Genomic DNA, 57,671 nt, shown 5'->3' on the forward strand with positions numbered 1-57,671 from the left:
ACCTTCATACTTTGGTGCAGTCCAGATAACTGAGCTATTAATACGACCACTATCAGCCATGTTTAACGCTTCAACAAGGTCACTTTCATTTTGGGTTTGACCTAGGTTATCCCAGTAACCTTGGTTCACTACAACGTTGTCAATACGCGCTAGGCTAGATTGGTTTTTACCAACACGGAACTCACCAAATTGCTTGTTTACCACACCAAGATAGGTATCACGGTTAGTGAAGGTAGCATTATCACCATCGATACTTGTGCCATACTCTAACCGATAGATCACATCAGTATTCGCAGTCATGGCTTCAGAACCTTTAAGGCCAATACGTGAAGCATGAGAGTTGATCTCTAACGTATTTTCATCGTAGTTATAAGCAGGAAATTCGCCTGGGATTGTGACTGCATCCGCATCAAAATCAGTATTTTCGTAGTCAGCGGCTAAAAAAGCTTTACCATATAGAGTTGGTGCGGCATTAGCTGCAGATACAGATAGAGCAGCAACTGCTGAAGCTAAAAGTAGTTTTTTCATGGGTGTATCTCCACTTTACAATTTTAGTAATGAGCGAGCTGTTATTAGCCAATGCTCAAAAAGGTATCGTCACAAATCCTCAAAGATATAATGTGTAACTGGCTACCGAGATTAGTCAGAAACAAGTGTGGCGAAGTTCTATTACCGTAAGATGAAAAAAACCATGACTTACATAACTGATACTAACCGCGTAACCACTATGTAAACTTAGGTCTTTAACGCTCTAGTGTGTAACATCCGTTACCAAACTCATACTTCGCCTATAAGCATAACAACTCTGACATAATTTGCAACATCTTTTTTACGGCTTAATCACAGAATGTTGCTCAAATATTTATAGCACAAAATTCGAGAATTATTTAGTAATCAGAAATGAATATTCATAAAAAAACCACCAGCCTTTGAAAAGACTAGTGGTCGTGCTTATAACCATGATTAGCAAAGCTACTTATTGACAGCTTAATAACCTTCAAAAACCTTTCAAAACACCCTAAAAAATATTTTTAATTTTTATAAAAATAGTGAGTATTTTGATAAAGAATGTTCCGTTATAGAGTAAATAATGACCAATTTTGCTACTTTTTGCTATTTAATGAGGTTATACGTTGGCTTTTAGGTCCAAACGAGCTTGATGCAATAATGGCTCAGTATAGCCACTTGGCTGCTCGCGTCCTTTAAATACAAGATCACATGCCGCTTTAAATGCGTAAGAATCTTCAAAGTTAGGAGCCATTGGCTGATAATTTGGGTCATCTGCATTTTGCTCATCCACAACTTTTGCCATGTGTTTCATCGCATTCATCACTTGCTCTTCACTGACGATATCGTGATGTAACCAGTTGGTGATGTGTTGACTTGAGATGCGTAAAGTAGCACGATCTTCCATTAGACCCACATCATTGATATCTGGCACTTTAGAGCAGCCAACGCCTTGGTTTACCCAGCGTACGACATACCCTAAGATACCCTGAGCGTTGTTCTCAAGCTCTTGTTGCTTCTCTTCTTCTGTCCAGTTGGTATCTTTGGCCAATGGAATGGTCAAGATATCATCTAAGCTTGCACGCTGGCGTGACTTTAGACTGTCTTGCACATCAGCGACGTTTACTTGATGATAATGCATGCTGTGTAAGGTTGCGCCAGTTGGTGATGGCACCCATGCAGTATTAGCACCCGCTTTTGGATGCGCCGCCTTGGTATCCATCATCTCTTTCATTTCATCAGGCTTTGCCCACATGCCTTTACCAATCTGAGCATGACCTTGCAGACCCGTCTCTAGCCCGATATCGACGTTCCATTGCTCATAGGCTGGCTGCCACGCTTGTGACTTCATCTCGCCTTTAGGGACGAATGCTCCTGCATTCATGCTGGTATGCATCTCGTCACCCGTACGATCCAAGAAGCCTGTATTGATAAAGATAACGCGCTCTTTGGCTTGACGAATCGCTTCTTTTAAGTTGACCGTCATACGGCGCTCTTCATCCATAATACCGATTTTAATAGTATTGCGCTCTAAGCCTAACAAGTCTTCTGAGGCGTTAAACAGGTCATTGGCCATTTTGACTTCATCAGGACCATGCATTTTTGGCTTGACGATATACATTGAGCCTGTGCGCGAGTTTGACAGCTGATTTCTGCCCTTGATGTCATTTAAAGACAATAACGGCGTGATTAAACCATCCATTAACCCTTCAAATATCTCTTCAGACCCCTCGCCTAAGTCGACTAAAATGGCAGGGTTTTGCATTAAATGACCGACATTACGAATAAGCAGCAGTGAGCGACCTGGTAGGATCAGCTTACCGCCCTCTGGCGTGGTATATTCACGGTCTGGGTTTTGTTTGCGCGTACGAGTCTTACCGCCTTTTTCAAAGGTTTCTTGTAAGTCGCCATTCATAAGACCAAACCAATTACGATACACCTCGACTTTTTCTTCTGCATCGACAGCAGCGATGGAGTCTTCGCAGTCTTGAATAGCGGTAATGGCAGACTCTAGCAATACGTCTTTAATATGTGCAGGATCGTCTTTGCCTACTGGATGACTGCCATCGATCTGAATCTCTACGTGTAGATTGTTATTCTTTAACAAAACACCTGATGGACTGTCAGCCTCACCAACGTAACCGACGAATTTTGCTGGATCTTGCAATTGCGTACTGCTCTCACCCATCGCAACTTGAAGGTTGCCATCGACTATTTTGAATCCTGTGACATCACTATAAGAACCGGATGCCAATGCAAAATTATCATCTAAGAAGTCTTTGGCATAAGCGACGACTGCAGCGCCGCGAGTAGGATTGTAACCACCTGTGGCTTCTTGGCCATTGTCGTCACTAATCACATCAGTGCCGTACAACGCATCATAGAGACTCCCCCAACGTGCGTTAGTAGCATTTAGTGCATAACGAGCATTACGTACAGGTACAACCAGCTGTGGCCCTGCAATATGAGCAATCTCGTCATCGACGTTTTGGGTGCTTACTTTAAAGTCTTCGCCTTCTGGTAATAGATAACCGATATCTTTTAAGAAAGCTTTATAAGTAGGATAGTCAATTTCGCCATCTTTGGTAGGATGTTGTAGGTGCCATTGATCGATCTGGTTTTGCATTTTTTCGCGGATAGCCAGCAGCTCTTTGTTGCGCGGAGTAAACTCTTTGACGACCTTCTCAAAACCTGACCAATAACTATCCGAATCAACGCCAACTTTAGGTAGTACTTCATTTTCAATAAAGTCGTACATCTCCTGGTCGATTGCGAGAATACCTTTTTGGATACGATTAGAGTGAGAAGTCTGGTTCATAGTGGTGTCCTTATCTGTGGATGATAGAATTCAATGATAATTTATTATAATAGCGGTTACGCTTGAGAGATGTTTAGCACCTAATATCTGATTCAGATATGAATACTGTGCTAAGTAAGTATTATAGAGCTTGCTATAAACAATATAGCTTGGTCATGCCCAACTAATAACAGTTAAGGTAGCGCTACCTATATAGTAGTGCTGACAGTCAATGTTAGAGTAAAGTGTCTCTAAGATAAAATATTATCCTACTATCAAATAGTGAAATAAACAATAACGAGACATTCACCAAATAAATATTTGAGTTGTATAAGAATGATACTGTAGAGGACATAAGCCTTAGACGCTATAGCTGATACTACTCAAGAAGATGACTCAAGGGTAAGTATAAACTGTAAGCAATAATTACAAAATAAAATCTTAGCATTATTAGGCTTAGCAGCCTTACTATTTGCATTTGGGGTTAGTGGTTCATGTAAGGACAGCCTACTGTTATACTATGCGCGCCAGCAGGTTGAATCGCTGATTTTTTATGCATGCTTAGTGCTAGCTATAATAGCGCTAACTACAGTCAGTTCAAAATAAAATTGAGATGTTAATAGCCAGTAATCGAGAACCTCATGAGTGATCTACCAAATAATATAGACAATGATATTTTGCAGGACCCTGACAATCAAAACGACGATAGTATTGTTATTGCCCAATTACGAACACCTATAAAGGTAGATCTGTCCCCTATTTACGAATTCTTGGGTAGTCGAACCACACAAAGTTGGGTAGACGCTGCCATCACAAACTTACCACTTATCATTCAAGACCATGCCAACTGCGAAAAAAAAGCAGCAGGGACTGCCATGAACTTGTTGTTTCGCTACGAGTTTTCTTATGATTTACAGCGTAAATTGGCACAGCTGATACGTGAGGAGATGCTGCACTACGAGCAAGTACTGGGTATTATGAATGAGCGTGGTCAAGACTGGATATATCTTAGTGCTGGCCGTTATGCTAAAGGTCTGTTAAAGCATAAACGTACCTATGAGCCAGCTGCTATGGTAGATGTGTTAATCATTGGCGCATTTATAGAAGCGCGCTCTTGTGAGCGTTTTGCTGCTCTTGCTGAGGTCATTAACGATGAACGCTTGGCCAAATACTATCGTTATTTACTCAAATCAGAAAGCCGTCACTTCGAGGACTATCTGGCCCTCGCACAGTCATTATGTGATGACAATATCGATGAGCGTGTGGCATTATTTAGAGACGTAGAAGCAGAGTTAATATCTAGCCCAGACACTGAGCTACGCTTTCATAGCGGTGTACCGATACAATAACGGCCTATAAAATATAGTCCTATAGATATAGTCCTATAGATATAGTCCTATAGATATAGCAAAAAGGTACTATTGCTGATCAAAGTTATCACTTGATTGGCGATAGTACCTTTTTACTTTGGTCTATTATTTATTTGCTTTACCTTTATAGCTTGTAAAAAAGACGCTATTTGTCATCTTCCATGAGTGGACTATCGTATTGCTTGGCATCTTTTGCAATATGGTGCGGATCATGATCCTCACTCTTTCGCTCAGCAGCAGCTGGATTCGCTTTTTGCAGCGCATCATCAGGTACGATACCTTTATTGTCGTCTGCATCTTTTAACTCGTAGTCTTTATTAACATCATTATCTTTGGGAGTACTCATTAGTCTTCCTTTTTATTATGAACATCTAAGTTATATCCAGACCACTATATGTAGCACTTGTAAATATAATCGATACCAAATAAAATCGATACGTTGTAACGTAATGCGCAACTGGTGTATCGTTTTTATAGCGAATTGGCTATACAACGAGTATTGCCAGTTATCACTGCACTCATTGACAGTTTTTATCGAATTGAATTCTTTTCATCTGGATTTAAAGTACGAGATTGTGCATTGGCGATACTCGCATAGCGGTTTTCATCAGTGACCTCTTCGCTTTTAGGCGCTGTACTACCAACTGTTTCTTCATTAACGTTTTCATCAAATGCTGTACTACCTTCTTGATCACGTCGATCAGGCTGGCGTGCTGGATTGTCACCATCATTTACATGCTCTGAGTGAACCACCTCTTCACCAAAGGTATCAGTCCCTTTATTGACTGAGGTAGTGGCCTCAATTTCATCACGACTGTCATGAAATTCTTTTTCGTTAGCCTTGGCTGATTCTTCTGACAATGGCTGATTGTTCATATTATCGCTGTCTAAATCATTACGCTCTACATCGTTATTACGTAAATCAGTATTAGCTGAATCATCATCTGTCATGAGTGTCTTTGTCAGTGCAGGATCTTTCGTTTCCATGAGTTTTTCCTTATATCTTTATTATAAATACATTAAATCGGTCAAACGATAATTGTAAATCTAATAGTGATTTACGGATTATTCTTTTGACTTAAATCGTAAGCGTTTAGGTCACCAACGTTCTTGCCTCCTGGAGGTAAGTCTTCCTCTTTACGAGGATCGACATATACTTCATCTGTTTCCTGAGACGCTTGCTCTGGCCCATCTATATTTGGCTCATACTTACGCCCTTCATAACTGTCTTTGGGATTCTCAGAACGTGCAGTCGCAGGATCATTCATCGGCACCGCTTTTTCGTTGTTTGGATCAGTATTGTTTGGCATGAAATGTCCCTTATATTTACAATTTAAGAATATCCTTAAGCTACCAAGGTTATAGCACTTATATGATTATGCCTTTAAAACGTAGATTATTTGTCAGTGCGTAGCTCATCTTCGATAAAAGGAGTCCGTTCTTCTTCACTCAGCTCTTCGGCAGTATTCGAGTGAGAGGTATTTTTTAAGTTGTTATCAATCTGTTGGCTATCTACCTGTTCTGCAGCTTGCTTAATATCTGAAACGTCGTTATTTGTATCACTCATAGTAAGTTCCTACCTTTCTTTATTATCTGTCATCGGTTTATAAAATTGTCTTTATTATTTAAATCTATAACAATTATATGTGCCAAGTAATTGATAGCACTAGTGTACTGCCGTATCAATGTGTGAATAAATGTGATATTAAAAGACAGTTTGTAACCTTTGTCAGCGAACGATTGATAGTGACCGTCCATTTACCTCTCATGCAATTTAGCAGAACTCACGACACGTCCTAGCAAAATTTGCTACCATATATTTTTAAAAACCACGTATCTTTAAAAAAGTGACTCATCGTTTATTGTCTAGGTAATCAAATTATGGCCAAAAATGCCCTACAAGCTCAACTTCTAAAAGCTGGCTTGGTTGATAGTAAAAAAGCTAAAAAATTGAGCAAACAGTCTCAACATGCCAAACGTACTGGTGACGCATCAAATATTGAGACTAAAAAAGCATTGGCAGAAGCTCAAGCAAAAAAGATAGAAAAAGATCAGAAGCTTAATCAAGAAAAACAGCAGATTTTAGAACAAAAAACGTTGCATGCTAATATCATTCAAATGATTAAACAGCATCAAATCAAAGAGACGGTCACGGGTACGGAAAATGACGTTAGCTATCAATTCGTTGATCAGTCCAAAATAAAAAAGATCCATGTCACTCAAAAACTGTATGACCAAATAGTGGCTGGTCATGTGGTCATTGCACGACTAGAAGAGGGATATGCGCTACTTCCCCGCCCGTTAGCAGATCGTATAGATGCCAAATTGGAAGGGTTTATCGTCGTGTCCAACGACAAGTCAGACACTGAGCAGAATGATGATGACCCTTATGCAGCCTATGTGATCCCAGATGATCTGATGTGGTAGGGATTGTTAGGTTTTTTCACCAACGTGATTGATGGTTTTTAATAAATGCTCTTGAGCAATGTGCTGTGGCTCGTCTGTTGCTGGCTGAACTTGCTTCCAGCGTCCCTTGCCGTCAAGCGTCCATGCTTGTACGTTGTCTTGTAGATAGCTTTGTAAACCATCTTGATAAATTTGAGCAAATATTTTTTTGTCTTCAATAGGGAACGCAACTTCGACCCGGTGGAATAAGTTGCGATCCATCCAGTCTGCACTGCCACAATACATCCGCTCATCACCCGCATTATAAAAATAGTAGATGCGGGTATGCTCTAAAAAGCGTCCGATGACTGAGCGCACCGTAATATTTTCAGACAGCCCTTGTACTTGCGGACGCAGACAACACATAGACCGTAAGATCAGCTCAATCTTAACCCCTGCTTGCGAGGCGTCGTATAATTTTCCTATCAAACGACGTTCGGTCAGAGCATTGGCTTTGACAATGATATGCGCACGCTTGCCTGCTTTGGCATGAGTGATTTCATCATCAATAAAGCTCATCAACTTTTCATGCAAAGTAAAAGGGGCATGTAACAGCTTTTTGAGATTGGCAGGTTTGCCCATCCCCGTCAGCTCCTGAAATATCTTGTGCACATCTTCTGAGATATCAGCGTCAGCGGTAAACAAACCGTAGTCCGTATAGACCTTGGCATTAGCGGCATGGTAGTTACCCGTCCCTAGATGCACATAACGACGGATTTTGTCCTCTTCACGGCGTATGATGAGCATCAGCTTGGCATGAGTTTTGTAACCGACGATACCGTAGACTACGACCGCCCCTGCTTCTTGCAAATAATTTGCAACCGCAATGTTAGATGCCTCATCAAAACGTGCCCGCAACTCGATAATGGCGGTCACTTCTTTACCGTTACGAGCAGCAGCTGCGAGCGCTTGTACAATTTCTGAATTGGTGCCTGAACGATACAAAGTCTGTTTAATCGCTAAGACTTTTGGATCGCTGGCAGCTTGCCACAATAGATTTACCACAGGCGAGAACGCATGAAAAGGATGATGCACTAGGACATCACTTTTACGCATGGCAGCGAACATACTCGTCGCCTTTTCAAGTTTGTCGGCCTCCCTACGAAAAGCCTTTGGCACGACATGGGTAAACGGCTGATAACGCAGCGCTGGAATATTAAAATCAAAGAGCAGACGCGTTAGGTTTACTGGACCATTGACGCGATACAATTGATTGTCATGTAACTCAAATTCATTGAGCAAATAGTCACTGATGGGCGTTGGGCAATCGGTGGTGACTTCAAGCCGCACTTTGTCGCCAAAACGGCGGTTTTCAAGCTCACCCTCAAGCGCTTTGGCGATATCTTCGACATCATCTGCCAAGTCCAAATCTGCATTGCGCGTCAGTCGAAACTGATGACAGCCTGTCACATTCATCCCAGGGAATAGCTCACCAATATGCTCATGAATAATAGCTGAGAGCATGACATGATGCTCTTTGCCGCCAGTCAGCTCATCAGGCAGGCGAATGACACGCGGCAGACTACGCGGCGCAGGTACAATAGCCAGATTGATATCACGACCAAAAGCATCTTTGCCTTCTAATGTTGCGATAAAGTTTAGGCTCTTATTAACCAGTCGCGGAAACGGGTGGGCAGGATCGATGCTAATGGGCGTTAGTACTGGCGATACTTGCTCCGTAAAATAACGCTTCATCCAAGCCGATTGCTCTGCATTTAATTCATCACGTTTTAAATAGCGGATATCTTCTTTGGCAAGGGCTGGTAGGATGTCTTCATTAAGAATACGATACTGCTCATTGATAGCCTCGTGTGCAATGGCTGATATCTCATTGAGAACTTCACTTGGGCGCATGCCATGAGCGCTCGTTGAGACATCTCCGATATTGAGCTTTTGCATGATACCGGCAACACGAATCTCAAAAAACTCATCAATATTTGATGAAAAAATAATCAAGAAAAATAAGCGCTCAAGTAATGGATGTCGCGGGCTTGCCGCTTGTGCTAACACCCGTAGATGAAACTGTAATAAAGACAAGTCGCGATTGATATAACTACTGGGTGAGTAGCTGCCGTCTTCTGAGCGTTGCCAAGCTATCTGAGTGAGACTGTGAGCTTGTGTTTGATCAGGCTTATCGATATTGTCGCGTTCTATAGTCACGTTTGATGCATGGTTGGCAGTGCTCATATCGCAGTCCTTTATAGTTATTTATGGTGGCTAAACCTTTATGTGAGCAGGCTTTGTCATTGTCAGCAAGCTTCATCATTGATAATCAGACTTTGCTTTTATCAAGCTATGCTGCTTGCGGCAAGACCGCATTTTTCATACGTTTTTTGATAATCCGCTGCTTGTTACGTAGACGTCTATCGCCTTGATTGTCTTCATAGTATTTGGGATTGGTCAACATACTGATGAGTAATGCTGACTCATCGCGATTCAGATTGGCAGCGGATTTATCAAAATAGTGCTGCGCTGCGGCCTCGATACCATAAATACCGTTACCAAACTCTGCCACGTTTAGGTACGCGGTCAAAATACGCTGCTTATCCCATAAGCTCTCTATCATAACAGTCACGACTGCCTCTTCGCCTTTACGAATATAGGAGCGATGCGAGGTCAAAAACAAGTTCTTTGCCAGTTGTTGACTGATCGTTGAGCCACCAGCGGACATCTTACCTGTCTCTTCATTTTTTTTGCGTGCCGCCTCTATACCTTTGAGATCAAAACCATTGTGCTGACTAAATGTCGAATCTTCACTGACAATCGCCGCTTGTTTGGCAGATTTGGCAATGTCATCATACTCTACCCAAGTTTGCGTCACTGCGCCGCCTGTGAGTCGATGGGTTAGCATAAACATACTGTTATTGACTGGCTGCGTTTTCCAAATCAATAGTAAACCTGCCACCAGTACATGGAACGCTACCACCAACAACATCAGCGCCAGTAATAATCGTTTAATAAACTTGCCAAAACTTGCCATGCGCAAAATATCCAAATAATGAGAAATAATAAAAGTTGTCAGCTATTGATTAGTAGCAAGCTATCTTACCTAATCTCACAATCGCTGTCATTACTTACCCTTTTTCTTTATTATGTGTTGATTGCTAAAACATATTATGGTTGATGATCACGTTTAGAATAAGTCGTTTGTGACAAGTATAAAGCTAAGCGAGTAATTAAGAGAGTAATTATGCATAACGATCGCCCTATACAGGTATTGCGTGCACGCGTTATTAATGCGGACCCAAGTCTTGACTGCGCTAAAAACTCTGATAACTGGTGGTTACTGGGTACTTCTGGCTGTCATCTATGTGATGTCGCTGAGCAATTGATAAAGCGTTTTCAGGCGGTACAACCTATTGAGTATCAGTATGTTGATATTGCAGATTTTCCTGAGGACTTGATGATGGAGTTTGCCACCAGCATTCCAGTAATTTTGACATCATCAAAACGATTAGACTATCCATTTTCAGTCATGGATTTGCAGCAGTTACTTACCTATAAATGATTTATTCCAATTAACAACACTAATAACTGTAACTTTATCATCAGATCTTATGGATGAGAGACCTATGAAAGATTTAAAAAAAGTAACAGAAGTCGAAGACTTGCGCCGAGTCGCTGAGCGTAAAGTACCGCGTATGTTTTATGATTATGTCGATTCAGGCTCATGGACGCAGACCACTTATCGCAATAATGAGAGCGACTTTGACCGTATTAAGCTGCGCCAACGAGTGCTGGTCAATATGGAAGGACGCTCGCTTGCAACCAATATGATAGGTACGCCGGCGTCGATGCCAGTAGCCATTGCCCCAACTGGGTTTACTGGCATGATGTGGGCGGATGGCGAGATCCATGCAGCGCGCGCAGCTGAAAAGTTTGGTGTGCCGTTCTCACTATCAACCATGAGTATTTGCTCTATCGAAGACGTCGCTGAAAATACCAGCGCGCCGTTTTGGTTTCAGCTCTATGTCATGCGCGATCAGGACTTTATGGCCAACCTTATCCGCCGCGCCAAAGCTGCCAACTGTTCTGCCCTTATCTTAACGGCTGACTTGCAAGTACTTGGTCAGCGCCATAAAGACATCAAAAACGGCTTATCTGCGCCGCCCAGACCTACTTTCGCCAATATCGTCAATCTCATGACCAAACCGCAATGGTGTATGAATATGCTGGGCACCAAACGTCATACTTTTGGCAATATCGTCGGTCATGCTAAAGGTGTGGACGATCTGTCGTCTCTAACCGCTTGGACAGAAGAGCAGTTTGATCCACGCTTAAGCTGGGATGATGTGGCGCGAATTAAAGACATGTGGGGCGGCAAGCTGATTATCAAAGGTATTATGGATCCTGAAGACGCTATCATGGCGGCTCGTAGCGGCGCGGATGCATTGGTGGTCTCAAACCATGGTGGCCGTCAATTAGACGGTGCGCCCTCTTCCATCGCTGCCTTAAGCGATATCGTCCAAGCGGTTCGTGCCGAAAACAGTAATATCGAGGTGTGGCTTGATAGCGGTATTCGTTCGGGCCAAGATGTATTAAAAGCTATATCACTGGGTGCAACAGGCACCATGATTGGGCGCGCATTCTTGTATGGCCTTGGTGCTTATGGTGAAGATGGAGTGCGCCGCGCCCTTGAGATCATCTATAAAGAATGTGATATCAGCATGGCATTCTGCGGTCATACTAATATTAATCAGGTGGCTGACGATATTTTAGTCAAAGGCACTTATGAGCAGCTCAAATCATCTCAGCCTTATATCTCACCGTTACGCTGGTAGCGCTTAGCTTCGTATACTCACCATTTTATTCATCATTTTTAATTGATACTTCGTTTTATGACCATACAGCAATTGTTAAAGACCGCGCCCGTTAGCACCTTATTATTAGTCAGTTTCATTGGACTGTTTATCGTGCAAGTGTTGACGGGTGTTGATGCCAATAATCCCTCGACGCAAGCGCTGCTAAACTGGGGTGCCAATGCGTTGCCATTAACCATGGTTGATGATCCGTGGCGGCTGGTAAGTAGTGCGTTTTTGCACATTGGCCTCATGCATTTACTGTTTAATGGATTTGCTATGTACTTTTTTGGTCAAGTTGCAGAGCCGATGTTTGGCTCAGCCAGATTTTTGGCGTTATTTTTGCTGTCGGCCATCGGTGGTAATTTGCTAAACAATTACGTGACGTGGCAAGGTATTTTGGATGGTACAGGACAACCGGGTCTATCAGCTGGGGCCTCTGGTGGTATCATGGGTATCGGCGCTGCACTCTTGATAGCCGCGCTATTTAAAATATCTGTTAACGGTATGGTTCTCAATTTAAGAAGCCTAGTATTTATTATGGGTATTAATCTTGTGTATGGTTTTGCGGTACCGGGTATTGATAACGCCGGTCATATTGGTGGGGCTATTACTGGACTGCTTATCGCCTTTGGATTTGCGCTTGCTCATCGTCAACGTATGACTTCATCAATGGCACCGATGACCTACTCTCATACTTATGACGTGCCTGAGTATGGCGATACTCAGGATACAAATACTGTCTATCCTGCTACCGCTGATCCTATAAATACTACTATCAACCATGAACCATCTGGCAGCTACTCTATCTCGCTAGAGACTCCTACTAAACCTGCGCTGATATGGCAGCTACTTCCATGGCTTATAATGCTACTTATTAGCGCAGGTTTTATCTGGTGGTGGCAAGATATTCATCAGCAAATATTACAAGTACTAAAAACCATTGAGTAAACTGTCATACTTATTTATTATTGCTAGATAGCTCACAAAAGCAGCAGATTAATATAGTTTGCCCTACTCGCTTTTTTCTATCCGATCATTTTCACTCACTAACGAGATTCCATTATGTTCAAAATTGCAGCACTTTCTAATAACACTAAGCAAGTTCTGTTTAGTACTTTAACAGCGACTGCATTACTTAGTGTGGCTAGCTTGACCAGTGCGGCTCCTTTTAAGAATCTACCTGCCGACCAAGACGCTGAACTAAGCGTTGGGGTCAATGTCATGGCGGTAAACTCAGCTTATGACTTAGACGACAATACCGAAGTACGTGTATTGCCAGGCGTTTTTTATGATAACAATAAGATTTATGCACGCGGTGCTCAAGCTGGTGCGTATATCATCAATGATGGGACCAACCAGCTATCAGCTTATGCGCAGCTGGCAGGTATGGAGTTTGATCCTGATGACGCCAATGGTGCGCTTCAAGGTCTCGATAAACGTAAAGCTTCAGCCGCTGCGGGTCTCACTTATTTACGCCGTACACCTATCGGTGGCTTGCGTGGGCAAATCGCCACTGACGTCTTAGATCGTAGTGATGGTACATTTGGCCGCTTAACTTACCTTGCCAAATATAGCAAAGACAAGCTGACGGTCTATCCAAGTATCGGTATTGAGTGGAATAACGAAGACTACAATGAATATTATTATGGTGTCAGCGATGAAGAATCAGCACGTACTGGGGTTGACTCATACTCACCTGATTCAAGCTTTAATCCCTACATCAATATCAGTGCCAACTATGACTTTAATGAGCGCTGGGCAGGCTTTGCCAATCAGAGCTTAAGCTATCTATCGGATGAGCAATACGACAGCCCAATGGTTGACTCGCGCACTGAGTCTCGTACGACGCTCGGTTTGCTTTATAAGTTTTAGAGTTTTAGAAATGTGATAGAAAAAGCCGAGCATTTTGCTTGGCTTTTTTATTGTGTTAATTCTTTGATATGAGACACTAGCCTGTATAGTTCGTACAAAATAAAAGTGTCATGTACTTTATCTGAATGCGAGGTTGATAGAAATTTACTTGCTTGCTGTGACTACGCAGACAGAGGCTGCGAAAATTTATATCAACCTTGCCGTAACATTCTTAGAGTAAATTAACTATAAGATAAACTCCAGATTTGATTTTATATACAGGATTGCACCATTATGATCCGCTCTACCCTTTGGATGATTGGCGCACTCACCTCATTTTGTTTGATGGCCATTGGTGCTCGTGAGCTGAATAATGAAATTGGTGTTTTTCAGATTTTATTCTTCCGAAGTATCATCGGCCTATTGGTACTATTGCCAATCGTACTGCTGTTGAAGAAGGCGCGTTTCTCATTTCCCACACGTATCAAACTACACCTAGTAAGGAATCTATTTCATTTCGCGGGACAATACGGTTGGTTCTTAGGCATAGGACTACTGCCCCTAGCCACCGTTTTTGCTATTGAATTCACTGTCCCTTTTTGGACGATAATCATCTCGTATTTCTTCTTAAAAGAATCTATCACGGTAAAAAAAGTTATTGCCGTACTATTAGGCATTCTTGGGATAATAGTCATCGTTCAACCTAGCCTAGATGTTGCTCACTATGCGTCACTAATCGTGTTGGGTGCAGCCATCTGTTATGCCTTTTCTCATGTGGCCACAAAATCGTTATCTAATACGGATAGCCCAATCACGATTATTTTTATGATGTGTTTTATACAAGCGCCTTTGGGGTTGCTTTTATTTATAGACGGGTGGACGACGCCAGTAGGTATTCAGTGGCTATGGCTTATAATTATAGGTGTCACGGCGCTATCGGCACATTATTGTATGACCAAAGCCATGCAATATGCAGAGGTGACATTCGTCGTGACTATGGATTTGTTTAGATTACCGCTTATCTCTATCGTTGGCGTGCTGTTATATTCTGAGAGTTTTAGCGTTGCCTTATTGATGGGCATCTTACTTATCGTTACTGGTAATTCGTTAAATATCTATTCTAGAAGAATAGATAAAGACAAAATTCCTCATTAATATATTAGACCATAACATCTTAAAATTAACCCTTGAAATTATATAGCCTACCTTTATATATGTAGGTTAGATACACAGTAAACAATCAATGATAAGGAGACTGTTATGAGTAAACTTGTTACACGCAATTCAATCTTTGACAACTTCTTTGATGAGATGGCACCTAGCTTTGTGATGCGTCCGCTGCATGGTGAAGCGCTCCCTAATGCTAGCCAAATCAAGATTGATGTTAGTGAAAAAGATGATGCGTTCCATGTAAACGCTGAGATACCTGGCGTTGCCAAAGAAGATATCGACCTGTCTATTACCGGAGATATCGTTTCTATCAGCGCTGAGATTGCGCAGCACGACGAGCAAAAAGACGGCGACAAGATACTACGCAGCGAGCGCTACTTTGGCTCAGTATCGCGTAGCTTCCAATTGCCATCCAAAGTAAAGGTTGATGCAGCAGAAGCCTCTTATGAAAACGGCATATTAGAACTGGTACTACCAAAAGAGACCAGCTCAGAGCGCAAAAAGCTTGAAATTAAATAAAGCCAGATAAGCTTTAATAAGAAAGCTAGTTAAATTCAAAAGGCACATGATGATTCATGTGCCTTTTTTTATAAAAACGAGACTTTGTAATTTAGCTTTTGTCGTAAATGTATCAAGCTGCCGCAACTAGCCTTTAAGCTTAACGATAGAGGCGACATCACAGCCTTTATAGAGTATCTCGCTCTTAGCATTTTGGATATTGGCCGAGGACTTATGATAATTATTTAAACGCAAAGGCCCTGTCATGATACTAAAGTTTTCTTCGTCACCAAACACGGTACCGACATTGTCAGAACGACCTAAGTTAATCGGTAAAAATCTTTTTTTACCATTCAGATTGGCTTCTGCAAACGTTGGTAGATACTGCTCATTAAAACCATAAGTCACGCTGACTTTCTTATTGTTTTGACAAGTGTAGTTGACTTGTCTGTGCTTGATAGCCGTATCATAGCTTTCGCTTGGCTCCATCACATTGTCTGAGTATGCCATCGCTGAACCAGAACCAAGCGCAGCCATCAAAATACCAGCAGATGATAATGCAGCAGTTAATACTTTCATAATATTACCTCAATCGATTAATTATAGTTGTTATAGATAAGCAAGGTATAAACAGAGGCTTTATCGGCTAACCATTTTTGGTTTTTCTAATTAGTTTGCTCTTATCGTCTTTGTTGTTATTCAAAAACTGTCATACGCCAGTTCTTATCTATGCAACCATTCTAACCAAAATTTTTGTTGGGGTTGTTATGAATATTAGTTGGCTTGTTGTCTGAGGGTAAGACATTGTTTCAAGCGATGTATGTGCTTCAATTGATAGACAAAAAAGGACCTTGCACACCCATTTATAGAGGATGGCAAGGTCTTTTTTTATTCAAATACTTTCTTTTGTTCAAGTACACTCGGTGGGTTACGCTATTGCTAACTCAACCTACTAACTGAATGTTCAACAGAAACTAAGCATTACTTTTCAAATACTCTAACATAGTGTCTGCATCTGATACTTCAAAGGGGTCGATTGGGCAGTTATCGCCAAAATCAGGTTCCTTAAACACTTTTTTAATGGCTTTATTGTCGACGAGCATCGAATAACGCCATGAGCGCATACCAAAGCCAAGATTACTCTTATCAACAAGCATACCCATTTTACGAGTGAACTCACCATTACCATCAGGCAGCAAGAATACGTTTTCGCGGTTTTGCTTGAGACCCCATTGGTACATGACGAAAGCATCATTGACAGAAATGCAAACTATTTCATCTACACCTAACGCCTTAAACTCATCATAAAGCGCTTCATAACGAGGTAGATGGCTGGTCGAACACGTTGGCGTAAAGGCACCTGGTAGTGAGAACACAACCACTTTTTTATTGGCAAATAACTCATCTGTGGTTAGGTCATACCATGTGAAGGGATTGTCTCCTCCGATAGATTCATCACGAACACGAGTTTTAAAAGTTACATCAGGTACATGGGTAATCATTATTTACTCCGATTTAGGTTATTGTCTTTTTATTTATCCAGATAAACTTTACATTAAGAAGGATGTACCATATCTTCTGGCGTGACCCACTCATCAAACTGTGCTTCGGTCATTAAATCGAGTTCAACCGCCACTTGCTTCAAAGTTTTGTTTTCTTTATAAGCTGTCTTCGCGATTTTTGCCGCATTTTCATAACCAACATGACGGTTCAATGCGGTAACCAGCATCAATGAGTTGTGCAAAAAGTCATCGATTTTCTCTTTGACTGGTTCGATGCCAACGGCGCAATTATCGTTAAAGCTGTTGCACGCATCACCCAATAGTTGGATAGATTGCAACAAGTTAAAAGCGATAACAGGCTTATAAACGTTGAGCTCAAAGTTACCTGACGCGCCAGCCATACTGATAGTGGTGTCGTTACCCATCACTTGAGCAACAACCATCGTCATCGCTTCTGACTGTGTTGGGTTGACTTTACCCGGCATGATAGAGGAACCTGGCTCGTTCTCAGGAATGGTTAATTCGCCTAGACCACAGCGCGGACCTGATGCCAACCAACGTACATCGTTAGCGATTTTGTTCAAGCTACCTGCTAGGGTTTTGAGTGCGCCTGAAGCAAATACTTCGGCATCACGAGCCGCTAGCGCTTCAAATTTATTTGGTGAAGTGACGAACGGTAGGCCAGTCAAGGTTGATAATTGCTCAGCAGCTTTTACTGCATAATCAGGATGGGCATTCAGACCGGTACCAACCGCTGTACCGCCTAGTGGCAATTCATATAGACCCTGTAGCGCATTGTCGATACGCGTTAATGCATGGTCAAGTTGGCTGACATAGCCGCTAAACTCTTGACCTAGGGTCAAAGGTGTGGCGTCTTGTAAATGCGTACGACCAATTTTGACGATGCTATCAAACTCTTTGGCTTTGGCATCTAACGTGTCGCGTAGTGCTTTTACCGCTGGGATAAGCAAGCTGTTGATTTGACGAGCAGCCGCCACACGAATCGCCGTTGGGAAGCTGTCGTTGGTAGACTGTGCATGGTTGACATGATCATTTGGGTGAATCGGTGCGTAGCTGCCACGCTCAGAACCAGCGATTTCATTGGCACGGTTGGCGAGTACTTCGTTCATGTTCATGTTTGACTGCGTACCAGAACCCGTCTGCCATACCACCAATGGGAACTGATCGGTAAGACCACCGTTGATAATCTCGTCAGCGGCTTGCACGATTAGGTCGCGCTTATCACCTTCGATACGCTCAAGACCTGCATTGGTAATCGCAGCGGCTTTTTTGACTAAAGCCATCGCTTCAATCATCGGACGCGGCAAGGTCTCGCCACCGATTTTGAAGTTCTCACGGCTACGCTGAGTTTGCGCGCCCCAATAAGCCTCACTTGGCACTTCCACGTTGCCCATGGTATCTTTTTCGGTACGAGTTGCCTGATTCTGTGTCGACATAACTACCCTCTTTGATGGTTTGTTGTATAGCTGCTTCGAAAAAAGTGCAACACACGCTGCACATAAAGGAAAATACGCTGTAAAGTGGCATTATGATAGCATGACTAGGGCGTGTTGAATATTCACAAATAGCCATTGCGGCTGTCTAAAAGTACCCGTCACCATCAATTTAATACATTATTGGATAGTATATCTATGCATCCTGAATCCAAAAATATTGAATCGAAACAGTCTAAACCTAGCAATCCACCGAGACGGCAGTTTACCCGCCAACGTCGTCAGTTAACAGATGGCGAGCGCAGACAATACGCGCGCTTGGCAAGCTTGCACTTAGTCAAGTTGCAACAGCGCTTGCCTCCGCGTGCGCGTATTGGCTTATATTATAGTGGCTTTGGAGAGTTGCCGACTCAGCCACTACTCTCTTGGTGCGAGCGCTTAGGCTATCTACCTTATTTGCCAGTCGTTGGTTCGTTTGGTCGTGATGCTACAGGCAATATTGATAAACACCTGCGCTTTGTACCGATTTATCATTCTAAACTGGTAAACGTGCCGACAAGGATTCACAGCTTAGGTATGAAACAAAACCATCATCGCAGGCTACTTTGGGAGCGCGAATTAGACATCATTATCTGTCCGTTAGTGGCAGTTGATAAAAGTGGTAATCGTATGGGCATGGGCGGCGGCTTTTACGATACCACCCTTGGCAACAGCTACCGCTCAGGCTCAAAAAGACCTTTAAAAATCGGCTGGTGCTATGATTTTCAAGTAGTAGAACAGCTCGAGCGACAACCTTGGGATGTGCCGTTAGATGGCTTGATAACGCCAAGCGGTATAAGGTGGTTTAGTAATAATGCAAAAGCTAATGATAGCGTTGGGGAAAAAACATCTAGCGCTGATACGGTTGATACGTACTTAAAAGAATTAGGGAGTGATGACGCTAGGGAAATACTGTACTACAGTCAAGAACAGGTGTTTAGCGGTGATGAGTTGGCAAGGGTCATTAATGAGGCGCGTTTGAATGAGTTACTAGCGCAAAGTGATGAGTTTTTGCGAGGCTTAAATAGTGAAATTAAGGATTTTGATGATGAGTATTAAAAAATGTGCCGTTTAAACAATGAATGAAAATGCTAAAAGGTGAGCATGATTGCTATCTATACTCACCTTTTATTATTAATAGATTATTTAAGAGGACGCTCTACTAACACTGTTTTTGCTATTTCTGTCCCGATTTTCGCAATCAAAGCATCCCTTTCTTCAAACGAGGCATCGGTCTCTGTAATGTATAAAGCCGCGACAATAGGTTTGCGACCTGGAGGCCACATGACCGCCGTAATCGCACGTGATCCATAGCCGCCAGCACCTGTTCTGTCTGCTATGATCCAATCACTTGGAACCCCTTTACGAAAAAGCGCATCACCTACCTCATTAGCTTTTAGCCAAGATTGCAATTTTTGCCGAGACTCTGTAGACAATGCCTTTCCAAGCACTAACTTTTCAAGTGTCGCGATCATTGCTATTGGTGTGGTGGTATCTCTTTTATCCTTAGGTTTTGCTTCATTCAGTTCGGTTTCCCAGCGATCAAGTCGCGTTTTATCATCACCAATGGAACGCAAAAACTGAGTGAGAGACTGAGGTCCGCCGATGGCTTGCAAAATAAAATTAGCCGCTGAATTGTCACTGGTTGACAGCGTTGCCTGACACAACGCTTCAAGAGACATACCTTTCTTGCCTACCTGATTTTCTGTGACAGGAGAGTACGTAACCAGATTGCTTTTAGAGAACCTTACGATTCTATCTATTTTTTCTTGGCCCATATCAACGTTATGAAGGACATTAGCACAAGCGAGAGTTTTAAAGGTACTACTCAAAGGAAAACGTTCATCAGCTTTATACTCCCAGCGTTGTTCGGTCTCTAAATCGTGCACAGCTAGACCGATACGAGCATCTAATTCATTTTCAGCATTTTTGATAGCATCAATCAATGAGTCTGCTGCACTGCTAGGTAATGATAGTGTAAGACAAAAAATAGCGAGCAGTGTGCTAAAAATTTTAGTCTTGCTTTGACGTAAGTACATGATGATTAGAAATTCCGTTTTAGTCTATTTTTTGTATATGGTTTTCTATACATAGCACAATTTACCTGAGGCTGTGAGACATTCAACCAAGCAGCCTTACATTCTTTTTGAAGTATCTAAACTATGTACATAATGTGAAAAAAATTCGCCTACAATACCATCGCTGCAATCCAACCAAAGACCAACAACGGAATGTTGTAATGCAAAAAGGTCGGTACCACACTGTCTTTGATATGGTCATGCTGCCCATCGATGTTTAGACCAGACGTTGGCCCCAATGTCGAATCTGACGCAGGCGAACCCGCATCGCCAAGCGCGCCGGCCGTACCGATAATCGCAACCGTTGCCAAAGGCGAAAACCCTAGAGAGATACACAGCGGTACATAAATCGCGGCAATAATCGGAATAGTCGAAAATGACGAGCCGATACCCATCGTGACCACCAAGCCTATCCCCAGCATGACCAAAGCGGCAATGGCTTTGTTGCCAGCAAAAAGGTTAGTCGCGCCATCAATGAGCGGCGCAATCTCTCCTGTTGCTTTCATGACTTCGGCAAAACCCTGCGCGGTAATCATAATAAAGCCAATCATCGCCATCAGTTTGATACCATCATTAAACACCGTATCGGCATCACGCCACTTGACCACGCCTGTCGCCATAAAGACCCCAAAGCCAAACATTGAACCGAGCAACAGCGAGTCCGTATACAATTGCACCACAAAAGCAGTCACAATAGCAACCAGGGCGACCAGCGTCTTTAACTTACTTTGCGCCTTGGCACCAGCGGTTGTCTTACTGAGCTCATCATCTTTTAACCCTTCACTTTGGATAGCGGTATCGCGAGCTTCTTTATCGATAGCGACCTGTTGATACTGACGCGGCTTACGGTAGCTGATAAAGACTGCTGTCAACAAACCGATGAACATACCTAACGCGGGTATCGCCATTGCTTGAATCACAGAAATGTTAGCGATATCAATACCTGCTTCACCGACGTTTTTTAGCATGATTTGATTAAGGTAAATATCACCAAAACCATAGGGGATAAACATATAGGTGGTGACCAAACCAAAGGTCAGCAAACAAGCAATCAGGCGTCGATCAATTTGCATGCGGTTAAAAGCGAGTAATAACGGCGGCACGAGCAACGGAATAAAGGCGATGTGTATAGGAATTAAGTTTTGACTAAAGCAGCTCATGACGATTAAGCCTGCAAACAGCATATACTTAATCATGCCACCAGTGCCCGCCGCGTCAATGCGTTTGATAACTGTCCCTGCTAGTGACTGCGGCAAACCAGAATGAGCTATCGCTACCGCAAAAGCACCCAGTAGCGCATAGGATAGAGCGATTTGTGCGCCATTACGGATGCCTTCTTGAAAGGCCTCTAAAGTATCGGTAATGCCAAGACCTGCGATGAGTCCGCCTGCCAGTGCTCCGATTAATAAACTTAGCACCACATGCACGCGCGCGAGTGACAGACCAAGCATAATGACTACTGCCAATAATACTGCGTTAATTGCCATGTATTACCCCTTTTGCTCTTTGCTTTAGCCTGATAAAGACTGGTTAATGTCTTAAAACCTACAAATTTATATAACTTATAAATAACACTCTAGTACCTCAAACGCTCTACTTTAGACAGTACAGTTTTAGACGGGCGTCAGTTTACCTGATTTTACAAGTAAAACCTATTCTGATAATGAAGTAGATATTCACTAAAGGAGAAATAAGTAAGCGGTATTATCTGTGTTTAAGTAAGAGAATTTGCCTTAGTTTTACATGGTTATTGATGTCTTGATTTTATTTAGCATTGACTATAGTAAGGCCTTGCAATTTTTTATGGGGACTCCATTTATCTAAACATGAACCACGAACTTGACTTTACAAGTCTGGTTAACGAGGAAAAATATATGAGTGAACATAATATTGATAAAGACAACATCGACATCGATGTATCATCTGCTATTGACCATGATAACGAAACAGATAACTCATCTGTAGATGAGTTGAGCGCGTCATCTGACGTTGTCAAAGACGATAGTGCTGAGGACGACTATTTGCCACTTCTGGCCCTTAGAGATGTGGTGGTCTATCCGCACATGCAAATCGCCCTATTCGTCGGTCGTGCACCATCCGTGCAAGCGGTTGAGCTGGCGCAAGCTGAATATGGTAATAAAGTATTGGTCGTAGCACAAAAAGACTCATTGACCGAAGATATCGATCAGGACAACTTGTACCAATACGGTACGGTGTGTCGCATCGTCAGCACCATGCCACATGATAGCGACGAGGATTGCATTAAAGTCCTTATCGAAGGTCAATATCGTGCGCGTGTCGATACCATCCAAAGTCATGACCATGTCTTGATGGCAAGCTTTGAGCGCGCTGATCTTGATGTACAAATGGATGAGAGCCAACAAAAAGATACCATTCAAGCTTTAACCAGCTTGTTTGAAAGCTACGCTGATGCACGCTTACGTAATGCTCGTGAGCTTACTCGTGTCGCAAAGCGCATTGATGATTTGCTTGAGTTGGTCTATTTTATCTCAACTCGGGTATCGATGGATCTTGATGTCAAGCAGTCGTTTTTAGAAAATGATGACATCAAAGCTCACATCAATACCTTGACTGAATATTTGGTTAAGCAAAGTGCCGAGCAGAATATCGAACAAGATATTCAAGATGCGGTACGTCAGCAAATGGAAGACAATCAGCGCGAGTACTTCTTAAACGAAAAAATGAAAGCCATCAAAAACGAGCTGTCTGATATGAATGACGGCGCGTTCGATGGCGATGATGATGTCGCTGAACTTGAAAAGCGTCTAGAAGATGCTGACTTACCCGATGATGTCCGTAAGAAGGCGGAGCAAGAGTTTAAAAAGCTTAAGATGATGCCGCCTGCATCGAGTGAGTCATCGGTCGTACGCAACTATATCGAATGGATTTTGGACACGCCATGGAATGCGACCACCAAAGTTTCTATCAATCTAGAAAAAGCTAAGACCACGCTTGATGAAGACCACTATGGCTTGCAAGATGTGAAAGATCGCATTCTAGAATACTTAGCGGTCCAATCGCGTGTGAAAAAATTGCGCGGTCCGATTCTTTGTCTCGTGGGTCCGCCTGGTGTGGGTAAAACCTCATTGGGTGAATCGATTGCGCGAGCAACTGGTCGTAAGTTTGTGCGTATGGCACTTGGTGGCGTCCGTGATGAAGCTGAAATCCGTGGTCATCGCCGTACTTATATCGGTGCAATGCCAGGTAAAATCGTCCAGTCTTTAGCCAAAGTAGAGGTGAAAAACCCGCTATTTTTGCTAGATGAAGTCGATAAAATGGCACAAGACTTCCGTGGTGATCCAGCATCAGCGCTATTAGAAGTGTTAGATCCGTCGCAGAATGACAAGTTTAACGACCATTATCTAGATATGGACTTAGACTTATCACAAGTGATGTTTATCTGTACTGCTAACAGCATGGATATCCCGCCTGCCCTTCTTGACCGGATGGAAGTTATCCGTTTGCCAGGTTATACCGAAGAAGAAAAGGTCAATATCGCGCAAAAATATCTTGTACCAAAAGCGATCAAGCAAAATGGGCTCAAAGAAGGCGAGATTGAAATCGTAGAAGCGGCGTTGCACAGTATCGTACGTAGCTATACACGTGAAGCAGGTGTGCGTAACCTTGAGCGTGAAGTTAATAAAATCTGCCGTAAAGTCGTACGCGGTTCGGTTGAGAACCATGGCGCACGCGCACCGAAAAAAGATGAGCGTCAACTGGTCGTAGTCGATGATAAAAACATCGATGACTATTTAGGTGTCCATCAATACGATTATGGATTGGCCGAAAAAGACCCTGAAATTGGTCGTATTACTGGTCTTGCTTGGACACAAGTCGGTGGTGAGTTATTAACCATCGAAGCGGTAGCCATGAAAGGCAAAGGTGAGCTTAGCTTCACTGGCTCACTAGGTGATGTGATGAAAGAGTCGATTCGCGCTGCTATGAGTGTCGTTCGTGCTCGCGGTGATAGCTTAGGTATTGACTATGAGACTGTCAAAACCACTGACGTTCATGTACATATGCCAGAGGGTGCGACACCAAAAGATGGTCCATCTGCTGGTGGTGCGTTAACGACCGCCCTAGTCTCTGCCTTAACTGGTATTGCCATTCGTCCAGATATTGCGATGACAGGTGAGATTACACTGCGCGGTAAAATCTTGCGCATTGGTGGTCTTAAAGAAAAGCTGCTCGCAGCCCATCGCGGCGGTATCAAGCACGTATTGATTCCAGCGAGTAACGAGCGCGACTTGGCTGATATCCCTGATAACGTCAAAGAAGGCTTAACCATTCAGCCTGTAGCGACAATTGATGAGATATTAAAGGTCGCTCTGGTCAGTATGCCAACGCCACTAAAACCTGCAAAAGTGACCGTTGATAAAACGGCAGGTAAAGCGCTGCACAATTAAGCTGTGAAGTTATAAATAGTCAATAAATGCAAAAAGACCGTAATATCAATTACGGTCTTTTTTTATGTTTCTTTTCTACTTAGCTAAGCCTACTTATTCTCTTTGATACTACTGTAATGACCGTAGCTTATATTTTTTATTCTTACTTCATGTTCTCATTTTTCAAACCCATACGTTATTTACATTTATTAACCGATTGTTGCGCTTATGGTGAATAACTATGACGAATGTTTGTCTATACTGACTGTGATGTCTGTAAGTAGTACAGAGCGAACAGTACAGAACAAACCTATATAGATAGTAGGCTTAACTATCAATAAAAACGTTCAATAACCGAATAAAATGGAGAAAACAATGAAAAAGACGATGCTTGCAAGTGTTTTATTATGTGGTTCAGCGTTAGCAATGACAGGTTGCCAAACAGTACAAGATCAGCTCCAAACAGGTAATCCGTTTAGTCAACCTGCTCTAAAATCAACGATTAAAACGGTTGATGGTAATAAGGAAGTTGGTCAAGTGTTCTTGCGCCCTGTTGATGGCGGTGTACAGGTTTACGGTAAGCTTATGAATATGACACCAGGTAAAACAGTAGCGCTACATATTCACGAAACTGGTAGCTGCGCTGATATGGGTAAAGCAGCAGGTGGTCACTTTAATCCTGATAACTTCCCCCACTCTAACCCAGATGATATGAACGGTCATGCAGGTGACTTGCCTAACTTAACAGCCAATGAAGATGGTGTTGCCACTATCAACTATGTGAACAAGCAAATTTCAGCAGCTCAAACAGGTAAATACAGTGTCAATCGCCGTGCCTTTATCGTTCATGCTGGCGCTGATGACTATACCAGTCAACCAGCAGGTAACGCTGGCGACCGTATCGCTTGCGGTATCATCGAAAAGAAATAATAACGTTTAGCTTAACTCTTATCAACAATAAAAAACCTCTTAGGATGCTAAGAGGTTTTTTTATAGCTTAAAATTATTTATAGTAAAGGTAAAAGAAGCTTATTCTTCTACCCATTCGCCTTTGCGCCAGTACACACCCCAACGCGTGGCTTTGCCGTTTTTCTCAGAGCCGATATACTGCTCTTTTTTCTTACGTGACCAGCGCAAAATCGTTGGATTACCATCAGGATCCTCATCTGGTCCTTCAAACAGGTACTGAAACTTGTCTTCCATTTTGTCTTTGACTGCGCGTAGCTCAGCAAGCTTTGGCGCACGCGTCTCGCGTACTTTTGGGAACTTAGATGCTGCTAAGAACATCCCAGCCGCCCCCTCACGCAAAATGAAATAATCATCATGCTTGGTCGATTTGAGCTCCGGCATATGAATTGGGTCCATACGCGGCGGTGCCGCTTCTCCCGTTTTGAGCACTTTACGCGTGTTATCACATTTTTGACAAGCAAAGTAAGGACCAAAACGTCCCGTCTTTAATTCCATCTGCCCATCACACTTATTACAGTCGATGGTTGGCGCATCTGAGCCCGGTACTTCAAACTTACCTTCTTCTAGGATATAGCCGTCGCAATCAGGATTATTGCCGCAGATATGTAGCTTGAGACCGCCATCGACGATATAACCGTTCATGGCTGTACCACACTTCGGGCAGCGCTTTTTTTCCATCAAATCTTTGACTTCGGCCGCTTCATCGTCACCTTCGGCATCATCAAGATTAGCAAAAGCTTCGACTGGCATTAAGTTTTTTGTACCTTTACAGCGCTCCTTAGGGGGTAAGTTGTAGCCAGTACAACCTAAGAACACACCCGTTGAGCCCGTGCGCAGTTGCATCGGACGATCGCAAATATCACAGTGTACATCTGGCACATCCGTCGGATCATTAGGACGCATACCATCTTTATCTTTGGCATGTTCAAGTTTGGTCTTAAAGTCACCATAGAAGTTGTCTAACACATCTTTCCAGTCTTGATCGCCTTCTGCGACATGGTCAAGCTTATCTTCTAATGCTGCGGTAAAGGTATAATCCATCAAGTCTGGGAAGCTTGCTGTCAATCTGTCGGTGACGATATCACCCATCTTTTCGGCAAATAAACGCTTGTTTTCTAATTTGACGTAACCGCGATCTTGAATGGTTGAGATAATTGAGGCATAAGTCGATGGACGTCCGATACCTTTTTTCTCAAGCTCTTTAACGAGACTTGCTTCAGTATAACGCGGTGGTGGCTTAGTAAAATGTTGGCTTGGATCAAGCTTATCTAAGGTGAGCTGATCGCCTTTTTTGACATCGGGTAACAAAGTATCGTCAGTTTTAGCTGGTGGCATCACTTTAGTATAACCATCAAAGGTCATGGTGCGGCCACGAGCTTTTAACTCGACATCACTGGCACCAACGAATAGGTTTACCGACAAATATTTTGCTGGCGGCATCTGACAAGCGACAAACTGACGCCAAATCAGCTCATACAAACGTATGGCATCGCGCTCCACACCTTTTAGCTGAGTAGATTTCATGTTGACGTTAGAGGGACGAACCGCCTCATGCGCTTCTTGTGCACCCTGTTTGTTACCATAAAAGTTTGGCTTTTCTGGTACATACTTTGCGCCATAGTTGTCTTCGATATAGCCACGTGCAGCAGCTAATGCGTCACCAGACAAGAAGGTCGAATCCGTACGCATGTAGGTGATATGACCCGCTTCGTATAAACGCTGGGCCAAAATCATGGTCTTTTTAACTGAAAACCCTAAGCGGGTGCTAGCAGCTTGCTGCAAGGTCGAGGTAATAAACGGCGCACTTGGACGTGATTGTGTTGGCTTTTCTTCACGCTCTTTTACGATAAAGTCGCTTGATTTTAATACCTCTAAGACTTTGTCAGTCTGCTCTTTATTGACAAGCTTAAGCGTCTTACCACCTTGCTTGGTCGCCTCTAAGCGCAAAGCAGTTTGCTCAGCGTCTGTAGGTTTTTTGGCAGTACTATTGGTAACGTGAGTATCAGCATGAATTTGCCAATATTCTTCTGGTATAAAAGCGCGAATTTCGTGCTCGCGCTCAACGACCAAGCGCATAGCAACCGACTGCACGCGTCCTGCAGACAGGCCACGAGCGACCTTTTGCCATAGCAGCGGCGACACCATAAAGCCGACGACCCGATCTAAAAAGCGCCGCGCCTGCTGGGCGTTGACGCGATCGATATCAAGCTTCGATGGTTCTTTAAACGCATTTTGAATAGCGGACTTGGTAATTTCATTAAAGACCACACGTTGATACTTATTATCAGGGCCACCGATGACTTCTTTTAGATGCCAAGCGATTGCTTCCCCTTCTCTATCCATATCCGTTGCCAAATAGATTTTATCGGCGTCTTTGGCCAGAGCTTTCAGCTCTTTGATAACTTTAGTCTTGTTCGGTAGTACTTCATAGACTGCTGCCCAGTCGTGCTCTGGATCGACACCCATACGGCGTACTAGAGCTTGCTGCGCCTTTTCTTCTTTGCTTAGCGTTTCATCTTTTTTGGCCGTCGTAGCTTTTTTGGCACTCTTACTGGCACTGACAGGCAGATCACGGACATGACCAATACTTGAGCGAACAATAAAACTATCGCCAAGATATTTATTGATGGTTTTGGCCTTGGCTGGTGATTCGACAATAACTAAAGACTTACCTTTCGGTTTATCAGCAGCAGTTGCCTTCTTTTTAGTTGTAGTTTTTGCCATATGTGACGACACCATAATATAAGTAGATTAAAAGTAAGGATAAATTCAGCAGCATGGCAATTTTATTGACTAATGATAATAGTTCAGCGTTTTATTGTAGTAATAGCTGCCATTAAAAATGTTTACTTAACAAACAATAACCATAAAACAAAAATACGGTTATAAAGACGTTACACTGCTAATAGTGAAACTGTCAACTTTAAATAATTTAGAGTTTGCCAAAAACGTCTGCTCAATATCCCTTAATGGAGATGAAAAAACCCTTTACCAGCTTCATGACCGTTTTATATGATTATGGCTGTTTTCGCATGGTTAAGGCCCACTTTTCAAGGTTTTCTTTGAGTGCAAGTAAGTCAGTTTCAATCATTTTTGATTGGTAATTAGGATTGGTCAATGGACGAACATAAGCGATATCTTCCCAATATATAACAATGCTGTTAGATTTAGTCAGCAGACCTTTTACAAATGGCTCGATACTAACAGGCAAATCCAGCGGCGCTTTATCTAGAGCAAAATTGGTTTTTTTGAGTACCGTACTGTTACTAGCTTGATGATTACGAATCACACTTGGAATCGTAAGCTTACTATCATCTGTACTCGTATCGATAAAATTGCTGTCTGGTCGCCATTGGCCATCAATAACTTGATAACGCATATGCGGCAGCTGTGTATCCTCTAACACAAGGCAGTACTGACCAAGCATCCCGCGACCATACTCATTGTCACGGCCTTTGATCCAATCAGGACAAGCCACAAGCTTTGGATGAAGTTGTAGACGACGCGCTGTCATACGCAGCTTATCTAAACGCTGATCAATACCGTTTGGTTTAAGCGCCATCATACTCCCTAATACAAATAGTACAATGACGACTGCGATCCATAGCCCCATGAAAAACTTGCCTTATCGTTTGGTTAATAAGCATCTATTAACATTATAAATGATACTTGTCTTCTAGCCATCGTTATCAAATATGGCCAACTCTTTTATAGGCACTATATATTAAATTAATGTGCTATTAGCCAATAAAGAGACACTTTCAAGATGCTATGTGCAGACTAATATCGCGGTCTTATACTTAAAATTCAAGCACAAGCTTCTGCTCTTTATCAGTAAAAGGCAAACAAACACTTCTATATCAACTACTTAAAAAGTGATAATAATTCAACCCGATAACAAGATATAAAAGTCATTCGTACAAAAAATGCTATGATAAACCATAATTTTAAACGCGCGCAGGTTTATTATGAAATATCTTCTTAAACAACACTCATTGGCTGCTGCTTTTGGCGACAAAGTAAACGATATACGAGTCAATAAATCGGGTATAGCATTGGGGCTGATGGGCGCGGCTGTACTCGCCTTATCAGGCTGTGCCACGACAAAAAACCTCACGCCGCAGCAGTGCCAAGCCAGCAATTGGCAAGAAGTCGGCTATGCAGATGGTATCCGCGGCCGCTCAGGGGCTTATTTTGGTCACTATACCAATCAATGTGCAAGCGTTGACGGCGCTACCCCTAACCGTATCCGATGGGAACAGGGACGCCAGCAAGGTCTCAAAAATTATTGTACCGAGCTGAACGCTTACAAGCTTGGCCGCGAAGGCTATGACTGGCAACCTGTCTGCCCGTTAGATAACATCGAAAAGTTAGAGGAAGCTTACTCGCAAGGTCGCTACTATTACATTCGTCAGCGTGACCTCGACTACCTACGCACGCCTTATCCGTTCGGCTACGGACCTAATCGCTTTGGCTATGGTTATCGTCCATTTGGCTATGGCTGGTAACCACTACAACGAGCTTTGAACTTTACTGGCATTGTTAAATAACATTGACACTTTAAAATCATTCTACAATAAAGAAACCTTACAAGGTTACCCAAGTAAGGCTGGAGAAAAAATTTATTATTTTAATTATTCTTCTTATTGTATTGATTATATTTTTATTGCTGGGTTTATTGGTTTTTTTGGCAAGCCTATTACTATAAGGGCCAACCTTTCAATACAGCCTATCTATAAAAACTACTCATTTACAAAAGCTATTTTGGACAGACCTGCTTCACTAGCCGTTGCCAATACTTGCGCCACGGTATCGTACTTGCTATCTTTGTCCGCGCGTAGCTGTATTGAAGGCTCTTTACCCTTAGCGCTTTCTTGTTGCAAACGTACCTCTAAAGCCTCTAGACTAATGGCTTTATCATCCCAAAATATTCCCGCATCTTCATCAATACTGATCTGAATCACCTCAGGCGGGGTCTCATTAACTGTGGCACTAGTTTTTGGCAAATCTAGTGGCACTGTGGGGTTTAATACCGTCGCCGTCAATAAAAAAATAATCATCAACACTAACATGACATCGATCAGCGGAATAAGGTTCATCTCATTCATACCTTGAACGTCATCATCACCCAGTTGAAATGCCATAATTACCCTCGACATGCTGCTTTTGATTCATTTGGTTATTCACACTACCACTTACATCTATTATCTGATCATAACCTTCGTCGGTTTTAACGACCTTATTAGAGGATGGCTACTACCCCTGTGATGGTGCTGAGCTATGATAATGCGCGGCGTGCTGTGCATCTTTTTTGGCAACTTGCTGATCTTTTGCTAGCTGCGCGGTTGGTATGGTACTTGGACGGCTATTGGTGGCTGCTTGCTTGGCAGACGACGCTAATAAATCATGGGCGCGGTCATTGGCATGATACATAACGCGGCGATTGATACGCACTGCAAGGTTATAAAATATAACGGCTGGAATCGCGACAGCAATACCTAAACCCGTCATAATCAGTGCCTCGCCCACAGGCCCTGCTACTTGCGCAAGTCCTGCCTGCCCAGTGCTACCAATGTTATGTAGCGCATGGAAAATACCCCATACCGTACCAAATAGCCCGATAAAGGGTGCGATGGCGGCTGTCGTACCTAAAATAGGCAGTCCGCGCTCACTAGCAAAGCGGTAGCGACCGATATATTTGAGTAGCGTCTGTTCTGTAACCGAACGACGAGTGACCGCATCAGACTCTAGTAGATCAGACTGTTTGGAAGCAATCTGCTGACTCAAGTCGTCCGCGACTGTAGCAGCCAATTTGCGACTTTGTAGCACACGGATGATACCCGTCACCCAAGAGACAATAGACAAAATCAATAGCAAAAAGAACAGGGTCTTGGTCACCATATCGCTAATTTGCCAGTAGTGCATAAAGTCCATGTCAGACTCCTTAATGTTTAATACCATTACAGGATAACGCCACTTTTATTACAGCTTTCGTTATCACGAATATTTAAAATAAATATGTTTTAGAATATCTTAGTTAATCACCAGCGTTAGGGTACAGCGTAGCTGACAGGTAAGGTTACATCGCCTACCACAGGTACGCCGTTTTGTGTAAAGGGCTTAAACTTGCCAGAGCGTACTTGACGCTGCGCCTCTTTATCTACTCTTGGATTGCCTGACGACTGTGCCACTCTCACACTATCAATGCCGCCTTGCTTATTGACTCTTAACACTAGTACCACGTTAAAGGTATCACCTGAGCGAGCATTACGAGCAGCACGCTCAGGAAAGCTCAATCTCGGTGCAGATGCCCAATCTGCATTACTGGCAGTAAAGCTCACAGGCGTATTGCTTGCTGCAGCTTTCGCTTGTGCTGCCGCCTCGGCAGCTTCTTTAGCTGCTTTTGCTTGTGCTGCTCTTTGTGCTGCCGCTTGTTGAGCAGCTTTTGCTTCAGCTTCTCTAACAGCTTGTTCTGTGGCCAGCTTCTCAGCCTCTTGCTCAGCTTTATCACGCGCTTCTTGCTCAGCCTTCTGCTGTGCTTGCTCTATTCTACGATGCTCTTCAGCTTGGCGGCGCTCTTTGGCTCTGCGCTGGTCTTCAACCACTTGAGTATCGACTTTAAGCTCAGCTATTGGTGTTTTTGTTTTAATGATGTCAGGCTTTTTTTCTTCTACTTTTTTGGGCGGTGCGACCTCAGGTTTCTGCTCTTTTATGACAGGTTCTTTACGCGGTTTCGGCTGAGCCTTGACGGCTGGTGACGCTTTAGGTTTGGGCGGTGTGGCTGGCGGCAAATCAGGAACCACTTCCTCCACCGCTGCCACAGGCTGTTTTTGCGACAATGTTACAAGCTCTATCTCGATAGGCGGTATTTGGTTTTTTGGTGCTACTTTTATGTCAGGTGCTTTCATCCCAATCAAGGCTACAGCAGTCAGCACATGTAGGCCAATGACAGCCGCGACAGCTGTCAGTGTTAATTTGGAGGATGGTGCGTCTAAATTCGTTGAACTCATAACACTCTAATATGCATTAACTAAGATATAATGGTGTAGATAATAATGCAAACGATAATTATTATCAATAATAAATTATGATAATTTTATTAAATAATTGCCTGTTAGATGATAAGCAGATGGAAGTTTATAGGTCGTAAATAAGGGGTTTAATTGAATAAAATAAAAGAATATTCAATATACGTTAATAAAAACCATTATCGTTTATATTGATAATGAGTCTCAATTAATTTATCATGACCGCTTATCTATGCGCTAAGACTGCTTAATTAGACCAATAACATCAATAAGCCTGTAGATAGTGAATGCATAAATGATAAAAAATACCACCGAGCTTTGTCTTGTGTACCGCCCCATGTAGTTAATCCTGCAAGACAAATTTTTCTTGTTTTAGATGAGTAGTGTCACGACTATTTTTGTATTTAAGACTAACGTTGAGGCTTTTAAGACGCTGATCAACATTTTTTTATACACTGCTCATTCAGCTGATATACCGAGTTCCTTATGGCTAACAATAATTTTACGACCGCTACTACTTTATTTAAACGTCCATTATTAGCAACGATGACGGCAGCAATGCTTGTCAGTATCGGTTTAACTGGCTGCTCGTCACCTGACTCAAATGAGACGGAAATAGACGACACTAAGGTTGAGAATAAAACAGCGGATGCGGCTTCAAACGTCGCTAATAATGATGCCGTTTCTGTCAATGCTATCGATATTGATACAGTAAAAGGGGATGTCAGCCTACCGATCAATCCCTCACCAATAGCGGTCTACGACATGACCCTATTGCAGGACTTGGCGGCGCTTGATGTCGCAGTCACAGGTATCCCAAGTGGTCTAAAATTGGATAACTTGTACTCCAAAAATCAGCCGGATCCAGAAGAGGTGGGTACGGTATTTGAGCCTGATCTTGAAGCCCTAAACGCCATGCAGCCACAAGCGATTTTGGTCGGCTCACGTATGGCAGAAAAATACAATGAGCTCTCAAGCATCGCGCCCACACTTGATATGACGATCGATACCACCAATATTTACGAGTCCAGCAAACAGCGCTTGCATGATTTGGGGGCCTTGTTTGGCAAAAGTGATGAGGCGCTAAAGCTGCAACAAAACATCGACGGACTGATTGATGAAACCAAAGCTTTGAGCCAAGACAGCGGTACCGGCTTGGTGGTCATGGTCAATGGTAATAAGCTGTCCGCCTATGGTGATAAGTCGCGCTTCGGGTTTATCCATAGCGTGCTTGGCGTGCCAATGGCAGATAAGCAAATCGAGGACGCGCGTCACGGCCAGCCGATCTCGTTTGAGTACCTGCAAAAAACCAATCCGGACTGGTTGTTTGTCATCGACCGCAGCGCGGCTATCGGTGAAGATGGCGTGGGCGCAAAAGCGGTACTCGATAATCCGCTAGTGGCGCAAACCAATGCGTGGTCAAAAGACCAAGTGGTGTACCTAAGCCCAGACTCCTACCTGGCATTTGGTGGTTATAATCAGTGGATGCAAGACTTGACCTCGATTAAGACCGCTTTTAGTAATGCAAAATAATACCTCAAATACTCTAGCGTAGGCTGATTTCTCATTCAGCCTACAACAGCTTTTAAGCCAGTAGCCGTTATGTCATTATTTTCTAAACGTAATAACAGTAGTGCCTATCATGCGACTCACGGCGCGGCGAGCTTAACAGCAGTCTCATCTTGGCGCTCAGGATATGGTGCTCGCAGCCCTACCAGCAAGCGCACCCCGCCGCCGTGGCTCATCAATGGTGGCAGCTTAGTGGTTATGAGCTTATTGGTGTTATTAAGCTTATCCATTGGGGTAGCTGACTTCTCTTGGTCGGGTATGCTACAAAGCTTAGTGAATCATAGCGCCAATGCAGACAGCTCGCTGATGCTGGTCAGCCGTCTGCCGCGTACCATTGCCATTATTTTGACCGGTATTGCGATGGCGGTGGCAGGCATGATTATCCAAGTGGTGCTCAAAAACCGCTTTGTGGAGCCCTCCATGGTAGGCGCCACCCAAAGCGCCGCGTTAGGGCTATTGGTGGTCAGTTTGCTGTTTCCTGCCAGCACCTTATTGATCAAAATGAGCGTGGCAACCGTGACCGCGCTTATTGGCATGATGGTGTTTATGGCGCTCATCCACCGTATCCCGCCGACGGATTTTTTGATGATTCCGCTGATTGGTATTGTTTTTGGCGGTATTATTGAGGCGATTACCACCTTTATTGCCTATCAGACTGAGACCTTGCAGATGCTCAGCGTCTGGCAGTTTGGTGATTTCTCAAGCGTATTAGCTGGTCGTTACGAGCTGCTTTGGCTGACGGGCGCCCTCTGCGTCATTGCTTATATTATCGCGGATAAGCTGACCATCGTCGGCTTGGGTGACAATATCGCATTGAATTTGGGTATTAGTAAGCGTCAGGTTACTTGGATTGGCGTTGGTATGGTCGCCATGATGAGTGCGATGGTCGTGGTGACGGTTGGTATGATTCCGTTCATCGGTCTGGTTGTTCCCAATATCGTCAGCCGTATCATGGGGGACAAATTACGGCGTAGCCTGCCTGCGGTCGCGCTACTTGGCGCTTCTGCTGTGTTGCTGTGCGATATCATTGGGCGTTCTATTCGCTACCCATTTGAAGTGCCTGTCGCTACGGTATTCGGTGTGGTCGGTACGGTGCTGTTTTTATGGCTGTTATTGCGTGCTCCAGCTGAACAGTAGCACTATGTTTACTAACTTGTATTCATTTTCAGCACTCATTTACTGTCGTTTGTTTTTGCTTTATTAGCTAAGCTTGGCACCATAGGGGTTTTATATGTTCTCATCAACTAAGCTTACTTCTACAAAGATTGGTGCTACCAAAACCAGCACAGCGATAGATAACTTATCTTCAACAGACGGTCAGTATTCAGCCGCTACCCAAAGTCAGTTAGCAAAATTTTGGGCATTCATAGCTGCATATCCAAAATCCATAGCAGCTATCATTCTACTCATATCAATGACTTTGTTTCTGACCCTCAATGTCAATGGTTATTGGGATTTTGCGCTACCCTTACGCGGCAAAAAACTGCTGGCGCTCGTGGTGGTCGGCTATGCGATTGGGGTATCGACGCTCCTGTTTCAGACGCTAACGCACAATCCGATTTTGACGCCCTCCTTACTTGGCTTTGACTCGCTTTATGTGCTGCTGCAAAGTCTATTGGTGTTCTTTTTAGGGGCGATGAGCTTTGCCAGCATCAACCCCATTGCCAAGTTTACCCTTGAGATCGTTTTGATGTTTGGCGCCTCCTTATTGTTATTTAAGCTGCTGTTTTCTAAAAGCAGTCAGGATTTGACGCGACTGATACTAGTGGGCGTAATCTTTGGCGTGCTGTTTCGTAGCTTATCAGCTTTAATTGCGAGGCTGATTAATCCCGATGACTTTGTGGTGGTACAGTCGGCAAGTTACGCGCAATTCAATACCGTCAATCCGCAGCTACTGGGCATCAGTATGGTTATCTGCGTGATAAGCGCTCTGTTTGTCTGGCGCTGTCGTTACCAGTGTGATGTGTTGATGCTCGGTAAATCGCAGGCCATTAACCTTGGCATCAATTATCAACGCTTGGCATTTGGACTGTTAATCGTCATCGCTGTATTGGTCGCCACCGCCACCGCGCTAGTGGGTCCGGTGACTTTCTTTGGGCTACTGGTCTGCGCCTTGACCAACCGTTTGGCGCGTCATATGTATCATAGTGAGCGGCTGATACTCGTCAGTCTGATCGCCATGATTTGCTTGGTATTGGGTCAAACGATATTTGAGCAACTGCTCGGTATGGCTGGCGTGTTGTCCGTAGTGATAGAGCTAGCGGGCGGATTGATGTTTTTGGCATTGATATTTATGTCTCAACGTCGTTCTTTATGACTATTTAGCTGACACTATTCATTTAGTTAATACGATTCATCAAGAAAACCCTAAGATTTTTTAAAATAAGACGATTATGATTAAACTGAATAATATCTCTCACCATATCGGTAAACAACAGATCTTGCATGACATTACGTTGACCTTACCAACAGCACAGGTGATTGCTCTGATTGGCCCTAATGGCGCTGGGAAGTCTACGTTGTTTTCTGTCATGGCCCGCTTGCAGCCGCTACAATCCGGTCAAGTGAGCTTCGGTGAACATGATATTGTCAGCTGTCAAGCACGGACACTTGCCAAGACTGTCGCTATGCTCGGGCAAGACAATCATGTACAAGGACGCCTGCGCGTACATGAGCTGCTGATGTTTGGTCGTTACCCTTATCATCAAGGACAACCCACCGCAGATGATCAGCAAAAAGTGCAAGAAATCCTTGAGCGCTTTGAGCTTGAGCCACTTGCCGAGCGCTTCTTGTCGACGCTGTCAGGTGGACAGCGTCAGCGCGTACTTATCGCTATGATTGTCTGCCAAGATACGCCCTATCTGCTGCTCGATGAACCATTAAATAATTTGGATATGTATCATTCGGGCCGCCTCATGCGTGAGCTGCGTGAGTTAAGCCACAGTCAACAAAAAACTGTAGTAATTGTCCTGCATGATATCAATCAAGCCACACAATTCGCTGACACCGTAGTCACCATGAAAGAAGGCCAAGTGATGGCTGTTGGTCAGCCTGTCGATGTCATCACGCAAGAAACGATGAAAGAGTTATACAACGTCGATGTAACTGTGCTCAATCATCAGGGCCGTCCAGTGATTGTTGATACGGTTTAAGATAAGGTAGGCAAAAAACTAAAACTGTCGCTTAAAAGGCACTGTTACCTAATAGTTGGTATCTAAAACATCGAGGCTTATTAAGACATACAGCTTGGGACGGACTTCTCTTTGGTTGTTATGCTTGACTTATAACGCTAACGCGGCATCTTCACGCTTAATGACTTTGTGCTCATCTTCACTATTATCTAGCTTCCAGTAACTGGAGATATAAAAATAGGCTTTATTCACGCTTTTTTCTTTAAAGTAGCGGCGTAGCGCGCGCATACTATTAAACTCACACGCCGCCCACACGGCCACCTCACCGTCCAGCCAGTCCAGCGTATTCATTTTATCTAATAATGAATAGCGGCTATCGGTGGTCGTCGGATTTATCACCCAATGGATCGTGATGTTTTCTGGTTTTTGTAGCGGCTGAATATCGTCTTCGCTTAATACTTCTATCACTGCATAGCCCGTAGCGTCTTTAGGCAGCTGTGCCAAATTGACGGTGATGGCTGGCAGGGCGGTCATATCACCTGCCAATAAAAACCAATCCGCCTCATGATTGATAAGCTTTTTGGGGCCTGGTCCCCCGATCATAATGGTATCACCGACCTGTACGGTTTTGGCCCAATGTGAGGCAGGACCTTCAGCGCCTTTGTGATTGAGACCATGCAACACAAAATCGACATCAATCTTATCAGCGCGTTGCTGGATAATGGTATAGGTACGCATGATAGGCTTTTGCCCTACCTCTCCTGCAAACATCAGCTTAATATAGCCACTTTCTTGATCTGCTGGGAAGCCTTGCATGCCTTCACCGCCAAGCGTAATGCGGCGCATGTTTGGGGTGGTATTAGCGATGCCTTTTACTTCCAATAGTCTTGGATTAGGTTTGGCCATTTTCAGCTCCTTTTAACTGTCTCGTTGACCCACTTTAAAAAAGATACAGTATCTTAGTGGGATCTAAAATTACGATAAAAAAAGCCAGCTCTCATACAGACAGCTGGCTTTTTTGTACTTAAAATACCAAAAAAGGTTTAGAATTGATACGTGAGTGAGGCTTTGATGTTGCGACCTGGCTCAAAGTCAGTACTCTCATCTTCAATGGCATTGAAGCGTGACGCATGGCTGGCATAGGTTTCATCAAACAAGTTATACACTCCAAGCGTTGTAGTAACATTATCAAGCTGACGCGGCGCGTAATCCATATAGATATCGTGTACGTCATAGCTTGGCTTAGTCTCTCCTTGATTGTCAGTGATAGAGGCGACATAAGTACTGCGCCAGCCAAGCCCAACCATATCATTTGGTGCATAGTTTAAGTTGACCATATAGCGATCGCCTGAGTCAGCACTACCGCCGCTCACTGAGGGAATGCTATCGCCAGTCTTATCGCCTTCGCTACGGGCACGCGAATAGCTCAGACCCATGCCAAAGTCTTGAACAGCATAGTTGGCCGCCAGCTCAACACCATCTATCTTATAGTCTTCATCACTGTTGTACATACCTTGGCACTCACCGCCTATCGCGCCAGTTTCGCAGTCAAGACCAAACCTGCCTGGGCGATCACCCGTACGCATATACAGCTGATAGTCTTCGATATTGGTTCTAAAGTATTTTGCACTCAGTTGTAGCGCATCATCAGCGACGGTTAGATCGCGTAGTGTAGTAGCCACACCAACTTCAGAGTTATAACCCTCTTCTGGCTTGAGATCATTATTGACATAAAGTCCTTCACCGTTTTTATTAAACACGGCTTGAGCCAAATCTGGGCCATTAAACAGCTGAGTATAACTAGCAAATACTTGCGTGCGCGGGGCAATCTCGTAGCTGGCCGCCAAAGCACCGACGACATTGTCATAAGTGGAGCCACCCGCCACAAATTCAGGCGATTTATAACGGTCATAGCGCACGCCTGGCGTCAGGGTCAATTTGCCCATTTGCCATTGGTCTTCTAGATAGACTGAAGTGTTATTGGCACTGTCATCACCAGTCTGAGCACCATCTCGCGCCATTTCAGATTCTTTTTTATAATGCTCAGCGCCTGCGATTAGCTTATGGCGACCTGCATTGGTATCAATGACACTGGTGTTTTCAACTTTAGCGCCCGTGGTTTTTACTTTTGCATTCCAGTCATAGTCTGATGTTACCTCAGCATTATTATTACGAGAAATCTCTGTCTCGGTTTGATAAACAGTGGTATCAACATCAACCAGCTTATTTAGCGGATTGAAATTGTAGTCGAGCGTATAAGTGTCGCGTTTTACCTGTTGCGGTATTGGGTCATCACCTAAGCTTGGAAAATCCGGGCGAAATGGGAAAACACCTTCTTTGTCGGTACGGCTAAAGCTTGCACCCACTCGGTGATTGTCCGTGAGATAAGCACCAGCTTTTAATAAGACATTTTCGCTTTCGCTGTCTTCAAACAATTCGCGGCCGCTGCCATCTTCGCCTGAGTCTGTATCACGTTTGCCATAGTAGGCCAATAAATCGACATTATCAGTTGGCGCGCCATAGACCGTCGCTGATGTGAGTAGCTCGTCATTATTACTGGCATAACCGGCTTTTAATTTTGCGCCAATTTTTTGACCAGGTCTTAGCAAGTCTGCGGCATCAACGGTTTCAAACGCGACTGCACCGCCCAAGGCATCATTGCCAAGCGTGACTGAGTTGTTGCCCACGGACACCTCAGCTTGCTTGAGCAAGTCAGGATCGATGGTGACATCGCCCATATGATAAAACAGTGGCCCTTCTTGGCGCGCGCCATCGATTGAGACTTTTAAATTGGTATCATCAAGGCCACGCACACGGATGCGCTGATTGACTGTGGATGTGCCGCCGACTGTCACCCCTGGCACCACGTTTAAAAAATCGCTCAAATGGCTGGCCTGCTTGGCGGGCGTATAATCTTCGATATAAACGCTGTCTTCTTGTACTTTATCTCTGACCGACGTATTGGCCGTAACGGTAATGGTTTGTAAGGTCGTACTAGGCGTATCGTCTGCCGCCGCACTGGCCGCTTGTGTCCATAATATGGCTGCCACACCCATTGATAATACGGTTAATGGGTTGGATGAGATTGATAACTTTACTTCACGCATAACACACTCACTTTAATGACGGTCAAAATTATATTTTTAGAATTACTATTAAAAACTGTTTATCAACGGTTTTTACCCTAACTCACCTTTTAAATACTTATCTGCTTTTAACAAGATTGGTTTTACAATAATTAAAACTTCAATCGTAATCAGTTAATTGCATATAATAAGAATATTGTAAATGTTAATGATAATGATTAACATTTAAATAATGGCAAGTATGATAACGGAGTAATAACATTTTGGCAATAATTAATATGAGAATTTAATATTAGAAAAACATTGCAATTAGCTACCTTTTCGTTATACGCTAAGATATCTGACCATATAGTCAGGTTTTTTAGGTATTATAGTTAATGACATTAATAAATAGATGATTATTGACATAGTTAGTGCTATTTAAAGAAGTTATAAATCAGCTACATACAGTTGGTTGCGTAACACTTTAAGCAAGCGACTGTTATAACTCTTTTATAGTAAATTAACTATTAATAATGGCTAATCGGTTTTATTAATTAGCACAAGGATCAGTGCGACTCTTTGTTGGATAGATAGGCAATACGATTCGTTATATAGTTTTAAGCGAATAGGGAGTTCTAGCTTACACACTTCCTGTATTACTAAATATTTCTGATAAGGATTGGACTAAAAAGTCACTCTAGGAGGAAGCCCAGATGAGTAAGACCACTCAAGGAAACCCTGATTTATTATACGGTCTGCATGATCGTCCCGCCCCTACAAAAGCATTTTTAGGTGCCGTACAGCACGTCTTAGCCGCTTTTGTCGGCGTTATTACTCCCTCATTAATCATTGGTGGTGTTTTAGGTCTGGGTGAACATATTCCCTACCTTATCAGTATGGCCCTGATGGTATCTGGGGTTGCTACCTTTATTCAGACTCGCAAGGTCGGCCCTGTAGGCTCAGGCCTTATGGCACTACAAGGTACCAGCTTTGGTTTCTTAGCGGCCGTATTGGCGGCAGGTTTTGTAGTCAAAAACAAAGGGGGAAGTCCTGAAGAGATTTTATCGGTCATCTTTAGTATCACCTTCCTTGCAGCATTCGTTGAAATCTTTTTAAGCCAGTTCATCACTAAACTTAAGTCCCTGATGAGCCCAATCGTCACTGGTTGTGTCATTGTCACTATCGGTCTGTCACTCACTAAAGTTGGTCTAACCGATCTAGCAGGCGGTGTTGGTGCTGAAAATTTTGGTAGCATACCAAACTTGTTACTAGGTGGCGGTGTCTTAGTGAGCGTAGTGCTTATTAGTATCGTACCCAATAAAGTTATTCGCTCAAGCGCTATTTTTATTGGTCTGATGTTAGGCTTGCTGATAGCAGCATTTATGGGTCGTATCGACTTCTCTTTAGTCGCTGAAGCCCCACTATTGACTGTACCTATTCCTTTTAAGTTTGGTTTTGGTTTTGATTGGCAGGCGTTTATTCCTATTGCCTTTATGTATATCATTACTAGTATTGAGACTGCGGGTGACTTAACTGCGACCTCAATGATCTCAGGCGAGCCTATTAAAGGTCCAATATACGAAAAACGTATTAAAGGTGGGGTATTAGGTGATGGTGTCAACTCCGCCATTGCTGGCATATTTAACAGCTTCCCAGTCACTACGTTTAGTCAGAACAACGGTGTTATTCAGATGACAGGTATTGCCAGTCGTTATGTTGGCTTCTATGTCGCTGGTATCTTATTCTTTATGGGTTTATTTCCTATCTTGGGCGCTATATTTACTCAGCTGCCAAAACCAGTTGTTGGCGGAGTAACCTTGCTGATGTTTGCAACCGTGGCCACCGCTGGTATTCGTATTCTATCAACAGTGAACTTTACTCATCGCAACATTTTAATCATTGCCACATCTTTAGGCCTTGGCTTGGGGGTTGCATTTGTACCTGATGTATTCGCACAAATGCCACAGCTATTCCGCAATATCTTTGGTTCAGCAGTGACGATGTCAGGTATAGTAGCTATTATGCTTGATATGATTTTACCGAAGAGCTTCGGTGTTGAATACGATACTGATGAGCAGCATCATGAGGATGGCTTGAAACCTGTACACAAATCACCTCAGAGTAAAAATGAGGTCGAAAGACAGGCGCTATAATTTGCCCTTCATTTAATTGAGTACAGTAAGAAGGGCTTGCTGTACTTTTAGTACCTGTTTAACGATAAAGCACTCATACAGCTCCATTGTTAATAGGGTTTTTCGTATTGACTATACAAGCCATTAAAGACCACAGCCTTTCAAGATAAACGGTACCAAAAACTCAGCCGCTCGTGCTTCATCTTGCTTATCATAAGCATTTTTCTCCATTAGACCGACGATTTCTGTTTCAAATTCAGCATACCTTTGAGTTGTCGCCCAAATCAGAATCAGCAATTGTAATGGATCAACAACGCTTATTTTGCCTTGTTCATGCCATGTCTTCATTACCTGCGTTTTATCCAGTGCCCACTCTTTCATCGTAGTCGACATAAAATCATGGAGGTGCGGTGCACCGCCGATGACCTCAAGCGCGAACAGCTTATGTCGGTTTGGATTGGCAAATGCCTGATGCAGCTTGGTACGTACAAACTTTTCGATAACGACTTTGGGATCACTATCCACTGTCATGGTAATCAGCCCCTCGTTCCATTCTTGAATAATAGAATGCAGCACAGCCTTGTACAGATTTTTTTTATTTTTAAAATAATAATGAATATTGGCTTTTGGTAACCCTGCTCGATCAGCGATACCTTGCATGGTGGCACCGCGATAGCTTTGTAGAACAAACTCCTCTTCAGCCGCTGACAAAATCAGTGCCTGATTTTGCGCGCGTATATCTTGTTGACTACGATGAGTATATGCTTCAAAGGCGGATGAGATGTTTTCTTGATTTTGATGAGCCATATTTTAAACCATTAGGTATTATTGTTGAGTAGCTATGTTCTGGTGAACAAATGAGTTGAATTGTTGGTTTTTATAGAACAATTTTTAGTTTTTATAGAACATAGTAAGATAAATACAAGTATTTCGCATAAAGTAGTTGACCAAATGGTCAGGTTTAAGCAGAATAGGTAATATTAAAGCAATAACTACTTAAGTAATACTACTTTTGTATAAAAAGAAAAGGATTTCGTTGTGAGCTTAACTTTACAGCAATTTAATACTCTCTCGCAAGAAAAGGCGACCTCATGTCTCTTAACCTGTTGCACGAGCACCAGCTGGGCACAGAAAGTGGCGAATGCTCGTCCTTTTACAGATATAGATGCTTTACTCACTTATAGCGATGAAGCATGGCAACAGGCTCAAACGACTGAAGCAAATCTGCTTGAGGCCTTTGACGGTCATCCGCAAATCGGTAATGTCGACTCACTAAAAGAAAAATACCGCAATACTCAAGATAGCGCTGCGCATGAACAATCAGGCGCAAATGATGCCGAGGATGATGTGATTGCAGCACTGGCTCAAGGCAATCAAGACTATCTAGATAAGTTTGGTTTTATCTTTATCGTATTTGCCACGGGTAAAAGCGCACAGCAAATGCTGGACCTATTGTTAGCACGCCTACCAAACGATCGCGCTACTGAGCTGGTTAATGCTGCTAATGAGCAAAACAAAATTACGCGTTTGCGCCTACAAAAACTACTGGGCACAGCTTAACTTAAACTTCGTCTTACTTGTACAATAAATAAAAGGAATTATCATGTCAGGTACTCTCTCATCACATATCTTAGACACCCATCTTGGCAAACCTGCCGCTGACATCGCTGTGACGCTCCATCGTGTAAACGCAAGCGGTGAGGCATCACTATTGGCCAAGGGGGTCACCAACGCTGATGGTCGCGTAGCACCAGATAGCTGGTCTTTTGACCCGACTATTGACATTGCCGAATATCATTTAGATGTTGGTCGTTATACATTAACGTTTGATACTCAAACTTATTTTGACGCACAAAAGCTAACAGCTTTTTATCCGCAAGTGGTTATCGATTTTATGATAAGTGACAATGGTCATTATCATATACCGCTATTACTAAGCGCACATGGCTACAGTACCTATCGCGGTTCGTAAAAATTATTACATTTCAGTGTAAGAACATACTGAATGAAAGAACATTGGACAAAAGGACATTTGCCATATGGGTGCATATCTTCTCGATTGGGTCGCTTTATTTTTTCGCTGGTTTCACGTTATTGCTGGAATTGCATGGATTGGTGCGTCCTTTTATTTTGTTTGGTTAGATCTTAGCCTTCGTAAGCCACCACAATGGAAAACCGACAAAGGTATTTCAGGCGACTTATGGGCTGTACATGGCGGCGGTTTCTATGAGATTGCTAAATATAAGCTTGAACCTGAAGAGATGCCCAAAACTTTGCATTGGTTTAAATGGGAAGCTTATACGACATGGTTGACGGGCATGGCGATGCTTTCTATTGTTTATTATGCCAACGCCACCGCTTATCTCATCGACCCAAGCAAAATCGCTTTTGGTAGTGGCATTGGTGCCATATCAACAAGCTTACTATTTTTATTTGGCAGTTACTTTATTTATGAAGTGATTGTTCGCAGTCATCTAGGCAAAAATGCCTTTGTATTTAGCTCGACTATCTTTACCTTATTAATTATTGCAACGTGGGGTTCGTATCAGCTGTTCAGCGATCGCGCGTCCTTTATTCATATTGGTGCCATTTTAGGTACTGTGATGGCAGGTAACGTATTCTTTGGCATCATGCCAGCTCAGCGAGCACTTGTAGATTGTGTGCGGCGCGGTGAAAAACCAGGTAAAGAAGTTGCTGATCTAGCTCTACAAGCAAAAAACCGTTCACTGATGAACAACTATTTTACCTTACCGCTTATTTTTACCATGATTAGTAACCACTATCCGATGATGTATTCTCATGAGCATGGTTGGTTAATCTTAGTATTTGTAGGTATTATCACAGCCCTTGTAAGACACTATTTTAACCAAAAGCATTTAGGTAATACTCAAACAAAATTCTTATGGATTCCTGCGCTATTAACGTTATTATTAATTATTTGGATGCGTCCAGCCCCAATTAAGCCATTGCCTGCTGCTACAGCTCCAGTCGCTGCTGCACCTGCAGTGACTGACAGCACGCCACCGACTGCTAGTACAGATACTGAAGTAGAAAATGCTGCAGCCGTTGACACGACCAGTACTACTGACAGTGCTAATGATAGTAGCGCTGCTGAAACTGTACCAGTTACCGCCTCAGCTGACGATGCTATCATGGCTGTCGTGCATACGCGCTGTAGTACGTGTCATGCCGTGCAGCCGACTCAACAAGGATTTGCTGCCCCGCCAGCAGGCATCATCCTTCAAACGCCTGAAGATATGAAAATTCACAAAGCCAAAATCGTCACTGCAGTACAAAGTGGCTATATGCCTCTAGGCAACATTACGCAATTAACGGATGAAGAACGTCAGCAGATCGTCGCTTACACTTCAGGTTTGTAGTTTTCAAATACCGACTCTTATGGTGTAAGTAATAATGCTAAGCTCATGATTACTTACCGTTTACAACGTTGTCGCTATTCATTCAGTTAAGTCAAAAATTATCTTGACCAATGACTTAGACATCCTTAAAGTGTTAACAATGGATATTATTAAGTGTTAACAATCTCAGTTACGATTGACTCTAATCTAAAGGAAGAAAAGGATGTCTAATAATGAGCGACAAGGAAGTCAGCAGAATACTCATAAGAACACGGCTCTCTATGACTGTAATAAGTTTAATCCCGAGCGTAAAAGCTCCAGATTATACAATGAAGATTTAGCACCGTTACAGCCAGAACAGCGCAACTGGGGCTGGTTTGCGATATTTAATGTCTGGTCTAATGACATCCAAAGTTTATTTGGTTATACCCTTGCTGCGTCTTTGTTTTTGAGCTATGGTTTGAGTGGTTGGTGGGTTATGGCAGCCATTATCTGTTCAGGCTTTATCGTCATGTGGATGGTGAACTTAACTGGTAAGCCTAGTGTCAAATATGGTATTCCTTTTCCTGTATTGATACGTGCCAGCATGGGCATCAACGGTGCCAATTTACCTGCTATTTTACGCGCTATTATCGGTATCTTCTGGTATGGGGTGCAGACCTACTTTGCCTCGACCGCAGTCGCCATCTTATTGGCAATCTTTATAGGCAGTCCGGATACAACATTTTTAGGTTTAAACAGTACCGCATGGATTGCTTTTGTGATTGTTTGGGTATTTCAGATTCTGCTATTTTGGGCAGGTATTGAGCCAATCAAGCACTTTTTAAATTGGGCAGGTCCCCTGGTTTATGTTGTGATGGTCGTCCTTATGGCGGTTATTTGGTATCAGTCAGGTTCTGAGTTGCTACCAGCCATCAACTCTATCTTTGCAAGTGGCAGTGATTACAGTGGAAACTCCATCCAAGCATTTACTGCTATCGTCGGTACGATGGTTGCTTACTTTGCCGCAGTCGTCATCAACTTCGGGGATTTCTCACGCTTTCTACGCAGCGAGCGTGATATGCGCTTAGGTAACTTAGTGGGTCTACCCATTAATATGGTGTTTTTCTCTTTCATCGCTTTGGTCATTACTGCTGGTACCTTGGTCATATTTGGTGAAGCGTTGACCAATCCATCGGACATTGTTGATAGAGTGGACACCCTCTCCTTGACTATTGTTGCGGCGGTGACCTTTTTTGCTGCTACGGTCGGTATCAATATGGTCGCAAACTTTATTCCTCCAGCTTACGATTTGGCCAATTTGTTCCCTAAACATATTAACTTTCGTAGGGGCGGCTTAATCACTGCTATTATCGCCTTCTTTGTTGGCGCACTGTGGTTATCATTCATCAGTAAGATCGGTATTGTTGGTTTTGTCAATGCTGTCGGTGCCATCATCGCTCCATTTTTTGGAATCTTGGTAATCGATTACTACCTGATTAAACGTCAACATATCGATATGAATGATTTGTTTTCTGATCAGCCAACAGGCGCTTATTATTACTACAAAGGCTGGAACATTCGTGCGCTTATCGCCTTTGCCATCGGTGCTTTATTCTCTATTGCCACGGTGCTGATACCAGCGCTTACCAAGCTTGAAGGCTATGGTTTCTTGTTAGGTGCCGCATTAGGGGGTGTCGTATATTGGGTCTTGATGCGCTCTTATGCAGTAGATCCTGACACAATAGTAGAATGAGAACCACAGTATAAAAATAAGCCTGCTTGTAAAAGTCAGTACAAACGATCTTATCTTTGTACTGACTATTTGCTCAATAGGCGTTGCTACAATATCAAAACGGTTAGATCACTAATGAAGCCTACTCATAACGCTCAATCGATAACATTCAACTCGTAATAAATACGCGATAACGCTCTATTATATTTTTATCGCGTTCTTATCCTCTTTTAGTTAGTAAGTTTCGAGCGACTATACTGCTCTGTTTTTATAAAGGATTAAACAAGATGACAAAAAAGATTACCAGCGATTTTAATCATGATGCCTACCCCCGCGATCTAAAAGGCTATGGTGCCAATCCGCCACAAGTAAACTGGCCAGGCGGTGCAAGAATAGCGGTGCAGTTCGTCCTAAATATCGAAGAGGGCGCAGAAAACAGTGTCATGCATGGCGATGGTCAGTCTGAGCGCTTTTTATCGGATGTTTTAGGGACACCAGAATTTAACAACCGTCACCAGTCTATCGAGTCTGCCTTTGAATACGGTAGCCGTGTGGGCGTTTGGCGAGTGTTAGATGTTTTTAAAGAATATGGTCTACCAATTACCACCTTTACTTGTGCTTCTGCTGCTGAAAAGACACCGCACATTATCGAGCGTGTTTTAGAAGACGGGCATGAGGTGGCAAGCCACGGACTACGCTGGATCACTTATCAATACATGTATCGTGAGACGGAGCGTGAACATGTACGCCGAGCAACTGAAATCTTTAATCGCATGCTCGGTGGTCAGCCACTAGGTTGGTACACTGGGCGTGATAGCCCTAATACACGTGAGCTGGTCGCTGAGCAAGGTGGCTATATCTACGACTCTGATTCCTACGCTGATGAACTACCTTACTGGCTCAATGTGAAGGTAGAAGAAGGCAGTCAGCTAACCCGCAAACCGCATTTGGTTATCCCTTATACCCTTGAAACCAACGATATGCGTTTTGCGTCAAGTCCAGGATTTACCAATGCTGAACCCTTTTATCAGTATTTAAAAGACAGTTTTGATACCCTTTATGAAGAAGGTGCCAAAGAAGGCAAAAACGCGCCAAAAATGCTAACCATTGGCTTGCATTGCCGTATTATTGGCCGTGCTGGCCGTATTACTGCGCTCAAACAATTTTTAAAATACATCACCAGCAAACCTGATGTTTGGGTCTGCCGCCGCGATGAAATCGCCAAGCATTGGTACGAAAATCATCCTGCCACAGATGACAATACTGCTAATTGGATGTAATCTATAATGAATGACATTGTTAATTGTCATAAAGGTGATCTTATGAAAACTACGATAATTGCTCAGCCTTTAACTAAAGCTGCATTTAAGCCATATGGCTCAGTGATTGAGCCTTATAGCGATGAAGAAAAAACCCCCGAAAATAGCTGGGATATTAATCGCGGTTATGCCTGTCGTCATGACTCCATCACAAAAGTTGCTCTTGACGGCGGAGAGGTTGGTCTTAGTATATTCCGTACTAAAAGACGTGATTGCCCTATTACTCTATCAGTTATGGAATATCATCCGTTTGGTACACAAGCTTTTTTTTCTATGAATTCAACAGACTATTTGGTCGTCGTGGCCAAACCAGGCGATCCACCTAAATCAGCTGATGATTTAGAAGTTTTTTATGCTTATTCGCATCAGGGCGTTCAATATGACGCTAACGTTTGGCATCATCCGCTACTTGCTCTAAACGCTGATTGTGACTTTTTAGTTATCGATCGCATTAATGGTGAGGGCAATAACTGCCATGAATTTGAGATTGATGATTGGGAAGTTTGCATTGATGTCGCTACTGAGCAAGCTAGGTCAAATAGAGCAAAGGCTAATACTGTTTAGAAGTTAGATGATTCATAATTTTACAGATATAACTCCTCTTTGCTCTATGAGTTTAAATACAAATTTATCGTGACACAAAACTGCTAAGGAACATCAATTATGTCAACAAAAAGTACTTATTACGCCCCTACAGGCGGCTTGCCTCCGCAAACGCAATTACTATCTGACCGCGCTATATTCACTGAAGCTTATGCCATCATTCCCAAACGTGTGCTCACTGATATTGTTATCAGCTACCTACCGTTTTGGCAAGGTATGCGCATGTGGGTGATTGCACGCCCACTGACAGGTTTTTCTGAAACTTTTTCACAATATATCGTCGAAGTTGAACCTAATGGCGGCTCAGAAAAACCTGAGCTAGATGCAAAGGCTGAAGGTGTCATATTCGTCGTCGAAGGTGAGATGGACATGACCATAGAAGGCGTATCACATCATCTTGAAGCGGGTGGATATGCATTTTTACCACCTGGTTGCAAATGGTCGTTGAAAAACAATGGCGACAAGCATGTTAAATTCCACTGGATACGTAAAGCTTATCAATTTGTAGAAGGTATTGATGTGCCTGAACCCTTTGTCACTAGCGATCACGAAGTCGAAGCGATTGAAATGCCAGGTACAGAAGGCGTATGGAAAACCACTAGATTTACAGAGCAATCAGACATGCGTCACGATATGCATGTCAACATCGTGACTTTCCAGCCAGGTGGTGTGATTCCATTTGATGAAACTCATGTGATGGAACATGGTTTATATGTACTAGAAGGTAAAGCGGTCTACCACTTAAACGCTGAGTGGGTAGAAGTTGAAGCGGGTGACTTTATGTGGCTGCGTGCGTTCTGCCCACAGTCTTGCTACGCTGGCGGTCCTGGACCGTTTAGATACTTACTCTATAAAGATGTGAACCGTCATATGCCGTTTATTCGTCCAGAACGATAGGTAACTTTGAGTAATAAGCGCTATAAATACATACTACTCCATAATAGAGCCAGCTAATAACCATTAGCTGGTTTTTTGTTTTTATAGCAAATTGAATCATAATAAAGTAGTTCTTTGATCAAGTACTGGTAAAACAATCAATAACTGTACTTGTTTTCCATGTACTATTGCACTAGAATACTGAAACAGTATATTATTCATCCTACTATCATAAAGATTAAATACCATGAGCATTGATCCCTATCACAGTTTATTAACTCATTTAGCAAATTGCAGTGACAGTACCGCTATTGACGTGTTATTTAGTGCGTTATTGACTGATAAAGAACAGCAAGAAATCGCCAATCGTATTCGTATTTTTGATCTATTAGCACACGGTATGACTCAGCGTGAGATATCTGAACAATTAGGCGTCGGTATTGCCACTGTCTCGCGTGGGGCCAAAGTGATGCAAAGTCATGATGTCAGTGCGCTACTAGCGACCCATAGACAAGATGCTTAATAAATAAGATCACACAACTTGAATCTATTTTTTGCCAATATTTATAAATCTCCTCGGACATTGTTATGAGCTCTTCTATATCCCAACATGATCATCCTGCTGCGATTGATATTCCCAGCAAACCACAACGCATCAAACTGACACAAGATATCGATTTTTTCGCGCTATTTAAACGTATTGAGCGTGCTTTTGAGACCTGTTATCTACTCGAGTCATTGGGCGAAGATGGTCATATGGCACGTCACCATGCCATCGGTTTTGATCCAGTTATGACTATCGCAGCCATTGACCGCACTACCCTGGCTATCACTGATAATAAAACAGCGAATACCAAACATTATCAGACTGGCAACCCTTACCAGTTGCTGCGAAAAATTACGCCGCAGCATGTCATTGCTCGTGACCAAAGCGGTGGGCTGGTCGGCTATTTAGGTTATGACAGTGTCAATTTTTTTGAGCCAAGTCTTAATGCTAAGCCCAGTGACGATTTTGAACCCTTTAAATTTGGCGTGTATTTAGATGGATTGACGCTAGACAAAATGACCGGGGAAATCTTCTATTTTTATTACCCGACTGCTCAGCAAGACAATCGTATTGAGCAAATCAAAGCCCTACTTGATGAGCCAGCGCCTAGCTATGAAGCGCCCAGAGTTGATTTTTTGGGCGATGGCATGAGTTCAGAAGAACATGCCAAGGTAGTGATGCAGGTCAAAGAAGACATTATCTCTGGTCGTATTTTTCAGTGCGAGGTCGGCTTTAAGTCAAAGTACCGTATCGTTGGTGACAAAATGCCGATTTATGAAAAGCTACGGGCGGTCAATCCGTCACCACATATGTATTTTATGAAATTTGCCGAGCAGTGCATCATTGGTGCCTCCCCTGAGCTGCTGTTTCGCTTACGTCAAGGTGAGATGGAGACCTACCCACTCGCAGGCACCGCTAAGCGTGGCGTCGATATAGTGGAGGACCGTAAGCTTGCTCGTGCCTTACTAAATGATGCTAAAGAGATTGCCGAGCACAATATGCTTGTTGACCTGCACCGTAATGATATCGGCCGCGTCGCGCGCTTTGGCACGGTAAAAGTACGCAGTCTAATGGACATCAAACGCTTCTCACATGTCCAGCACATTTCTTCTGAAATCGTTGGGATTTTGCACCCTAATGAAGATATGTTTAGCGCTCTAGCCAGCAACTTTCCCGCTGGCACCTTATCAGGGGCACCAAAAGTAGAGGCTATTAAGGTCATCAATGAGTTAGAGCCTGATGGTCGCGGTGCTTATGGCGGCGCGCTTGGTTCGTTTAATTTTAATGGCGATTGTATTTTTGCTATTCCTATTCGTAGTCTATTTATCAATGGTGAATCCGCTTACGCGCAAACTTGCGGCGGCAATGTCTACGACTCCAACCCTGCTGATGAATATCTTGAGATTCAGCGTAAGCTTTCTGCCATGAAAGTGGTGTTAGACAGCTTTATGACCGCCTAACTTTCCTATATCTCAGTAAAGAGCTTATGACTTATGAACGTTTTAATTATCGACAACTACGACTCCTTTACCTTTAACTTATATCAATATATCGGCGAGATTTTGCAAACCATGGATGATGATAAAGACGGCACTAACGCTGCAAACGTCATCGTTAAACGCAACAACGAGATTACTTTGCCTGACGTACAAGCGATGAATCTTGACCGTATTATCATCTCACCCGGCCCTGGCTCCCCCGATGATCCAGCCTATTTTGGCATCTGTGCAGAAGTAATTGAGACACTGGGTAAGACGGTGCCACTACTGGGTGTTTGCTTAGGCATGCAAGGTATCGCTCATGTATTTGGCGGAGATGTGGTTCAAGCTAGCGTACCGATGCATGGCAAAGTCTCAGCCATTCGCCATGATGACGCAGGTGTCTACCAAGGCTTGCCGCAAGAACTTGAAATCATGCGCTACCACTCACTTATGGTACGAGCAGATACTTTGCCTGAGTGTTTAAGCGTCACAGCTGTCATTGCAAATGATGCATACCATCATTTAAGCTTGGCTGAGTCAGCGCTTGCAGGAGATGAGATTATGGGATTGCAGCATAAAGAATACCCAATTCAGGGCATGCAGTTTCACCCTGAGTCCTTTGCCACCGAAGGCGCCAAACGGCTACTTACCAATTTTTTATTGCAAGTGTAGTTTGTTTTAAGTAAGTATAATTACGCGCTACTGGTATAGATACTCTTTACTTTCTGCCACTTCGCACTCGTCGCTGGTATCTATTTAATGATGACTTATCAACTTGTGTTAGCGCGTTAGTCACACTTTCATGATAGACTGAAAAGACGAACAAAAGGCAGCCTTTAATCAGGTTGTCTTTTATTATTTCAGCATGGTAATGAAGAAAAAGCTTGAAGAGGTTGTTTTTCGAGTTTGATAATACATAACAATAGAGAGCGATATGGCAAATACTGATAGCATAATGTCAGCGCGGCAATCGTGGATAGGCACCATCCAAATCATTACAGCCGCTGTCTGTTGGGGTACTTTGGGAATATTTTCTACCTACCTCAATCAAATCGGCTTTAGTGGCTGGCAGATTACTATCTTGCGCGTCGTGACTGCCGCTCTTCTTATTCTTGTTATGCTACCAAAACTATGGCCCTATTTAATCAAACTGCGTCCAAAGCAGTGGCTGGGACTGGCGCTGCAATCGTTGATTGGCGTACTGGGTATGTCGATCTGTTATTTCTTTGCCGTTATTTATGTCGGTGCTGGCCCTGCAGTCTCTCTGCTTTATACTGCACCTGTTTTTAGTCTGTTATTTTCGGCTTTTTTATTAAACGAGTCTATTACACGGCAGTCGGCATTACTGGCACTCATGGCGGTATTTGGTGTGGGATTAACGATGCTTGGTGATGAGGCGCAAATCAATTGGGGTATCGTGCTCGGACTGCTATCAGGTGTGTGTTATTCCCTATATGGCGTACTTGGCAAACGCGCTATGCACTACGCTCATCCCGCACCTTTAGTGTTTTTTACCTCTATCATCATCAGTGCAAGCGTATTGCTCTTATTGCCCGAGACCTATAGAACTTACGAGCAATTACTAAGCTTGCCACTACGTACCTGGGGCTACGCTTTAGGACTGTCTTTGATTGGGACAGTGGCGCCCTTTGCACTTTACATGAAAGCATTGGTAAAACTTCCCGCCACGCGAGCATCGGTGTTTACTATCTTTGAGCCATTGACTGCCATTGCGTTAGCAATACTACTACTACATCAATCATTGTCGTGGATACAGTATGTGGGCGTGGTACTCATTTTGCTGGCAGCTTTATTAAATGCTCTCTTAAACGGTACGACGACTCGTGTACCGCGTTGGCTAAAAAGACGACAAAAAGTGTAGTGATTAAAAGTTGTGAGCGCTTATAGTCGATAAAGAGCTAAACCCTTAGCCATGATATTATCGTTAAAGAGGTGTTACTTCTATTACTTCATCGTTTACTAGAAAAGAAGGTTTTGAGCCGTCAGAATTCAATAGATAATTGTGGCTGTTTTAGCGACACTACTGCTCTATACGCTGTAAGAACGCTTGTGTACGTGGGTGTGTTGATAGCTCAAACATCTGCTTGGCACTACCCTCTTCGACCACATAACCGTCTTCAATTAAAACCACATGATCTGCCACTTCACGAGCAAAGTTAATCTCGTGGGTCACCACGACCATCGTCCAGCCTTCAGATGCCAGCTGCTTCATGGTCTCAAGCACGTCTTGCACTAGCTCTGGATCAAGTGCAGACGTTGGCTCATCGAACAACAATAATGACGGCTCGATCGCCAGCGCCCGCGCGATACCGATACGCTGCTGCTGGCCACCAGACAGCTGAAAGGGATACAGGTCAGCTTTTTCAGATAAACCAACTTTCTTTAGCAATGCTAAAGCTTGCTCGCGAGCTTGCGCTTTACTCTGACCTTGTACGATAGTCGGTCCGAGCATCAAGTTTTCAATCGCCGTCTTATGCGGAAACAAATTATAAGACTGAAACACCATACCAGATTTGCGTTGTAGCGCCAGTAGTGCTTTTTTCTTAGGGTTAGTAGCAAAATCAATCGTCAAACTGTCATCATCAAAAGCAATGACACCTTGATCAGGAATCTCCAGCGCATTTAAGCAGCGTAAAAAAGTTGTTTTACCTGACCCTGATGGCCCAAGTATCACCACTACCTTACCTTTTTCGATGGTCAAGTCGATGCCTTTGAGCACTTGATTATGACCAAAAGCTTTGTGAATATTAGTGACTTGAATCATAAAGGTTCCTGTTGTGCTAATAATACTAAAACTGCTGGTGAATGAGTCAATGAACTACTTAGCCACGTAACGATCAAGCCTAGTTTCAAGCTTACCTTGAATAAAGGTCAAAAACAGACAAATACCCCAATATATAAATGCCGCTTCGGTATAGACCAGCATAAACTCGTAGTTACGTGCGGTGATAATCTGGGCTTCTTTGAACAACTCGGTAACCAGTACCAATGAGGCCAAAGAAGTATCTTTGACCAAACTGATAAAAGTATTGGATAACGGTGGTACCGATACCCGTAGCGCTTGCGGCAAAATCACATGGCGAAAGGTCTGCAAATACGTCAAGCCAACGGTTGACCCTGCTTCCCATTGGCCTTTAGGAATCGATAAAATCGCTGCACGCACGGTCTCCGATGCATAGGCTCCGATATTCAATGAAAAGGCGATAATCGCTGAGGGAAACGGATCAAGCTTGAGGCCAACGCTTGGCAAACCATAAAAGATAATAAATAGTTGTACCAGCATCGGTGTACCGCGAATAGCAGACACATAGATGCGAGCCAGTCTATAGATAATCTTATGAAACCAGCCTGTCCGCGGCACAATACGAATGAGCGCAACTGTCAGCGCAATCATCATACCAATAGCAAATGATATCAATGCCAGCGGTATCGAATAATAAATACCGCCTTTTAGCATCGGCCAAAAAGAATCAATAACGATTTGCGCCCGATCAGGACTCATAAACGGCAACAATGCCAATAAATCAGCCAACATCGACGTTATAGACGCTAGCATTATTTTTGTTGACTTATATCAGCACCAAAGAACTCTTCGCTAAGCTCAGTCAACGTGCCATCTGCTTGCAACTCACCCATCGCTTCATTCAGCTTTTCTACGACAGCATCATCACCTTTTAGCAGTATTAAACCTGAACCACGCTGCTCACTAGCAGGAGCCTCCAATTTAATCTCTAGGCCGCTGTCTGGGAATTTTTTTAGGTAGTCTAGTACAGCAAGTTGGTCATTCATTGTGAAATCAGCACGGTCCTGCTTCACCAGCTGGATTGCTTGCGCCATTCCATCAACAGGAACGATTTCTGCTTCATAGCGCTCTGCCATTTCACCATAGTTACTGCTCAATGATTGCGCGCTACGCAGACCCTTCAATGCTTCCCATGAGCTATAACGATTGTCATCGGTTGCTGCTAAGACGACAGCACCTGACCAGCTATAAGGTTGAGCGAGGTCGTATTTCGCTTGGCGCTCAGGCGTCGTCAAGCTTACTTGGTTGGCGACTATATCAAAACGCTCAGAATCAAGGCCTGCCAGCATGGCATCCCACTGGGTTTCTTTAAACTCAACGTCAACGCCTAGCTTGTCAGCGACTGCACGAGTCACTTCGACATCATAACCAGTTAGCTGTCCGCTTTCATCGTGATAAGTGAACGGTGGGTAAGTACCTTCTGTACCGACATTGATCGTGCCGCCGTTATTGATACGTTGTAGCAAATCGGAGCCTTCGGTTGCAGCATTATCGGTCGCACTGGTTTCCGCTTCATTGGTAGGTGACTGACCACAAGCGGCAAGCAGTACGGTACTGGCAGCAAGGGCTAAAAGATTACGACGTTTCATAAGGCGTCCTTATAAGGTAAGAAAATAATGTAATGAGCGGACCAAGTTAAACAAACCATCGATGTTGCCGCAAAATATAACTCACTCTTGGCAATATCCTACTCTGGCTGCCCGATTTGAGGGTATTATTTGTGTCTTTCAATACCATTTTATAGTATTTTTTTGGAATAAGCTTTTTGTATTAAAACGTGATTCAATAGAACCAAGCGTTAATGGTTGATAATCGTCTGCTATTTATAACTTATCTTATTACAACTTGGCAAGAATGACCGTACGAAAACAGTGACCTTACGTAAGAAGGTTAAAGTTTGCCGGAGAATTGATAACGATCCCCTGCATGCCACATCTTTACAAAGGTCAGCACCCGTCCTGCCGAATAAGTCTGACGGCGCAGTACTAACGTTGGTGACTGCGGTGCAATTTGTAGCGCATCAGCGATCTTATCAGGTGCTGCTAAGGCGCGAATGGTATAGTTACCGCGCTCAAGCGGGCTTTTGGCAATCAGATAATCGCTGGTGTTCACCATGCTAAAGTCTTGCTCAA

The 57,671-nt window shown here is 43.3% G+C and carries 53 protein-coding genes (1 of these 53 running past the window's edge); 28 read left to right on the plus strand and 25 right to left on the minus strand.

What is annotated here, in order from left to right:
• Together ACS8FB_RS06675 and ACS8FB_RS06680 are read right to left on the minus strand one after the other, a co-directional pair.
• Positions 1-528, minus strand: a 528-nt coding sequence (locus ACS8FB_RS06675) for a porin (RefSeq protein ID WP_439261647.1), incomplete at its 3' end; no start/stop codon positions are given.
• A 598-nt stretch (positions 529-1,126) separates the two neighbouring features.
• The gene (locus ACS8FB_RS06680) at positions 1,127-3,325 is read right to left on the minus strand and encodes a malate synthase G (RefSeq protein WP_439261648.1); all 2,199 of its coding nucleotides are present in this window, start codon (positions 3,323-3,325) and stop codon (positions 1,127-1,129) included.
• A 620-nt stretch (positions 3,326-3,945) separates the two neighbouring features.
• Here ACS8FB_RS06680 and ACS8FB_RS06685 point away from each other — a divergent pair.
• On the plus strand, positions 3,946-4,653 hold the full coding sequence (locus tag ACS8FB_RS06685) for a MiaE family protein (RefSeq protein WP_439261649.1): 708 nt from the start codon (positions 3,946-3,948) through the stop codon (positions 4,651-4,653).
• A 166-nt stretch (positions 4,654-4,819) separates the two neighbouring features.
• Here the strand turns inward: ACS8FB_RS06685 and ACS8FB_RS06690 are convergent, their stop codons facing one another.
• From ACS8FB_RS06690 to ACS8FB_RS06705, 4 genes are all read right to left on the minus strand, one after another.
• Positions 4,820-5,020, minus strand: coding sequence for a hypothetical protein (locus ACS8FB_RS06690; protein ID WP_439261650.1), 201 nt, complete (start codon positions 5,018-5,020; stop codon positions 4,820-4,822).
• 185 nt (positions 5,021-5,205) lie between these two features.
• Positions 5,206-5,661: a hypothetical protein gene (locus ACS8FB_RS06695; RefSeq protein WP_439261651.1), complete on the minus strand. Its 456-nt coding sequence runs from the start codon at positions 5,659-5,661 to the stop codon at positions 5,206-5,208.
• A 71-nt stretch (positions 5,662-5,732) separates the two neighbouring features.
• On the minus strand, positions 5,733-5,984 hold the full coding sequence (locus ACS8FB_RS06700; protein WP_439261652.1) for a hypothetical protein: 252 nt from the start codon (positions 5,982-5,984) through the stop codon (positions 5,733-5,735).
• Positions 5,985-6,070: 86 nt separating this feature from the next.
• The gene (locus tag ACS8FB_RS06705; RefSeq protein WP_439261653.1) at positions 6,071-6,241 is read right to left on the minus strand and encodes a hypothetical protein; all 171 of its coding nucleotides are present in this window, start codon (positions 6,239-6,241) and stop codon (positions 6,071-6,073) included.
• Positions 6,242-6,555: 314 nt separating this feature from the next.
• Here ACS8FB_RS06705 and ACS8FB_RS06710 point away from each other — a divergent pair, with 314 nt between their 5' ends.
• Entirely contained in the window at positions 6,556-7,101 is a 546-nt protein-coding gene (locus tag ACS8FB_RS06710) for a DUF2058 domain-containing protein (protein WP_439261654.1), read from the plus strand.
• A 6-nt stretch (positions 7,102-7,107) separates the two neighbouring features.
• On the opposite strand, the gene ppk1 is transcribed toward ACS8FB_RS06710, so the two are convergent.
• Together ppk1 and mtgA are read right to left on the minus strand one after the other, a co-directional pair.
• Positions 7,108-9,306: a polyphosphate kinase 1 gene (gene ppk1 / locus ACS8FB_RS06715; protein WP_439261655.1), complete on the minus strand. Its 2,199-nt coding sequence runs from the start codon at positions 9,304-9,306 to the stop codon at positions 7,108-7,110.
• 106 nt (positions 9,307-9,412) lie between these two features.
• Complete coding sequence (gene mtgA, locus ACS8FB_RS06720) at positions 9,413-10,099, minus strand: monofunctional biosynthetic peptidoglycan transglycosylase (RefSeq protein WP_439261656.1); 687 nt, start codon at positions 10,097-10,099, stop codon at positions 9,413-9,415.
• A 210-nt stretch (positions 10,100-10,309) separates the two neighbouring features.
• On the opposite strand from mtgA, the gene ACS8FB_RS06725 reads away from it, so the two are divergent.
• From ACS8FB_RS06725 to ACS8FB_RS06750, 6 genes are all read left to right on the plus strand, one after another.
• On the plus strand, positions 10,310-10,627 hold the full coding sequence (locus ACS8FB_RS06725; protein WP_439261657.1) for a glutaredoxin family protein: 318 nt from the start codon (positions 10,310-10,312) through the stop codon (positions 10,625-10,627).
• A gap of 64 nt (positions 10,628-10,691) precedes the next feature.
• Positions 10,692-11,900 carry an alpha-hydroxy acid oxidase gene (locus ACS8FB_RS06730; RefSeq protein WP_439261658.1) on the plus strand — a complete coding sequence of 403 codons (1,209 nt, stop codon included), beginning with the start codon at positions 10,692-10,694 and terminating at the stop codon, positions 11,898-11,900.
• Positions 11,901-11,957: 57 nt separating this feature from the next.
• A complete protein-coding gene (locus ACS8FB_RS06735; protein ID WP_439261659.1) occupies positions 11,958-12,869 on the plus strand; it encodes a rhomboid family intramembrane serine protease in 912 nt (303 codons plus the stop codon).
• Between the two features lie 114 nt (positions 12,870-12,983).
• On the plus strand, positions 12,984-13,793 hold the full coding sequence (locus ACS8FB_RS06740; protein ID WP_439261660.1) for a MipA/OmpV family protein: 810 nt from the start codon (positions 12,984-12,986) through the stop codon (positions 13,791-13,793).
• A 273-nt stretch (positions 13,794-14,066) separates the two neighbouring features.
• Positions 14,067-14,927, plus strand: coding sequence for a DMT family transporter (locus ACS8FB_RS06745; RefSeq protein WP_439261661.1), 861 nt, complete (start codon positions 14,067-14,069; stop codon positions 14,925-14,927).
• 105 nt (positions 14,928-15,032) lie between these two features.
• Positions 15,033-15,461, plus strand: a complete 429-nt coding sequence (locus tag ACS8FB_RS06750) for an Hsp20/alpha crystallin family protein (protein WP_439261662.1) — start codon at positions 15,033-15,035, stop codon at positions 15,459-15,461.
• A gap of 126 nt (positions 15,462-15,587) precedes the next feature.
• Here the strand turns inward: ACS8FB_RS06750 and ACS8FB_RS06755 are convergent, their stop codons facing one another.
• The 3 genes from ACS8FB_RS06755 to fumC all read right to left on the minus strand — a co-directional run bounded on the left by ACS8FB_RS06755 (position 15,588) and on the right by fumC (position 18,399).
• A complete protein-coding gene (locus ACS8FB_RS06755) occupies positions 15,588-16,019 on the minus strand; it encodes an ACP-like domain-containing protein (RefSeq protein WP_439261663.1) in 432 nt (143 codons plus the stop codon).
• Positions 16,020-16,414: 395 nt separating this feature from the next.
• Complete coding sequence (locus tag ACS8FB_RS06760; RefSeq protein WP_058369241.1) at positions 16,415-16,942, minus strand: peroxiredoxin; 528 nt, start codon at positions 16,940-16,942, stop codon at positions 16,415-16,417.
• A gap of 53 nt (positions 16,943-16,995) precedes the next feature.
• Positions 16,996-18,399: a class II fumarate hydratase gene (gene fumC, locus ACS8FB_RS06765; RefSeq protein WP_439261664.1), complete on the minus strand. Its 1,404-nt coding sequence runs from the start codon at positions 18,397-18,399 to the stop codon at positions 16,996-16,998.
• Between the two features lie 195 nt (positions 18,400-18,594).
• Here fumC and ACS8FB_RS06770 point away from each other — a divergent pair, with 195 nt between their 5' ends.
• Positions 18,595-19,494, plus strand: a complete 900-nt coding sequence (locus tag ACS8FB_RS06770; protein WP_439261665.1) for a 5-formyltetrahydrofolate cyclo-ligase — start codon at positions 18,595-18,597, stop codon at positions 19,492-19,494.
• An 83-nt stretch (positions 19,495-19,577) separates the two neighbouring features.
• Here the strand turns inward: ACS8FB_RS06770 and bla are convergent, their stop codons facing one another.
• Complete coding sequence (gene bla, locus ACS8FB_RS06775) at positions 19,578-20,474, minus strand: class A beta-lactamase (RefSeq protein ID WP_439261666.1); 897 nt, start codon at positions 20,472-20,474, stop codon at positions 19,578-19,580.
• A gap of 149 nt (positions 20,475-20,623) precedes the next feature.
• Positions 20,624-22,000, minus strand: coding sequence for a Na+/H+ antiporter family protein (locus ACS8FB_RS06780; RefSeq protein ID WP_439261667.1), 1,377 nt, complete (start codon positions 21,998-22,000; stop codon positions 20,624-20,626).
• Between the two features lie 483 nt (positions 22,001-22,483).
• On the opposite strand from ACS8FB_RS06780, the gene lon reads away from it, so the two are divergent.
• Both lon and ACS8FB_RS06790 read left to right on the plus strand, forming a co-directional pair.
• The gene (lon, locus tag ACS8FB_RS06785) at positions 22,484-24,940 is read left to right on the plus strand and encodes an endopeptidase La (protein ID WP_439262129.1); all 2,457 of its coding nucleotides are present in this window, start codon (positions 22,484-22,486) and stop codon (positions 24,938-24,940) included.
• 354 nt (positions 24,941-25,294) lie between these two features.
• Entirely contained in the window at positions 25,295-25,849 is a 555-nt protein-coding gene (locus tag ACS8FB_RS06790) for a superoxide dismutase family protein (protein ID WP_439261668.1), read from the plus strand.
• A 99-nt stretch (positions 25,850-25,948) separates the two neighbouring features.
• Here ACS8FB_RS06790 and topA read toward each other — a convergent pair whose 3' ends face one another.
• Positions 25,949-28,612 (minus strand): type I DNA topoisomerase, encoded by a 2,664-nt coding sequence (topA, locus tag ACS8FB_RS06795; protein ID WP_439261669.1) that lies wholly within the window; start codon positions 28,610-28,612, stop codon positions 25,949-25,951.
• Between the two features lie 292 nt (positions 28,613-28,904).
• Entirely contained in the window at positions 28,905-29,501 is a 597-nt protein-coding gene (locus tag ACS8FB_RS06800; RefSeq protein WP_439261670.1) for a hypothetical protein, read from the minus strand.
• A gap of 355 nt (positions 29,502-29,856) precedes the next feature.
• Between ACS8FB_RS06800 and ACS8FB_RS06805 the strand changes: the two genes are divergently transcribed.
• Positions 29,857-30,396 (plus strand): DUF2799 domain-containing protein, encoded by a 540-nt coding sequence (locus ACS8FB_RS06805; protein ID WP_439261671.1) that lies wholly within the window; start codon positions 29,857-29,859, stop codon positions 30,394-30,396.
• Positions 30,397-30,630: 234 nt separating this feature from the next.
• Here ACS8FB_RS06805 and ACS8FB_RS06810 read toward each other — a convergent pair whose 3' ends face one another.
• The 3 genes from ACS8FB_RS06810 to ACS8FB_RS06820 all read right to left on the minus strand — a co-directional run bounded on the left by ACS8FB_RS06810 (position 30,631) and on the right by ACS8FB_RS06820 (position 32,898).
• Positions 30,631-31,032 (minus strand): ExbD/TolR family protein, encoded by a 402-nt coding sequence (locus tag ACS8FB_RS06810; protein WP_439261672.1) that lies wholly within the window; start codon positions 31,030-31,032, stop codon positions 30,631-30,633.
• A gap of 112 nt (positions 31,033-31,144) precedes the next feature.
• A complete protein-coding gene (locus ACS8FB_RS06815) occupies positions 31,145-31,822 on the minus strand; it encodes a MotA/TolQ/ExbB proton channel family protein (RefSeq protein ID WP_439261673.1) in 678 nt (225 codons plus the stop codon).
• 116 nt (positions 31,823-31,938) lie between these two features.
• Positions 31,939-32,898, minus strand: coding sequence for an energy transducer TonB (locus ACS8FB_RS06820; protein WP_439261674.1), 960 nt, complete (start codon positions 32,896-32,898; stop codon positions 31,939-31,941).
• Positions 32,899-33,402: 504 nt separating this feature from the next.
• On the opposite strand from ACS8FB_RS06820, the gene ACS8FB_RS06825 reads away from it, so the two are divergent.
• The 4 genes from ACS8FB_RS06825 to ACS8FB_RS06840 all read left to right on the plus strand — a co-directional run bounded on the left by ACS8FB_RS06825 (position 33,403) and on the right by ACS8FB_RS06840 (position 37,637).
• On the plus strand, positions 33,403-34,449 hold the full coding sequence (locus tag ACS8FB_RS06825) for a siderophore ABC transporter substrate-binding protein (protein ID WP_439261675.1): 1,047 nt from the start codon (positions 33,403-33,405) through the stop codon (positions 34,447-34,449).
• Positions 34,450-34,518: 69 nt separating this feature from the next.
• Positions 34,519-35,622 (plus strand): ABC transporter permease, encoded by a 1,104-nt coding sequence (locus ACS8FB_RS06830; RefSeq protein ID WP_439261676.1) that lies wholly within the window; start codon positions 34,519-34,521, stop codon positions 35,620-35,622.
• Positions 35,623-35,716: 94 nt separating this feature from the next.
• Positions 35,717-36,802 carry an iron chelate uptake ABC transporter family permease subunit gene (locus ACS8FB_RS06835; RefSeq protein ID WP_439261677.1) on the plus strand — a complete coding sequence of 362 codons (1,086 nt, stop codon included), beginning with the start codon at positions 35,717-35,719 and terminating at the stop codon, positions 36,800-36,802.
• Between the two features lie 76 nt (positions 36,803-36,878).
• Positions 36,879-37,637 carry an iron ABC transporter ATP-binding protein gene (locus ACS8FB_RS06840; RefSeq protein WP_439261678.1) on the plus strand — a complete coding sequence of 253 codons (759 nt, stop codon included), beginning with the start codon at positions 36,879-36,881 and terminating at the stop codon, positions 37,635-37,637.
• A gap of 129 nt (positions 37,638-37,766) precedes the next feature.
• Here ACS8FB_RS06840 and ACS8FB_RS06845 read toward each other — a convergent pair whose 3' ends face one another.
• Positions 37,767-38,522: a siderophore-interacting protein gene (locus tag ACS8FB_RS06845; protein ID WP_439261679.1), complete on the minus strand. Its 756-nt coding sequence runs from the start codon at positions 38,520-38,522 to the stop codon at positions 37,767-37,769.
• Between the two features lie 137 nt (positions 38,523-38,659).
• Positions 38,660-40,723, minus strand: coding sequence for a TonB-dependent receptor domain-containing protein (locus tag ACS8FB_RS06850; protein WP_439261680.1), 2,064 nt, complete (start codon positions 40,721-40,723; stop codon positions 38,660-38,662).
• Positions 40,724-41,397: 674 nt separating this feature from the next.
• On the opposite strand from ACS8FB_RS06850, the gene ACS8FB_RS06855 reads away from it, so the two are divergent.
• Positions 41,398-42,837, plus strand: a complete 1,440-nt coding sequence (locus tag ACS8FB_RS06855; protein WP_439261681.1) for a uracil-xanthine permease family protein — start codon at positions 41,398-41,400, stop codon at positions 42,835-42,837.
• Positions 42,838-42,960: 123 nt separating this feature from the next.
• Here ACS8FB_RS06855 and ACS8FB_RS06860 read toward each other — a convergent pair whose 3' ends face one another.
• On the minus strand, positions 42,961-43,623 hold the full coding sequence (locus tag ACS8FB_RS06860; protein WP_439261682.1) for a TetR/AcrR family transcriptional regulator: 663 nt from the start codon (positions 43,621-43,623) through the stop codon (positions 42,961-42,963).
• 231 nt (positions 43,624-43,854) lie between these two features.
• Here ACS8FB_RS06860 and uraD point away from each other — a divergent pair, with 231 nt between their 5' ends.
• From uraD to ACS8FB_RS06915, 11 genes are all read left to right on the plus strand, one after another.
• Positions 43,855-44,376, plus strand: a complete 522-nt coding sequence (gene uraD, locus ACS8FB_RS06865; protein ID WP_439261683.1) for a 2-oxo-4-hydroxy-4-carboxy-5-ureidoimidazoline decarboxylase — start codon at positions 43,855-43,857, stop codon at positions 44,374-44,376.
• 43 nt (positions 44,377-44,419) lie between these two features.
• Complete coding sequence (gene uraH, locus ACS8FB_RS06870; RefSeq protein WP_299217180.1) at positions 44,420-44,788, plus strand: hydroxyisourate hydrolase; 369 nt, start codon at positions 44,420-44,422, stop codon at positions 44,786-44,788.
• Positions 44,789-44,855: 67 nt separating this feature from the next.
• Positions 44,856-46,196 (plus strand): urate hydroxylase PuuD, encoded by a 1,341-nt coding sequence (locus tag ACS8FB_RS06875; protein ID WP_439261684.1) that lies wholly within the window; start codon positions 44,856-44,858, stop codon positions 46,194-46,196.
• A 202-nt stretch (positions 46,197-46,398) separates the two neighbouring features.
• Positions 46,399-47,910 (plus strand): NCS1 family nucleobase:cation symporter-1, encoded by a 1,512-nt coding sequence (locus ACS8FB_RS06880; RefSeq protein WP_439261685.1) that lies wholly within the window; start codon positions 46,399-46,401, stop codon positions 47,908-47,910.
• 266 nt (positions 47,911-48,176) lie between these two features.
• Positions 48,177-49,169 (plus strand): allantoinase PuuE, encoded by a 993-nt coding sequence (gene puuE / locus ACS8FB_RS06885; RefSeq protein ID WP_439261686.1) that lies wholly within the window; start codon positions 48,177-48,179, stop codon positions 49,167-49,169.
• A gap of 42 nt (positions 49,170-49,211) precedes the next feature.
• Positions 49,212-49,772 (plus strand): ureidoglycolate lyase, encoded by a 561-nt coding sequence (locus tag ACS8FB_RS06890; protein ID WP_439261687.1) that lies wholly within the window; start codon positions 49,212-49,214, stop codon positions 49,770-49,772.
• Between the two features lie 99 nt (positions 49,773-49,871).
• Positions 49,872-50,708, plus strand: a complete 837-nt coding sequence (locus tag ACS8FB_RS06895; RefSeq protein WP_299217194.1) for a bifunctional allantoicase/(S)-ureidoglycine aminohydrolase — start codon at positions 49,872-49,874, stop codon at positions 50,706-50,708.
• Between the two features lie 226 nt (positions 50,709-50,934).
• Positions 50,935-51,210: a Trp family transcriptional regulator gene (locus ACS8FB_RS06900; protein ID WP_439261688.1), complete on the plus strand. Its 276-nt coding sequence runs from the start codon at positions 50,935-50,937 to the stop codon at positions 51,208-51,210.
• 65 nt (positions 51,211-51,275) lie between these two features.
• The gene (locus ACS8FB_RS06905; RefSeq protein ID WP_439261689.1) at positions 51,276-52,694 is read left to right on the plus strand and encodes an anthranilate synthase component I family protein; all 1,419 of its coding nucleotides are present in this window, start codon (positions 51,276-51,278) and stop codon (positions 52,692-52,694) included.
• Positions 52,695-52,727: 33 nt separating this feature from the next.
• Positions 52,728-53,387: an anthranilate synthase component II gene (locus ACS8FB_RS06910; RefSeq protein WP_439261690.1), complete on the plus strand. Its 660-nt coding sequence runs from the start codon at positions 52,728-52,730 to the stop codon at positions 53,385-53,387.
• A gap of 262 nt (positions 53,388-53,649) precedes the next feature.
• Positions 53,650-54,597 (plus strand): DMT family transporter, encoded by a 948-nt coding sequence (locus tag ACS8FB_RS06915; protein ID WP_439261691.1) that lies wholly within the window; start codon positions 53,650-53,652, stop codon positions 54,595-54,597.
• A 159-nt stretch (positions 54,598-54,756) separates the two neighbouring features.
• Here ACS8FB_RS06915 and ACS8FB_RS06920 read toward each other — a convergent pair whose 3' ends face one another.
• The 4 genes from ACS8FB_RS06920 to ACS8FB_RS06935 form a co-directional block, all read right to left on the minus strand.
• A complete protein-coding gene (locus ACS8FB_RS06920) occupies positions 54,757-55,500 on the minus strand; it encodes an amino acid ABC transporter ATP-binding protein (protein ID WP_299217208.1) in 744 nt (247 codons plus the stop codon).
• Between the two features lie 54 nt (positions 55,501-55,554).
• Positions 55,555-56,292, minus strand: coding sequence for an amino acid ABC transporter permease (locus ACS8FB_RS06925; RefSeq protein ID WP_439261692.1), 738 nt, complete (start codon positions 56,290-56,292; stop codon positions 55,555-55,557).
• Complete coding sequence (locus ACS8FB_RS06930; protein ID WP_439261693.1) at positions 56,292-57,128, minus strand: amino acid ABC transporter substrate-binding protein; 837 nt, start codon at positions 57,126-57,128, stop codon at positions 56,292-56,294. The genes ACS8FB_RS06925 and ACS8FB_RS06930 overlap by 1 nt, the downstream gene beginning before the upstream one ends.
• A gap of 301 nt (positions 57,129-57,429) precedes the next feature.
• On the minus strand, positions 57,430-57,671 hold the 3' end of the coding sequence (locus ACS8FB_RS06935; RefSeq protein ID WP_439261694.1) for a UTRA domain-containing protein. The gene runs 553 nt beyond the window's last position; 242 of the gene's 795 nt are visible here — the last part of the coding sequence; its start codon lies off the right edge, out of view; its stop codon occupies positions 57,430-57,432.

Origin of the sequence: Psychrobacter sp. 1U1, from assembly GCF_051847535.1 — a bacterium.
GTDB lineage: Bacteria > Pseudomonadota > Gammaproteobacteria > Pseudomonadales > Moraxellaceae > Psychrobacter > Psychrobacter saeujeotis.

What these genes read in the sequence shown, in the direction of transcription:
- ACS8FB_RS06680 (WP_439261648.1), bottom strand. Translation starts at nt 3,325, where the DNA reads ATGAACCAGACTTCTCACTCTAATCGTATCCAAAAAGGTATTCTCGCA.
- ACS8FB_RS06685 (WP_439261649.1), top strand. Translation starts at nt 3,946, where the DNA reads ATGAGTGATCTACCAAATAATATAGACAATGATATTTTGCAGGACCCT.
- ACS8FB_RS06690 (WP_439261650.1), bottom strand. Translation starts at nt 5,020, where the DNA reads ATGAGTACTCCCAAAGATAATGATGTTAATAAAGACTACGAGTTAAAA.
- ACS8FB_RS06695 (WP_439261651.1), bottom strand. Translation starts at nt 5,661, where the DNA reads ATGGAAACGAAAGATCCTGCACTGACAAAGACACTCATGACAGATGAT.
- ACS8FB_RS06700 (WP_439261652.1), bottom strand. Translation starts at nt 5,984, where the DNA reads ATGCCAAACAATACTGATCCAAACAACGAAAAAGCGGTGCCGATGAAT.
- ACS8FB_RS06705 (WP_439261653.1), bottom strand. Translation starts at nt 6,241, where the DNA reads ATGAGTGATACAAATAACGACGTTTCAGATATTAAGCAAGCTGCAGAA.
- ACS8FB_RS06710 (WP_439261654.1), top strand. Translation starts at nt 6,556, where the DNA reads ATGGCCAAAAATGCCCTACAAGCTCAACTTCTAAAAGCTGGCTTGGTT.
- ppk1 (WP_439261655.1), bottom strand. Translation starts at nt 9,306, where the DNA reads ATGAGCACTGCCAACCATGCATCAAACGTGACTATAGAACGCGACAAT.
- mtgA (WP_439261656.1), bottom strand. Translation starts at nt 10,099, where the DNA reads ATGGCAAGTTTTGGCAAGTTTATTAAACGATTATTACTGGCGCTGATG.
- ACS8FB_RS06725 (WP_439261657.1), top strand. Translation starts at nt 10,310, where the DNA reads ATGCATAACGATCGCCCTATACAGGTATTGCGTGCACGCGTTATTAAT.
- ACS8FB_RS06730 (WP_439261658.1), top strand. Translation starts at nt 10,692, where the DNA reads ATGAAAGATTTAAAAAAAGTAACAGAAGTCGAAGACTTGCGCCGAGTC.
- ACS8FB_RS06735 (WP_439261659.1), top strand. Translation starts at nt 11,958, where the DNA reads ATGACCATACAGCAATTGTTAAAGACCGCGCCCGTTAGCACCTTATTA.
- ACS8FB_RS06740 (WP_439261660.1), top strand. Translation starts at nt 12,984, where the DNA reads ATGTTCAAAATTGCAGCACTTTCTAATAACACTAAGCAAGTTCTGTTT.
- ACS8FB_RS06745 (WP_439261661.1), top strand. Translation starts at nt 14,067, where the DNA reads ATGATCCGCTCTACCCTTTGGATGATTGGCGCACTCACCTCATTTTGT.
- ACS8FB_RS06750 (WP_439261662.1), top strand. Translation starts at nt 15,033, where the DNA reads ATGAGTAAACTTGTTACACGCAATTCAATCTTTGACAACTTCTTTGAT.
- ACS8FB_RS06755 (WP_439261663.1), bottom strand. Translation starts at nt 16,019, where the DNA reads ATGAAAGTATTAACTGCTGCATTATCATCTGCTGGTATTTTGATGGCT.
- ACS8FB_RS06760 (WP_058369241.1), bottom strand. Translation starts at nt 16,942, where the DNA reads ATGATTACCCATGTACCTGATGTAACTTTTAAAACTCGTGTTCGTGAT.
- fumC (WP_439261664.1), bottom strand. Translation starts at nt 18,399, where the DNA reads ATGTCGACACAGAATCAGGCAACTCGTACCGAAAAAGATACCATGGGC.
- ACS8FB_RS06770 (WP_439261665.1), top strand. Translation starts at nt 18,595, where the DNA reads ATGCATCCTGAATCCAAAAATATTGAATCGAAACAGTCTAAACCTAGC.
- bla (WP_439261666.1), bottom strand. Translation starts at nt 20,474, where the DNA reads ATGTACTTACGTCAAAGCAAGACTAAAATTTTTAGCACACTGCTCGCT.
- ACS8FB_RS06780 (WP_439261667.1), bottom strand. Translation starts at nt 22,000, where the DNA reads ATGGCAATTAACGCAGTATTATTGGCAGTAGTCATTATGCTTGGTCTG.
- ACS8FB_RS06790 (WP_439261668.1), top strand. Translation starts at nt 25,295, where the DNA reads ATGAAAAAGACGATGCTTGCAAGTGTTTTATTATGTGGTTCAGCGTTA.
- topA (WP_439261669.1), bottom strand. Translation starts at nt 28,612, where the DNA reads ATGGCAAAAACTACAACTAAAAAGAAGGCAACTGCTGCTGATAAACCG.
- ACS8FB_RS06800 (WP_439261670.1), bottom strand. Translation starts at nt 29,501, where the DNA reads ATGGGGCTATGGATCGCAGTCGTCATTGTACTATTTGTATTAGGGAGT.
- ACS8FB_RS06805 (WP_439261671.1), top strand. Translation starts at nt 29,857, where the DNA reads ATGAAATATCTTCTTAAACAACACTCATTGGCTGCTGCTTTTGGCGAC.
- ACS8FB_RS06810 (WP_439261672.1), bottom strand. Translation starts at nt 31,032, where the DNA reads ATGGCATTTCAACTGGGTGATGATGACGTTCAAGGTATGAATGAGATG.
- ACS8FB_RS06815 (WP_439261673.1), bottom strand. Translation starts at nt 31,822, where the DNA reads ATGGACTTTATGCACTACTGGCAAATTAGCGATATGGTGACCAAGACC.
- ACS8FB_RS06820 (WP_439261674.1), bottom strand. Translation starts at nt 32,898, where the DNA reads ATGAGTTCAACGAATTTAGACGCACCATCCTCCAAATTAACACTGACA.
- ACS8FB_RS06825 (WP_439261675.1), top strand. Translation starts at nt 33,403, where the DNA reads ATGGCTAACAATAATTTTACGACCGCTACTACTTTATTTAAACGTCCA.
- ACS8FB_RS06830 (WP_439261676.1), top strand. Translation starts at nt 34,519, where the DNA reads ATGTCATTATTTTCTAAACGTAATAACAGTAGTGCCTATCATGCGACT.
- ACS8FB_RS06835 (WP_439261677.1), top strand. Translation starts at nt 35,717, where the DNA reads ATGTTCTCATCAACTAAGCTTACTTCTACAAAGATTGGTGCTACCAAA.
- ACS8FB_RS06840 (WP_439261678.1), top strand. Translation starts at nt 36,879, where the DNA reads ATGATTAAACTGAATAATATCTCTCACCATATCGGTAAACAACAGATC.
- ACS8FB_RS06845 (WP_439261679.1), bottom strand. Translation starts at nt 38,522, where the DNA reads ATGGCCAAACCTAATCCAAGACTATTGGAAGTAAAAGGCATCGCTAAT.
- ACS8FB_RS06850 (WP_439261680.1), bottom strand. Translation starts at nt 40,723, where the DNA reads ATGCGTGAAGTAAAGTTATCAATCTCATCCAACCCATTAACCGTATTA.
- ACS8FB_RS06855 (WP_439261681.1), top strand. Translation starts at nt 41,398, where the DNA reads ATGAGTAAGACCACTCAAGGAAACCCTGATTTATTATACGGTCTGCAT.
- ACS8FB_RS06860 (WP_439261682.1), bottom strand. Translation starts at nt 43,623, where the DNA reads ATGGCTCATCAAAATCAAGAAAACATCTCATCCGCCTTTGAAGCATAT.
- uraH (WP_299217180.1), top strand. Translation starts at nt 44,420, where the DNA reads ATGTCAGGTACTCTCTCATCACATATCTTAGACACCCATCTTGGCAAA.
- ACS8FB_RS06875 (WP_439261684.1), top strand. Translation starts at nt 44,856, where the DNA reads ATGGGTGCATATCTTCTCGATTGGGTCGCTTTATTTTTTCGCTGGTTT.
- ACS8FB_RS06880 (WP_439261685.1), top strand. Translation starts at nt 46,399, where the DNA reads ATGTCTAATAATGAGCGACAAGGAAGTCAGCAGAATACTCATAAGAAC.
- puuE (WP_439261686.1), top strand. Translation starts at nt 48,177, where the DNA reads ATGACAAAAAAGATTACCAGCGATTTTAATCATGATGCCTACCCCCGC.
- ACS8FB_RS06890 (WP_439261687.1), top strand. Translation starts at nt 49,212, where the DNA reads ATGAAAACTACGATAATTGCTCAGCCTTTAACTAAAGCTGCATTTAAG.
- ACS8FB_RS06895 (WP_299217194.1), top strand. Translation starts at nt 49,872, where the DNA reads ATGTCAACAAAAAGTACTTATTACGCCCCTACAGGCGGCTTGCCTCCG.
- ACS8FB_RS06900 (WP_439261688.1), top strand. Translation starts at nt 50,935, where the DNA reads ATGAGCATTGATCCCTATCACAGTTTATTAACTCATTTAGCAAATTGC.
- ACS8FB_RS06905 (WP_439261689.1), top strand. Translation starts at nt 51,276, where the DNA reads ATGAGCTCTTCTATATCCCAACATGATCATCCTGCTGCGATTGATATT.
- ACS8FB_RS06910 (WP_439261690.1), top strand. Translation starts at nt 52,728, where the DNA reads ATGAACGTTTTAATTATCGACAACTACGACTCCTTTACCTTTAACTTA.
- ACS8FB_RS06915 (WP_439261691.1), top strand. Translation starts at nt 53,650, where the DNA reads ATGGCAAATACTGATAGCATAATGTCAGCGCGGCAATCGTGGATAGGC.
- ACS8FB_RS06920 (WP_299217208.1), bottom strand. Translation starts at nt 55,500, where the DNA reads ATGATTCAAGTCACTAATATTCACAAAGCTTTTGGTCATAATCAAGTG.
- ACS8FB_RS06925 (WP_439261692.1), bottom strand. Translation starts at nt 56,292, where the DNA reads ATGCTAGCGTCTATAACGTCGATGTTGGCTGATTTATTGGCATTGTTG.
- ACS8FB_RS06930 (WP_439261693.1), bottom strand. Translation starts at nt 57,128, where the DNA reads ATGAAACGTCGTAATCTTTTAGCCCTTGCTGCCAGTACCGTACTGCTT.